Raw genomic sequence first — 55,357 nt, 5'->3', positions numbered from 1 at the left:
TTCTCTGCGTCTCTGTGGTTTTATTCCTTTGTAATGAACTACTTATTCATTTATTGCTATATTTTTCCTTCATTTCTTTACTTAGCATGCTGCGATCAACTTTTCCGTTGGGATTACGGGGTAAGTGGGAGCGTATTTCCAACCATTTGGGGTGCATAAAGTTTGGGAGGTTCTTTTTGCATTTATTTAGTAAGTCTTTCTCAGATATTTGATGCTCGTCTTTGACCACGATCAGCAGCACTATAGCTTGGCCTAATTCGAGATTGCTGACCCCGCAAGCTATGGCTTCAGCGACTTCTTCGGCCCCTTGATAACATGCTTCCTCAATTTCCATCGGGCTTACTCTGTAGCCCGATGTTTTAATCATTTCATCTTTGCGTCCAACAAAATATAGATAACCACTGTCATCTTTTTTTACAGTGTCTCCAGACCATACGGCCATTTCGGTTAATACTAAACCGTTTCGTTTGACTGGTACCGGTTTAAAGCGCTCAGCGGTTTTTTCAACGTCGTTCCAATAACCTAAGCTGACCAAAGGGCCTCGATGTACCAATTCGCCAGGTTCGTTTGCTGCACACTCTCTGCCATCTTCATCTACAACCATGATTTCTGCGTTGGGGATAGCCTTACCCATTGAACCAATACGTTCGTCCACTTTATCAGGAGGTAAATAGGTACTGCGAAATGCTTCAGTTAATCCGTACATCAAATAAGGCGCTGCGTTTTTAAAAGTGTCACGAATTTTTGCTAGTGTGACTTGGGGCATTGCTCCGCCAGTGTTGGCAAAATAGCGCAATTGCGCAGTAGCTGAGTCAGGCCAATTTATTTTCATCAATTGCTGCCAGAGGGGCGGAACGGCGGTCAATCCCGTTACTTTGTGTTTCTCAATGGTTTTAACCACATCACCCGGTAAAAAATAATCCATTAATACGCAACTTGCACCGACAAAAAAGGCCGTTGTTATTTGACTAAGGCCCGCATCAAAGCTAATCGGCAGTAAGGCTAATATCACGTCACTTTCATCGTTGTGCAAATAACTCGAAACGCTATGGGCGCCGCAGACTAAGTTTCTGTGGGACAACACAACTCCTTTGGGTTTCCCCGTGCTGCCTGAGGTATATAGAATAGCCGCCATATCGTTCTCTACTCGCGGCACTTGCCTGATTTCTTCAGCTGGCAACTCGGCAAGCAGACTCAATTGGGTATCTATTTCTGTTATCTCTGCCTTGGCAGGCAACTTGTCTATCAACACCACATGCTTTAAATCAGGACACTGATTTATGATACTTGACAGTGCTTTTAAGCGATCACTACTGGTGACTAGCACTTTTACGTTGCAGTCGTTCAGAATATGTTGAACTTGTAGTGCTTTTAATACCGAATTGATCGGAACAAATGTGCCGTTTGCACGTGTGGCTGCAAACATACACATCACTGCTACGGGCAACTTAGGTAAAAATACGGCTACTCTTTCGCTTCGTTGTAGACCAAGGCCTGACAATCCAAGAGCTATTTCAGAGGTCTGTTTGTCTAATAGAGCATAGCTAAGGCTTTGTTGTTTATAGATTATGGCTTGGTTGTTTGGTTTTACACTGGCAGTGTAAGAAATGAGTTCATCGAAAAAGGTTACCATCTTGGCGCTTATCTCTCTTAAGTGTTTTAAAGGTATTTCTTATTGGGATAAATAATGGAACAATAAGTATAATGACAATAGAGCCAAGCTCTGTCCATAACAAAAAAGCAATAATACAGGTAGTAATAGAATGAATACAGTCGCCTTGGTGAAAGACATATTAATTGACGCTCTGCAACTTTCCGATGATACCCCTATAGATGCAGAAACTGCGTTGTTGGGTTCCATTGCTGAATTTGATTCAATGGCCGTAGTAACAGTGTTAACTGCGATTGAAGAAACTTTCGGCATTGAAATTGATGATGACGAAATTAGCGCAGAGGTATTTGAAACTTTTGGGACGCTATGTAGTTTTGTTGAGCAAAAAATCTAACCACTTTTGTTGTCGGTTTGGAAATTAAGGAAATGTTGTGAGTATTAAAAAAGTATTGTTAGTATTTGGCACCCGACCTGAAGCAATTAAAATGGCGCCTTTGGTGCTGGAATTGAAAAGTAGAAAAGAGCTTGATGTAGAAGTTTGTGTCACTGCCCAGCATCGAGAGATGTTAGATCAAGTGCTCGATTTATTTGAATTAAAGCCTGACTATGATCTTGACCTAATGCAACCCGGACAGGACTTATACGACATTACCACTAAAGCTTTATTAGGGCTTAAAGGTGTTCTGGAAACATCCAAACCAGATTTAGTGTTAGTGCATGGTGATACAACTACTACTTTTGCCTCTTCGTTGGCCGCTTTTTATCAACGTATTCCAGTGGGGCATGTAGAAGCCGGTCTGCGTACCGGTAATATTTATAGTCCCTGGCCAGAAGAGATTAATCGCAGATTAACAGGCGCACTCACTAAGTTTCATTTCTCACCCACCACTAAAGCCCAGAACAACCTACTACTTGAAAATGTCGATGCCGATAGTGTTTTCGTCACCGGAAATACGGTCATTGATGCACTTATTCAAGTGGAAAAGCGTATAGCAACAGATAAAGAGCTTAATAAAAAGTTGTTGGCTCAATTCGATTTTCTTGATCCAAATAAGAAACTTATTTTAGTCACAGGCCATAGACGTGAAAGTTTTGGTGACGGTTTTGAGAATATTTGTCAGGCGCTACGCACTCTTGCTCAGCAACCTGATGTGCAAGTGCTTTATCCTATGCATCTTAATCCCAATGTAAGGGAGCCTGTAAATCGTATTTTGCATGATGTCGAGAATGTGTTTCTAATTGAACCTCAGGAATATCTTCCTTTTGTTTATCTGATGAGTCGGGCATATATTATTTTAACCGATAGTGGCGGTGTGCAAGAAGAAGCGCCTTCACTGGGTAAACCTGTACTTGTCATGCGTGATACAACAGAACGACCTGAGGCCGTTGATGCAGGAACGGTTAAGTTAGTGGGCACAGATTACGATTGTATTGTTAATGAATCCATGACCTTACTTACCGATAAACAGGCCTATGAAAATATGTCTTTTGCGCATAACCCTTATGGTGATGGCAAAGCCTGTCAGCGGATTGCTGATATAATAATTAACAGCTAAAGAGCGTTTAACCACAGAGACGCAGAGGCACAGAGGTTTTTTCAGTTAAAAAAGATATCCAGTGGTGTTGAAAGATTAATAGTTTAAGTACACGTAACCACATAGTCGCAGTGGCTCAGTGTTTTTATAGTAAAAAATTAGAATGTTCTCTGTGCCTCTGCGTCTCTGTGGTGAGAATTTACCTCAGTTCCTATGATGATTTAGTGGTTTTGCGTAGGCTAAAGTGACAGGGAGTCACAGATTTTAAGGATGAAATGGTGATATAAATGGAACAAAATGAGCTAAGTGGAATAGTGGTTGGATCTGCGATTGAAGTGCATCGTCATTTAGGTCCAGGTTTACTTGAATCAGCGTATGAGAGTTGTCTGAACCATGAACTGGAGCTTCGCGGGCTGCATGTCAAAAGACAAGTTTATCTACCACTAAATTATAAAGGCAAAAAATTGGATGCCGGCTATCGATTGGATTTGTTGATTGAAGATCTTGTAATTGTTGAAATTAAAGCGGCGAGTAGTATAGAAAAAATCCATAAAGCCCAACTTTTAACTTACTTGAAACTTACCGGGCTGAGATTGGGATTAATTTTGAATTTTAATGTGCCGATATTAAAAAACGGCATTTGTCGAATGATTAACAGCTGAAGAGTAGGTAACCACAGAGACACGGAGACGCAGAGGTTTTAATGGTTAAAAGATCAAAAGGGTTGGTAAGCTTTTTATAAGGCTTAAATGGCTCTTAGTGATTTAGATGATTAGTTGCCTTTCTCTGCGCCATTGCACCTCTGCGTGAGAATCGTTTTAAGATGGGGAGACTGATTTATCTCTCGCAGAGGCGCTAAGATCGGAGAGTTTTATTGGTTAAAAAAGATGTCCGTTTGTGTTGAGTAATTAACAGTTTAAGTACAAGTAGCCACATAGTTGCATTGGGTCAGAGTTTTTATAGTTAAGAAATTAGAAATTTTTCTGTGTCTCTGTGGTAATTATTAGTTGTTATTAAGATAAGGTAACCACAGAGGCGCAGAGAGCACAGAGGTTCTTTTGTTGTTTAGAATATTGATTTATCGTTTTCTCTGCGACCTTTGTGTCTCTGTGGTAATTATTAGTTTTTAAAGTGGCCCTTGCGTCTTAGCATGAATGAATTTAATAAGGAATAAGAATGGCATTTAAAAAAGTTTCGGTTATTGGATTAGGTTACATTGGTTTGCCCACTGCGGCGGTTATTGCTTCTCGTGGTATTGAAGTGATTGGTATAGATGTTTCTGAAAAAGCTGTTGATACGGTGAATCAGGGGAAAGTGCACATAGTTGAGCCTGATTTAGATATGGTTGTGCAAGCCGCTGTAACTATGGGTAAGCTTCGAGCGTCATTGATCCCTGAACCAGCCGAGGCCTTTATGATAGCGGTGCCAACGCCGTTTAAAGAAGGTAAAAAGCCAGACCTTAGTTATATTAAAAAATCGGCCGAAGCCATTGCACCTGTGCTCGAAAAAGGCAATTTAATCATTTTGGAGTCAACTTCCCCAGTTGGTGCCACTGAACAACTTTCACAATGGCTACAAGAACTACGACCTGATCTGAGTTTCCCTGGCCAATCCAGTCAAGAACCCAATATGCACGTTGCTCATTGTCCTGAGCGTGTTCTGCCCGGACGTGTATTAGAAGAACTGGTATCAAATGATCGTATTATAGGCGGCATGTCCAAAGAGTGTAGCGAAAAGGCGATTGAACTATATAAAACCTTTGTACGCGGTGAATGTATTGTCACCAACGCTCGCACCGCTGAAATGGCCAAACTGACTGAAAACTCATTCCGCGATGTAAATATCGCTTTTGCCAATGAGTTGTCTATTATTTGTGATGAATTAAAAATTAATGTGTGGGAGCTCATCGCTCTGGCTAATCGCCATCCTAGAGTTAATATATTAAGTCCAGGTCCGGGAGTAGGCGGGCACTGTATCGCCGTTGACCCTTGGTTTATTGTTGATTCAGCGCCCAAAACGGCGAAAATGATCCGTTTGGCACGAGAAATAAACGACAACAAACCTCAGTACGTTATCGAAAAAGTTAAAGCAGCGGCTGACCAATTTAAACGTCCAGTGATAGCGTGTTTAGGATTAGCGTTCAAGCCTGACATTGATGACCTACGTGAAAGTCCTGCATTGGATATTACCTCTCAGTTAGCTGAAATGAATATTGGCGAATTGTTGGCGGTAGAGCCAAATATCCATCAACTACCGGAAAAATTGGCAGGCAAAGGCGTGGAATTAGTTAGCCTTGCAGAGGCACTTGAACGAGCCAATGTATTATTGGTGTTAGTGGATCATAAACCGTTTAAAGCCCTCACTATAAATGACGTAAATACCAAGGTAGTGGTTGATACGCGAGGCTTGTTTGCCCATCTTTAAGTTGGGTTTTATCGGTCATTCAAAAATTAATGAAAGGGATTAAAGATGAAAAGCATTAAATTTTCCAAATTGATAATTGCCTCTACGCTTGCGATTAGCCTTGTCGCCTGCGGGCAAAAAACCACCGAAGAATCGCTTGTCAGCGCCAATCGATTTATTCAAAGTGGCAAAACTGACGCCGCCATTATCGAATTAAAAAACGCAGTTTCTTTGGCTCCAGAAGACGGCAGCATACGTTTAACGCTGGGCAAGCTATATGTTCAGAAAGGTACCTTTGATGCAGCGGAAAAGGAATTGCATAAGGCTCGGGAAAGGGGTGTTTCAGATGATGAAGTGATCCCCTTGCTAGCTCAAGTTTATTATTATTCTGATCAATTTGATGCCGCTGTAAAATTATTGGACACCGCTAAGGTAAGCGAGCCATCTGCCTTAAGTACAGCACTATTGTTTCAGTATCTAGCGTATTTACAAAGTACCAAAGATACTACAGTTATCTCTCTGGAAGACATAAAGGCTAGTTTGTCAGAACAAGACCTATTAGTGGCTGAGGCTTTTACTAATTTCTATAACAAGGATTATGCTCAAACTAAAGCACAGCTGCAAGAATTGGTAAAAATGAGTTATCGACCAGTTGAAACAGAGTATTTAAATGCTTTAATTAGCTATATTTCTTCAGACTATGCATCCGCAGTTGATAGCTTTAAGCAAATTAAAAAACTCATGCCTCAACCCAACACGGTAAATTTTCAACTAGTTGAGTCGATGATTAAAGCTGAGCAATTAGATGAAGCCGATAATGAGGCGGACAAGTTGCTTAAACTGAATAGCAACAATCCACTGATTAACTTTTATAAGGGAAATATAGCCTACAAGCGTAAGAATTTTGAACAGGCTTCGCTTTATTCCGAGAAGGCTATTCAAAATGGCTTAGACTCAGTATCTGTCAGAATGATCGCTGGCGTAAGCGCGTATCAATTGGAGTCTTTTGAGCATGCATATAAACATTTAAATTTTTTATCACAACGTCAGGATTTCCATAGCGATGACGTAAACAGGCTACTTGCCCGTGTGCAATTAATTCTGGGATATAATATTGAAGCATCCGATTCATTACAATCATTGCAGCAGATGGATAGGAGCGACGCAGAGTTGTTCTCACTTACCGGAGCTAAACTGGCAATGTCAGGCAATTTTGGTAGTGCTAATGATCTATTAAATCAGGCACAAGAATTAGATGGATCCAACAATGCAGTAAAAATGCGTCTGGCTGCAATGAATATTGGTAAAGATGAAGAGCAGGCAATCGCCTTGTTGAAGGAAGTTGTTGATAATGATAAAGACCTCGCAATTGGCTGGATGCAACTTGCCATGGCTCATGTTCGTAATGGTGATAGAGCAGCAGCACTTGATGTCGCTAAGCAATGGTACGAAATAGATAAGGCCAACGGCAAAACTCTTGAAGGCGTAATTTATTTTAATTCAGGTGACTTAGATAAAGCCTTGTTAGCATTTAATGAGGCTATTTTAATCACACCTCAACAGCTTGGGGCAAACCAGTACTTATTACAAATTTACGAGCAGCGTAAACAGCCTCTTGAAATACTAACTGTTGCAAAAAATATTTTATCTTTTTCTCCTAATAACTCCCAAGCTTTAATTGCTGTAGTCAATTCAGGAAAGCAACTTCAACAAAATCTTGAAGTTGAAGCTTATTTAGAAAAAATCCATAAAATGGATAGTAGTAATAAAGGAGCTCTTAGTGCGTTGGCCTTGAGTAAGCGCTTAAATGGTCAACCTAAATTAGCTATTCAATTATTAGGCGAAGTTGATGGTTTGGATCCACTAGGTTTTATGACCTTGGGTGACACTTATATTCAACTGGGTGATACAAAACAAGGTTTAGCTACTTATGAAAAGTGGGGAGTGGAGTATCCGAATACTTTGTATCCATACTTACGTCAAATTGGGGGGCACGAGTTGATTGGAAATGATCAACGGGCACTTGAATTGACAGAAAGTGCTATGCAGATATTTCCCTCAGAAAATATGTTAACGCTTTTGCAATTGCATTATGCAACAAAACTTAATCAAATTAAAAAAGCTAATTTGATACTGAAAAAAATCAAGCAAAATCCAGAGAATAATAACAATACTCTTATCCCTTATTATGAGGGGCAACTCGCATTGAATGCCATGGACTATGAGAAGGCAGAAAAATTATTGTTGAAGGCGCATAATTTATATCCAAGCTACATTTCTGCAGCCATGTTAGGCAAGGCTATGATTGGCAATGGCCATATTACTCAGGCCAAAGCTATGTTCGAAAAGCAGCTAAGTATACAGGGAACGCCCTCTCCGCAGAAGTTTAGGGGAATTGTTGCGAGTTTTTATACCTATATAGGTGATTATAATAAAGCGGCAGGTATGTACAAAGACCTGTTAGTTCAGTTTGGTGAAACAGCTGCGTTGCTTAATAATTTTGCCTTTAATACCTTAATGGCAAACGCTGATCTTGAAGAGGCAATAACTGCTGCGACTAAAGCAGTGGCTCTAGCACCAGAAAATGGAGATATCTTAGATACCCTAGGTTGGATTCAGTTTAAGGACAATCAAATGGGTAACGCCTATGTCAATTTATCTAAGGCAGCAGTTATGCAACCTGCATCTAATGCAATTAATTTACATTTTGCTGAATTATTGATTTCAATGGGAAACATGAAGAAAGCAAATGAGATATTAGACAAGGTTAAGCGTCCAACAAATGAGGAATCTAAGCGCTTGATGCAGTTGCGAAGCAAGTTGTAGGTTGAGATTGGTAAAATATCAAAGCTATTAATAGCCCTAATTAATGATGTAGGGCTTTTTAATTTAGGAAATACACTCTAGTTTGTGTCAGGAATTTTTACAATTTGGACATTCAGTTAGCACTTGAAGTGTATACAACAAAAATTAAAAGCTATTGAAAATAAAATAGTCTTTAGATATCAAACGTATATTGGTTTTTGTTGTGGGTTGGCATACTGCATGCATTGTTTTGTTTGTGGTTAACATAGAATAAAAGTACAGATTTCTATGGTACCGAAATAATTGTGTTTTTATAACTTAGAGGTAGACGTAGATGTTTTTAAATAAATTAAGTAAAACGGTTTTTTCTGCAGCATTGCTTTCCGCTGGTTTGATGGCTTCTTCATCGGCTATGGCTGTTAATGTTGGTGGTGTTGTTTGGAATCCAGCTGACATGTTCGATTTCACTTCAAATTCTCAACTAATTGAAGATTTGCTTGATCCGGGAGCAGATGGCATTTTTAATACAGCAGACGACGTTGTTAGTTCATTGAATGGTTTCGGTAAAGTAACTGGTATCAACAATACCTTTGAAGCTACATTCTGCCCAAGTGGTTGTGAATTGACATTCGAATTTGGTGGCTATCAAGTTACAAATGTAATTGCTGGAGTGGGTGATACGCGCATTGGTTTCACAGGCGGTTGGATTAATTTTTATGTTGATTCTGGAACCGCATATGATGCGAACTCTAAAGCCTCTGCAATAGATGGCGGTGCTCCTTGGTTATCATTAGCTGCACATGAAACTTTTAGTGCTACTCACGGCATAAATACTAGCTTAAATGCAACCCTATCTTCTTTTGGTGCTGGCGTTGATGCTGGTGTAGGTGCAGGTTTGTTAGACGTGGTAGGTGGTGCAGCCATGAGTAATTTTGATACTAATACTCGTACTGACGGTGCAGATTGGGTGTTTAGCTCAAGCTTCCAACCAATTGGTTCTACTACTCCTGATGGTTTTGAATTGTTCGGTACTGCCGACTTCAGAGGCGACTCTATCCCTGAACCATCTTCACTTGCTTTGTTAGGTTTAGGTATGTTGGGTCTTGGTTTCGGCGCTCGTCGTAAACTAAAGTAAGACTTATATTTGAATTTTAAAAATACCGGCTTAGGCCGGTATTTTTTTGCGTGGATTTTGAGTTAATTTAACCCTTCTTTATTTTTCTGATTATTACCTGAGACCTTAGACGCGGTTTAAGAGCAGGGTTAAGGGACTGCATATTTAATTGTTATTGTTTCCCCGCAATTGGAAACTAGCCTGATACAGAGAGCATTAGCCCCGAAATGTTGTGTAGATGAGCTTGCAATTTTCAGAGTGAACTTCACATAACCTTTCTATTTTTAAGCTCAGAATTTTTCTAGTGAATTACGGTATAAAATATAAAAATAAAGATTTAGCAATCGGTTGATATTTATTTTTATGATTAGGCTATTATGATGAGAACATAAAGTATATTGGTCAGTGCACTTTTTCTACCTTTGGTTGTTTGTGTTATTGATTTTAATTAGGAGTCTTATTTGTGTTTAAGTATAGTGCGATTGCCTTATCTGTATTGAGTTTAGTGGCATGTGGAGGTGGTGGCGGTTCAACGCCAACTCCAACTCCAACGCCAACGCCAACGCCAACACCAACACCAACTTCGAATGTTGCTCCTTCGGTCAGTATCACAGGACAAAACGCATTTCAGGAATTCGAAAGCGCAAGCTTAACTGCAAACGCCAGTGATCCTGATGGCACTATTGCCACTGTTAAGTGGTCGGTAATGTCTGGGCCTGTGATCACATTGACGGGAGAGGACACTCTCAATGTCAGTTTTATTGCACCTGAAGTAGATGTTGATACTCAACTGGTTTTGGAAGTGCTGGTAACGGATAATGAAGGTGCAACAGCAAGTAGCAAATTTAGCATCAATATCACTAAAACGCCGACTCAAACGCCATCGACGAACGTTGCTCCGTCGGTCAGTATCACAGGACAAAATACATTTCAGGAATTCGAAAGTGTAGAACTGACTGCAAATGCCAGTGATTCTGATGGCAACATTGCGACCGTCCTTTGGTCGGTGAAATCGGGGCCAGCGGTCACCTTGATTGGTGATGACAATTTCGATGTTAGTTTTATTGCGCCAAGTATCGATGTCGATACGTTAATGGTGTTGGAAGTACAGGTAACTGACGATGACGGTGAAACCGCAACAAGCGAATTTAGTGTCACTATCAAACCATTACCGAACGTTGCTCCATTGGTCAGCATTGCTGGACTAAATACAATTCAGGAGTTAGAAAGCATAACACTAAGTGCTAATGCTAGTGATCCCGACGGCAATATTACTACTTTCATTTGGTCGGTTATATCTGGCCCAGTAGTTAGCTTGTCAGACGCTGACAAGGCCAATGTAAGTTTTGTTGCCCCGGATGTCGATGTCGATACTACGCTGGTACTAAAAGTCGAGGTAACGGACAATGAAGATGCAATAGCAACTAGCGAAATTAGCATCACTATCACGCCAACGCCGACGCCGACGCCGACGCCAACGCCAACGCCAACGCCGACGCCGACGCCGACGCCAACGCCGACGCCAACGCCGACGCCAACGCCGACGCCGACGCCAACGCCGACGCCAACGCCGACGCCAACGCCGACGCCAACGCCAACGCCAACTAATCCATTTGCAGATTCAGCTTTACAGTTTTCGTTAGGAACATCGCGTGGGGCAGCTGTGTTTATTGAAGATAAATTGTATCTATCTAAAATTAGTAGCGGAGGAGACTATTCCTTTGCGATGTTTGCGGATACTCACCTCTCTACCAGCAACAATGTGGTAAGTGATGCAGAGGGCATAGGGTTTAACGTTATCAATTATGTAGAAACTAGTGGTACAACTGCTGAACAAGCAAGTTTAAATTCGACCTTAGTAACAGACGTTGATAACGCAGTTACGTCCATGCAGGGCTATAGCGTTAGCTTGGGTTCGGAAGGGTTTTCGACCAGTACTGCTTTGGCTAAAATAACCTTAAGGACCGATCTTAATGGTTATAATGGTCAATGGAAAGATCTGGTATTTAACGGACTAACCATTGATGCTGGTTTAAATCTCATTGCTACTGATGAAGATGGTTGTAGCATAGCCGGTAAGGCAAGTAATGCTGGGAACGACATTTTCAACTTTAGTGTTAATTATAGCGGATGTGCCAAATCAGGTAATTACGATGGGGTACTTACTCTTGCTGATAAATCAACTAATGTTGAGTTGAGTTGGATGGCATTTGATAATACCAATCAGGGGGTTTTTGGTAGTGTTGATACTAAGTTGAGTCAAGACGAATCACTACCACGGACGGGGGAATTGTTGCCAAGTGTATATCTTAGCGCAAGTAGTATTTTGATCACTATTTCAGAACGTATTTATACCGTAGAATATAATGCTGCGGGCAATACTTTTAACCCATCCTTTTTTGACTATAGCTATGATGATACTCCTCCAGCTTCTATAGCTGGAATTGGCGCCGGTTTGTATCAGGATGCAAATGCAACGGATGGGATAGTGGAAGTAAACAGTAATCTTTCATTTCTAACTTCCACGAAAATGGAGGATATATCCACAACAATAACCTATAAGGATTCGACAAACTCAGACAAGAGTCTCACCTATACTGGGCTCAGTTATATCTCAAATGATTCTACACTTAACTCGGTTGTTGGGACTTGGGGGCCTGTAGAAATAGCAGCAGACGGAAGTTGGACAGGTAATGTAGGGGGCTGTGATAGTTCTGGTATGGTGACAGTTGGGGAGGAAAATATTTTTAATGTCTCAGTCACTCTTTCAGCATGCCCTGAAAGTGCAAATAATACTATTTATAGCGGAGTTATTGTTGCTTTTTCTGAAGGCAGTTTTTCTCAAAATAATAATGTATTAGTTGCCATCTTATCTTCAGCAGATGCTAAACGTGGATTTAGTGGTGTTATAAACCAATAACGAGTCAGTTTTAAGTAGTAAGCCTAACAGCGATAAAATAGTGATTTGTGCACTGGCTAGTATGAAATTGTTGCTGTAATTGTAATTGTATCACTATGTATTGTTATTGCGGGTTTGATTACAATAGGTAATGATAATATGTGGGTTTAAATCAAACTCACGGCAAATCGGCAGGTAGTTTAGGGATGCAAATTAAGGGTAAGTGTTTTTAATCTACCAGTTTATTACTATTCTAATGTAGGGTATTCAAAAAGCCATCTGACGATTTCAGGTATGACAACAAAAAAATACCGGCCTAAGCCGGTATTTTTAAATCAGATATTATTTTTACTTGTGTTTACGACGTACACCGAATCCAAGACCCAACATGCCTAAGCCTAGTAAGGCAAGCGATGATGGCTCAGGGATAGAGTTGCCTCTGAAGTCGGCAGTGCCAAACAGCTCGAACCCATCAGGGGTAACACCATTATTTGGAATGGGCTGGAAACTCGAAGTGAACACCCAGTCCGCACCGTCAGTTTGAGTATTGGTATCAAAATTACTCATTGCCAAGCCTCCCATTACGTCTAACAAACCTGCGCCTTCACCTGCATCAGTACCACCACCAAAATCGTTCAGTGTTGCATTTAAGCTAGTATTTATGCCGTGAGTTGCGCTAAAGGTTTCGTGAGCCGCTAACTCTAACCAGAGTGGTCCATTTGTAGCTGTGGCCTTGGAGTTACCGTTATAAGCAGTATCTGAATCAACATAAAACCTGATCCACCCACCGGTAAAACCAAGAAGGGTATCTGAGCCAGAAGCGACAACGCTGCTTACTAGATAGCCACCGAATTCATAGGTTAGCTCACAACCACTAGGGCAAAATGTAGCTTCAAAGGTATTGTTTATACCAGTCACTTTACCAAAACCATTGAGTGTATTGACTACGTCGTCAGCAGTACCGAAAATATTGTCAGCACCTGGATCCAGTAAATCTTCAATTAAATTAGAATTTGAAGTGAAGTCGAATAAGTCACTAGGATCCCAAACTACACCGCCAACATCCACGGCCATTGCACTGGTCGACATAAGACCTGTTACCATACCGCATAAAAGTGTTTTTTTAATATTCATTTCATTCCGCCTTGTTTTAATGATTAGTCCAATTTATCAGTTTAAAACAACAGCTGTACTACCTTATCAGCAAAGAAACTGTACGATTAATGTACAGCAAGATAAAGGCCATATTATTTAAGAATGTATTAAATAATTGATAATAAACAAAAAAAATAAAATAAACTCGACGTCTGAAAAATCATCAATTTTCAATGTGTAAAAAATTACGACACTATTTTGAGCATTGAATCAATGTTTCGACGCTGGCTACGTATGGGTAGGCCCTTTTTAAATCCTATTCTGAAGAACATAATGGCTGTGGCTGATGCCCCTAGTTGTTCGGCTAAACCTTTTTCTACGTCGCTCAGTTCGTTTGTTAGTAATGGGTCTAAAGCAGGTTTGGCTAGAGTTAATACTCCTGGAGCGGCATAGGGATGGACAGACAATCCAAGTTTGGTCGCTGCTAACCAAAACCGCAGCATCTGCTGACCTGCTTTAACCATGTCTAATCTGCTCTCACCGGATGCTGTGAGCAGACATAAGCCAGGTGATAACCTTATGGGTAAGGTTACTGAACGAATGGCAATCATCTTGCTGGCGCCAATTTTGTTTAGTTTTTGCATATTCCGCCAGGTACTAATGTAACGAAAAATTGGTCGTGCAAAAGGTTCTATGCCCAGCATACCCAAAGTCATGCCTTGTGAAGGTGTGGGATCTTCAAAATTGACTGTTTGGAATAGCTCACTGTGTAACGATTCTGCCCTAAACCTAATGGATTCAGCTTTTTTTATGAGGGGGAGGTAATTGTTGATCTCTTTTCTATCAGTGAAAGTGTGTAGTTGACAGTTTTCATCATTCAAACTTTCCGATAATTGTCGGCCTATATTAACATCCAGCTTTCCGCTGAACGGGAACCGCCTGTCTGTATGTCTATCAGCGATGTATTTAGCAAGCTCACAATCATCTGCTTCTAACTTTTGGTTCGTTTGAGACGTAAAACTGACGACAGCAACATGCATGGGATCTTCGTCTGGGAAGTAATTTAACTCTGTATCAATACCTAAGGATTTTGCTTGCAGCTTTATAGCTTCCAATACGTTACCTATAGCCAAATCTGTAAGTACGTAGGTTTGGTCAGTTGCCTTACCGCTTAGCTGTGGATCACTCCAAATAGATAAATCACCGGTGTCATGCCAAACATACTGCCAAGGCTGCGAATTATCCGCAGAGGGTGAATACAAAGCCGCTTGTATGATGGCAGCTTTAAGTTGGGCGTCTAGCAACATAGAGGTGATACCTTATTTAAATATTAAATGCTTGTTTGGCGGCGGCCAGACTTGCCTGAAATTCAGGGCTATGATGTCCATTGGGAATATGAGTTAATTCCATTTGATTCATATAAGGGTCCCAATGCATACCTTCAGGGGCGCAGATTAAGTCACCACGACCCAGTAATATCTTAACGGCATAAGCCGCTGCTACACCGGCGCTCATGGTGCAGCCAATAATGGTTGAAGGACCTCGTTTTTCTTCTAAATTAAGTCTAGTTGGATCAACAAGATATTGGCTTTGTAAACTTGCTGGGGCTAATCCTAAATAAAAACGCAAATACTGCTCAGTTTGTGAATGCCCTTGCATGCCAAAATATTCTTCGAAGGTCATCTGGCCAGGCATAAAACATAAAAATGCAGTGCCCATGCCCAATGGAGCCGCGGTAACCGCTGGAATTGACATCTTTGCGCACATTTCGAACACTTTACGTCTTGCATCCATGGCAAAAAAATCTAGGCTATCAATGTATAGATCCACTCCAGTCAAAAATTCTTCGACATTTTCTTCGTTTACACCTTGAGGAAAACTCTGAAGTTCAACTTCAGGATTGATATCAGCTAAAACCTTGTTCATTACATCCATTTTGGGTTTGCCAACAGTGGACATCATCGCACCAACTTGGCGATTGAAATTCTCAACTCCAAATTCATCAAAGTCTGCAAGGTTAAACTTGCCAACTCCCAGTCTGGCCATGGTCTGTGAGTGAATTCCTCCTACTCCTCCACATCCGGCAATAGCTACTTTTTTGGTTTTTAGTGTTGCTTGTTCTTTTTCAGTGAACCAACCTATGTTGCGAGAAAAAGCTTTATCGTAATTAAAATTTTCAGTGGTCATATCTTTTTCTCTAGTCACGTAGCGCAGTATGGATAAAGCGCTAGCTGAGGGATTAATTGTTTTTCCAGTAGTTTAAAAAGGTCTAGTACTTCGGGGTTTAAGTTGCTAGTGAAATTTTCTCTACTTAATAAAAAAAGCGCGCGTATGCCGTGATAGTCTAATTCTTCACCACATTGTTCAAACTTAAGCCCGAGTCTTTCTAGCCTTCTGCACAATCTAGGCTCTACCACCACAAACATATGGCTATGGTTACACATTTTGACCATTGCAATCACACTCAAATATAAGCCTATTGCAATGTTAGGAAAGTTACGTCTTTCTTCGTCTGAAAAAGCATTTTCTCCCTTAATATCATTGAGAATAAAGGGTTTGTTTTTTTCATCCAAACGTCGTCTAAAACTCGAAGGCACGGATAATCTGGAAATTTCACCAAAACGCCCGCGGGTTAAACTATCAGGATCGATCACTTCTTTTTGCACTGATTCTGCACAATGTAACTCAAAAGGTAATTTACTGTTCGGGCTAGTGTTTGGAGGAATAACCAGTCTGACTGTGCCCGCGAAGACTCCGGTTCTTTTATGCTTTAATAGTATAGAAAATGAATAAGGATCACATTCGTCTACTTCTATCCCTTTTGAATTCACTGGCTCCCAGCCTAACTCATCCGCATAAACAGTATGACGAATTCTATAAGATTCTTGTTTCAGTTCTTCGGTATCGGCTAAGACGATCTCAAAATACAGGTCAAAATTTTCAGCGAGTGTCATTGCCATATGAATTCCTTAGCACTATTAGTTTCAACTCAGAGCACAGTATATTATTGTCTTTTATTAACTTCATTAAATTAAACTCATCATTACTTCTAATTACTATAAAGCAGAAGGTGCAGAAGGTAAGGAAATTTTTAGTTTAGTTTTCATCTTTTTACGGCGTTTTTATTGAGAAAAATTCCTTTGGATACAAAATAACCCGCCTGAAACAGTCCGTCGTTCTGTTGTTGATCCATACTTTGATCGACTAATGAAAAATCCCTAGGTCTCATTGGATATTATTTGTGATAATGTTTGGCATGTACATAAAAATTATGAAAACAATGATTTGCTTCGCGAATTACTGCAAAAGCCTTGTTTTTTAATTAAATGCCAATAATTAGGTGTCAAAGTTCTTAAGTCAGTGTTTTCCCTATACAGAATCTGCAATTCACACTACATTTTTAAACTTTAATAAAGCTACTTAGTCTCTTCGGTATGAACTCTAATGCAGTTTTATAACCAATCTCGTACAAGGCCTCTTTATCTTCAATTGACATATTAAAATCAACGGGGGAAAGCTTCCCAGTATTAACGATTATAGTGTTTTTCCAATACTGATCATGTACATATTCTCTAGACATCGCCGTCATAAACGTTCTAATCAACATCATCACATATTGCACTATGGGTAACCAACTTTTTTTGAATGCTTTGTCTGTTACTTGTTCGCTTTTTAATCTGAAGCATATAACTGGGGTTTCGTCGCCGGCCCAGTCGTTAAAAATGGCATCTTCTGAAAGGATCGCCCCATCGACTAAAATGTGTTCTTTGTATGACTTAAAGCTAAAAAAAATGGGAATTGACATCGAAAATCGAACCGCTTTGGATATTTTTAAATTTGGAGAGTTTTTATTGTTAAAAACAATAGGACCGCCACCATTTACATCGGTAGCCAAAATATGTAGGTCTTTGGATATATCTTTAAACGTTTTACCCTCTAGTTTTTCATCCATCCATCTTTCGAATCCGTCTCCAGAACTAAGCCCACCTTGCAGTAAAAGGGTGATTAAACTGAATCCTCTGAACTGTCTGAAATTTGTTTCTATTGCTAGTTTTTTTATGTCTTTAAGAGGCATGCCAGTGCAATATAATGATGAAATTATTGATCCCCCTGAAACACCAACAATATGTTGGAATTCAATGTTAAGGGTATTAATTGCATCCAAAATTCCAATGTGGGCAGACAATTTTGTTCCCCCTCCAGAGAATATCGGAACTATTTTACTCATCGCGTATTTCTCCTTACGTCATTCAATAAAGGCATGATTTAGTGGATATATTTTTGATAAATCAAACCTAAATATTCATGAATTGCCCTCTCACTTCTATATAGACTAGTGGCATTTGGCAAACCGACAACTGGCGAAACATTTATCCTATTTAAATGCTCTACTGGAATGGGTAGCACTTGTATATTTTTTTCTTCGAAATAAGCAACAGCTCTAGGCAAGTGGCTAGCAGACGTCACTAAGGATATATGCTTATCTTTGAGTAAACTTGCTAATGCATTGACTTCGGTTTCTGTATTGACTCCCTTAGGAATAATGAATATGTCGGTATTTTTTACACCCATTTTCACAAAAAAAGCTTTGTTGTGACTGGCTTGCGAGTATTTATCTTCTTTTCCCAAAATATCCCCTGCTAAATATATTGGCATTGGATGTTCACTATACATCAGGGCCGCGTGTAAATTTCTTTGCAGCGAACAATTGGGCCAACGGGACACAAAAGGTAAATTGTCATCTTCTTTGTAGTTACAGGCCAACACCACAATTGCATCTGTTTTTCGCCATTCTGCAGATTCAAGAGGTATTACGGGGTATTTATCCTCAAGATGCTTAATTAGCAATACACTGGGATATGGCATAGAGCATATAAGTAACCAGATAAGAGGAATAACCGACAAGTAACTAAAAAGTGTTGGTTTGAATTTTGTATGACTTAAAATTTTAAAAATAGCGAAAAGCGTCAATGAATGAACTAAAGGTGAGGTAAAAGTAGTAGCAATCGACGCCAACATTAATATCAGTTCCTAAGTAATAAAAAGAAACATTAAATGCAACAACGAGCATGCACAATGTTCTATAGATGTCTATTTAGAGTAAAACCTTTGGTCTAAATCACAAAGTATTTAATACCAATGGTTAAATCAGTTATCGGGTTGTATTAAGTATCCTTAAATTAAACTGATAAATCTGTATAAATAACTGACTATAATGCGCGCTTCTGATTATGCTACAGTCTAGTGTAGTTATTACTTTGGATTTAAAAATGGAGATTAAGCATGAAAGGCGCTAGAGGTGTTCTCAATTATTTAATTGTTTGCATAATTTTTTCAGTGACTTGTAATGCACATGAAATTTCGCAGATAGTAAGCAAGGTTAAACCTTCAATTGTTGGAATTGGCATTTATGCTCCCTTAGGCAGGCCCACTAATCAATTGAGAGGTACGGGGTTTGCCATCGGAGATGGGACGATTATCGCGACTAATTATCATGTAGTTGACCTAGAACTTGATCCGGACACTAGGGAGCAGTTGGTAGTGTTTATCGGTTCTGGTAAGGAAAATGCAGCCAGCCAAGCAGAAATTATTGCCACTGACCCAGCACATGATTTAGCGCTTTTGAAGATAAAAACTAGAGTGCCTCCACTAAAGCTTAATACACCCCAACAATTAGCTGACGGGACGGATGTGGCGTTCACAGGTTTTCCAATTGGCGCGGTGTTAGGTCTTTACCCTGCTACGCATAGAGGAGGCATTGCCGCATACACCCCTGTTGTTACTCCAAGTGTTAATGCTAGTGAAATCAGTATTGCGATGATGAAAAGGCTTAAAGAACCTTATTTTATTTACCAACTTGATGCTACTGCCTTCCCTGGAAATAGTGGTAGTCCTGTTTATGAATTGGATAATGGCAATGTGGTTGCCATTATTAACAAGGTATTCGTACAACAAACAAAAGAAGCGGCGATCACTAATCCTAGTGGTATTACCTATGCGATCCCTGTAAAATATCTCCAAGAATTAGTCGATTCATTATGAGTATCGCAAATTAGAGTGTCGGTTTTTTTTACATTGTCGAATTGTAACAGTAAAAAAATCCTATTAATTCATTGGTTTAAAATTAGGCACGGTTGTTGCTAACGTTACTGATAAATATTTTATTACGTTTAAAATTAACGAATAACTGTAGAAAAATAGGTTTTAATTTATGAGTGATTTTAAAAAAGCTAGTGAAATAGAAAACACTTCGGTTGTAAAACGTCGTAGTTTTCTGAAAAAATCGGCTACAGGTGCAGTTTTAGTAAGTCTTCCTGCCCAATCTGTTTGGGGAGCGTGTTCAGTGTCTGGCGCTATGTCAGGAAATTTATCACAAAATACTGATCGTCATGATTGTGATATCCCCGTGATACCTGCGGGTCTCTCACCAGGTTTTTGGTCTCAGTTGTATAACGGTTCTAATGGGATTAATGGTGCTTTTGCTAATGTGAAAGGTGGTAATCAAGGTTGGAAAACTGGCAGAAGAGAATGCTACCGCAATCATATTAAAGATTTTATTGATTCTGATGTCTCTATGGGGCTTTCGACAGAAATATACACCGGAATTCATGGCAACCTTAAGTCAGCTTTGATGAGCAGCAATGGCGGTGGCGATGGCAGCTTAGAGTTTAACTTAGCCGGTGTGTTTTTGAGTTCGTATTTTGGCTTTTATGGTAGTAGCGATGAAAAAAATATCACCATGGCCTCTCAAAGAGTAAACCAAATTGCACTTTATATTTTTGTTAAGGCCAACCAAAACGAGGTGCCGAGCAAGTCTGAGATCACAGGTATTTTCAACTTTAACGACAATACAGTGTCTAATTATTCTGTAGATTTCTGTAACACGACATTTAACCGACATAGTTAGTAGTATGGCTACCTCAAAAAGGAATGAAAAATAAAAGTCTTACTAGCTGTTACTGACTATTAATGTCTGAGTTTGTGGTGTCAAACTGTTGTACTGCCACTTTCATGACTGATGGAAGTGGAGTGGCATTCTATAATAATATTTCTGGAAATAGTGCATTCCTCAACATAAACTGCAACAAAGAGTTATCAAACAATTTTCTCACCTACAACTTATTCACAGCCGGAACATTCCACCAAATGCTGGGTGTTGATGAAAAGGTCGGTAGTAAGTATTTAAAGTGGTTGTTGAATAACCGATTTATAGAATGTGTTGAGGTCAACTCGTGATTGTTAATACAGGATTGTACAACTTTTCACTAGATTCTTTCCCAAGCAAATTATCTCCCATTATTTCGAATGTTTACGCTGATGCTGCTGAGCAAGATCGACCCATAGATTTTGCTATTTCACTGCGCAAGGATTCTTTGGTCAGACGTTTCCTCAAGCCACAAATTACTTTTTACAGTGACATTCACGCGCCATTTAAGCCCTTGCCCTTGTCTCAGGCATATGCGCTATTGGAATGGGGGATGAATTGGTGCATTGCTGCCCATGATTTTTCACGGCTCATTGTGCATGCTGCTGTACTGGTTAAAAATAACCAAGCCATTATTTTCCCCGCTTCTCCTGGGTCAGGCAAGAGTACATTAACCGCCTATTTGAGTCTTAATGGATGGACTTTATATTCTGATGAAATGGCTATTATCGATCTCGACAACCAACAGGTTTCTCCCCTTTATCGCCCCGTATGTCTAAAAAATGATTCTATTTCGATTATAAAAGCACTTCATCCAGAAGCTCAAATGACACCTGTGTGTAAAGATACTCAAAAAGGTGACGTGTCACATTTAAAAGGCATCGATTGGCAAAACTATTCAAAGCTGGAGCCAGTCGACGTAGTAGGTATGGTGTTTCCTAAATATAAAAAAGAAATGGATTTAACTATATATACTTGTAATCAATTGCAGGCGTTTGAAGCAATGAGTAAACATGCTTTTAATTATACTGTGCTTGGACAAGAAGCTTTTAACGTGGTGGGTAAATTGATTCAAAAAGCATCTTTGTTTGAGGTCGAATACAATTCATTACCTGAATTAGCAGAATTTTTGGCGGAAGATGTTATTCGATGAAAAAATTGCAACATCATCTTATTTCCGCTGTGTTACTAGATCCAAAAAAAGGACTCAATTTCGATCTGGATACCTGGCAATCTGTTATTTTGGTGCTCAGAGAGGAAAAATTACTTGCTACTCTCTACCACTTAGCTCTTGATATCGCTGTATTTGAGCAATACCCTGAGTTCGCTCAAAGGCATTTATACTCAGCGAGCATCTATGCAAGACGCCAATCCAAGCAAATATTTTACGAAGCATTATTACTGCAAGAGTTGCTCGGAAAAAATGGTATTACCCCCATCTTTTTAAAAGGGGCAAACTATACATTGCGCGGTAGTAAAAATAGCCAAGGTAGAATTTGTTCGGACATTGACGTGCTGGTCAAAGTTGAAGATTTAGACAACTGCGAATCATTATTACTTTCACAAAATTGGAAGTCTGAAAAGTTAACCCAATACGATGAACGGTATTACCGTAAATGGGCACACGAAATTCCACCGCTGATACATCCTTTTAGAGGTACAGTTCTTGATGTTCACCATAATCTGTATCTACCTATAAGTGGCAGATCGCCGAAAATAGAGCTGTTTATTAATGAGCTAGAGTTTACGGACGACAACTTTGCTGTTTTAAAAATACCTCAAACAGTGATGCATAGCATTATCCATCTCTTCATGAATGAGAATTTCAGCAGTGGTATGCGGGACTTGTTTGATATTTATAGATTAATCAAAGCGTATGCTGATGAATCTTTTTGGAATGAGCTTATTGTTCTTGCTCGTCAGTCTAACTTTCTGGTGGAATTACAGTATTGTTTGCGAGCACTGGAAATTATTTTTTCTTTTGAAGTGCCTGAATATGTAAGCATTGCCCTGAATGAAAATCAGTTATCTTGGACTCAAAGAATTTGGGCAAAACATATTTTCGTCAATGCTATTCTTCCTCAACATCCTTTGATCTCTTTGAGCAGACAATCTTTTGCATCGTCATTGGCATATTTCCGCGGTCATTGGGTGAAAATGCCAAAAACTGTGTTAATTAAACATTTTATTGTGAAAATGTATAATCAACTGTTAGACCAAGTACTGGGTAAACATCAACTGGATCCTAAGCAGTTGTAGCGGATTTTAAATGTTGAAATTTTGACTAAGAGCCTGAATATTTAACACTAATTTTCCCGTTGTTCATTTGAAACGCTACTATTTTGTGGTTAGAAAAGGCAAGATACACCCACTTTAAGTGTGAATCTATTACACGATAAAAATGTACAATTCACTGATTGTGCGCTGAGTCATAAGAAATTGGTAAAGGAGTAAGCAGTTTGGTTAATGAGAATAATAATAAACTCGCCATTATTGGTTTGGGATATGTTGGTTTGCCATTGGCTGTGTCATTTGGCAAAAAATTTCAGACCCTCGGGTTTGACATTAATACTGCTCGCATTGAAGAGCTTAATCAGGGAAAAGATCATACTCTCGAAGTGTCTCCTGATGAACTGAAGAGTGTAACGAATTTGACTTTCAGTTGTGATCCTGCCGATATTGCTGGCTGCAACTACATCATTGTGACTGTACCAACTCCGATTGATAAAAATAAACAACCAGATTTAACACCTCTGCGTAAAGCCAGTGAAATGATTGGCAAGGTGATTACTGCTGGTACTACCGTAATATATGAATCGACAGTTTACCCCGGTGCCACTGAAGAAGTGTGCATTCCCATTATTGAGCAGGTTTCTGGTTTAGTCTTTAATCAGGATTTTTATGCAGGTTATAGCCCCGAGCGGATCAACCCTGGCGATAAAAAGCACCGTCTGGAAACTATTGTTAAAGTCACGTCTGGTTCCACGCCTGAAGTGGCTGAGAAAGTCGATCAACTTTATCGAAGTATTATCACTGCAGGTACCCATAAGGCCTCATCTATTAAGGTGGCAGAAGCGGCCAAAGTCATTGAAAATACTCAGCGTGACTTGAATATTGCTCTTATTAATGAGTTAGCTATGATTTTTGCTCGTATTGGAATAGATACAGAAGAAGTGTTAGAGGCAGCCGGTAGTAAATGGAATTTCTTACCTTTTCGCCCTGGCTTGGTCGGAGGTCATTGTATCGGGGTTGACCCATATTACCTTACTCATAAAGCTGAAGAACTAGGGCATCACCCCCAAGTTATTTTGGCGGGAAGGCGTCTAAACGATAATATGGGCGAATACGTGGTAGGCCGTTTAGTGAAGAAAATGCTTAACGAAAAAATCATGGTTAATGGCGCTAATGTCTTGTTGTTAGGCATTACCTTTAAAGAAAACTGCCCGGATATTCGAAATACTAAAGTTGTGGATATTGCGACAGAATTAAACAATTATCATGTCAATCTGGATATTTATGATCCCTGGGCGAATAACGCCGAAGTGGAGCATGAATACGGCCTTAGTTTGGTGGATGCGCCAAGAAGTGGGGGTTATGATGCCATAATCGCCGCTGTTGCCCATGACGAATTTAGAGGGTGGGATACTGCAAAATTGCGCGGGTTAGGCAAAGAAAATTGTGTAATTTTTGATTTGAAATACATCTTTGATAAGAAAGATGTCGATATTCGACTATAAGTTGGGAAACCTAAAATGAAAGTATTAGTGACAGGCGCGGCAGGATTTATAGGATCACATGTGAGCCTTTATTTGCTGGAGCGTGGCGACGAAGTTGTTGGGCTGGATAATCTTAATGATTATTACGACGTTAATCTTAAGCTATCTCGTTTAGATAGGGTCAAGCAGCATAAAAATGCGGAAAATTTTACTTTCGTCAAAATGGATGTAGAAGACAGAGTAGGCATGCCAGCACTTTTTGCCGAGCATAAGTTTGATAAAGTAGTGCATCTAGCAGCACAAGCAGGTGTCAGATATTCGATTGAAAACCCTCACGCTTATATTGATGCCAACATAGTCGGATATGTGAACATTCTTGAAGGATGCCGACATAATAAGGTGCAACATTTAGTTTATGCCTCTTCAAGCTCAGTTTACGGGGCTAATGAAGATATGCCTTTTTCTGTGCATGACAATGTAGATCATCCTTTGTCCTTATATGCAGCAAGTAAAAAAGCCAATGAGTTAATGGCGCATACCTATAGTCATTTATATAACCTTCCTACAACGGGGTTACGTTTCTTTACTGTCTACGGACCTTGGGGACGTCCTGATATGGCTTTGTTTTTGTTTACCAAAGCGATTTTGGATGAAAAGCCAATTCAAGTATTTAATTACGGTAAACATAGACGTGATTTCACTTATATTGATGACATTGTTGAAGGTGTTATACGCACTTTGGACAATACGGCCCAAGGTAATCCAGATTGGAATGGTAAAACGCCCGACCCAGGCACGAGTAAGGCTCCGTGGCGCGTGTATAACATAGGTAATCAGTCACCTGTTGAATTGCTGGATTATATTGAAACATTAGAAAATGCTCTCGGTAAAAAAGCGGAGAAAGAGTTGCTACCATTACAGCCTGGTGACGTGCCAGATACCTATGCAGACGTAGAAGCTTTGGTCACCGATGTTGGATATCGACCTGAAACCACAATACAAGAAGGTATTGGTAATTTTGTGAATTGGTATAAAGAGTATTATAAAGTTTAAGTTTATTTGTTAAATATAACTCAATAAAAAAGCGCTTATTTAAGCGCTTTTTTATTGATGTAAACTTCAGTTTTATTGCATCGCTCTTTTTTTCAGTTCTTGTCGTTTTGCATGTAAAACTGGTTCGGTATAGCCATTCGGCTGCTCTTTCCCCTTAAATATCAGCTCGTGGGCGGCTTGAAAGGCGATAGAAGCTTGAGTATCAGGTGTCATGTTTATATATTCGTCATCACCCTTATTTTGACTATCAACTAATTTAGCCATTGTTAACATTGATTTCTCAACTTGCTCTTTTGTTACAACTCCATGCATCAGCCAGTTAGCGATATGTTGACTAGATATTCTCAACGTGGCTCTGTCTTCCATGAGTCCGACATTATTGATATCGGGTACTTTTGAACAACCAATTCCTTGATTAATCCATCTCACCACATAGCCTAAAATTCCTTGAACATTGTTATCCAGTTCATTTTGTATTTGCTCAGATGATAATTTTTCGTCATTGAGTAGTGGAATGTTTAACATTTGCTCTAGCAAACCATCTACTTGCACATTCATATTCATTCTTAAATTGAACACACTTTCTTGATGGTAATGTAATGCATGCAACGTGGCGGCTGTAGGCGAGGGCACCCAAGCGGTGTTTGCACCTGAGCGAACATGGGCAATTTTTGCCTGCATCATGTCAGCCATATTATCTGGAGTGGGCCACATGCCTTTACCAATTTGCGCCTTCCCGGATAAACCAGAGTTTATTCCAGTTATTACATTGGATTGTTCGTAGGCGTTTAACCAGGGTCTTGTTTTAATACTTGCTTTGGTGGCAAAAGCACCGAGCTGCATCGATGTGTGTATTTCATCTCCAGTGCGGTCTAAGAAACCAGTGTTGATAAATACCACTCTATCTTTTGCCGCTTTGATACAGGCTTTTAAATTTAAGCTGGTGCGCCTTTCTTCATCCATCAGGCCTATTTTTAGCGTATGCGTAGCTAAACTAAGAACAGTTTCCATTTTTGTAAACAACAAGTCAGCAAAAGCGACTTCTTCTGGTCCATGCATTTTAGGCTTAACTATATAAATGCTGCCCGCTTGGCTATTTTTGAAGACGCCATTATCCAGTAAATCGTGTTTAGCAATGAGACTGGTAACTAGGGCATCCATGATCCCTTCGTAGATAGGTTTGTCATCAAAGAGTATGGCATCTGTTGTCATTAAATGTCCGACGTTGCGGATAAACATCAAACTTCTGCCAGAGAGGCTAAAGGCGCCCCCAGTTGATGATTGATACTGCCTATCTGGATCCAAACTACGTATTGTTTGTTTATTACCGCTGCTGATTGTGGCTGTTAAATCCCCTTTAATTAGCCCTAGCCAGTTTTTGTACACTAAGGTTTTATCTGCTGCATCAACGGCCGTTACTGAGTCTTCGCAGTCCATTATGGTGGTTAATGCGGATTCTAAACATATATCTTTAATATTCGCAGTATCTTGTTGCCCTATAACACTATCTTGATCGAATTGAATTTCGGCATGAATATTATTGTGCTTAATGAGAATACAAATTGGTTGTTCAATTGCGCCTTGAAAACCAACAAATTGCTCAGGTGATTTTAACCCTACTATTGAATCGTCAGCTAAAGTGACTAATAGCGTACCGTTATCAATAGCGTAATTTTTACTCTGTTTATGGCTGCCCGTTTTTAAGGGGGCAATAATGTCTAGCCATTTTCTGGAGTAGTCGATCACTTTTTGCCCTCTAGTCCCATCATAACCTTTGGTTTTGCTGCCGCTGGTTTGCTCGATAATGTCTGAACCATAAAGTGCATCGTAAAGGCTACCCCATCTAGCATTAGCTGCATTTAGAGCAAACCTAGCATTGTTGATAGGTACAACTAACTGAGGGCCTGCCATAGTGGCAATTTCAGGGTCGACATTTTGAGTGCTGATTTGGAAGTCATTAGGGGAGTCTTGTAAATAACCTATTTGGGTTAGAAAGCTTTTATACTCTTGAACATTAACGGCCTGTCTTGTGCTGCAGTATTGGTCTATTTGCTGTTGCAGACTTACTCTTTTCTGTAACAAGTTTTGATTAATTGACAACAGTTCTGGCAGTGCATGTGCAAACTTCGTCCAAAGATCTTCGGCCGTTAACTGTACGCCTGGTAAAACGTCTTGGGTGATAAACTGCTCAAGTTGGTTGGCAATTTTTAATCTGCCTTTTTGAATGTATTGAAGTTGCATAATTAGCTCATTGGGAATTCACAATGAGCTAAGTTTACTCTGTTAGTATTATACGCATAAATTTATGTGAGTTATTCCTTTCATTCATGTTGTGAATGTAGGTCATGAAGTAGATAGTTCTGTACCCACTTCTGTAATTAATCGTCTAAGCCAAATGTGTCCTGCATCGTGTTGCAGTAGGGCACTCCATGCCATTTTTAGTGCTATTGGTGGGATATCAAAAGGTGGTTCAAGTATTTCGATCTCTGGATCATCTTTATATAAATTTGCTGCTCTACTGGGTAAAGTTGCGATCAAATTTTGTGCTTTGGCTAATTGCAGGGCAACATGGTAATGCCGAGTAAATACACGTATATCGCGTTTCTTTCCAATTTTTGTTAATTCAGCATCCACCCAACCTAATTTTTGCACCTCGTTAGGGTCGATGCCAACACCGACACCAAAACCGGTTTTACTGACCCAAATATGTTTGTTGTCTAAATACTGCTCCAGACTAATATTTTTCACTATGGGATTATGACTATTCACCACGCATGAGAATGTGTCATACCACACCACCTTTTGGTGAAACGAAAGAGGTAACTCATCAAAGCGGTTGATTGCCATATCAACTCTACCTTGCTCTACATCATGGAACGTCACGTCGCTGGGAGTAATTAGATCAAGAGTAATGTTAGGTGCTTGTTTATTTAGTCTGCCGATGACTTCCAATAACAAGGTTGATTCTGCGTAATCGCTAGCCATGATCCTAAAGGTACGCTCACTTTGAAGGGGGCTAAAATCAGTATCCGGTTGAATAGTTGTTTCAAGTTTAGACAGTACATCACGGATGATAGGTTTTAATTCTAAAGCGCGTTTGGTTGGAGTCATGCCTTCACTGGTTCGTACTAGTAGAGGGTCTTTGAATAAGTCTCTTAGTCTTCTCAGGCCATTGCTCATTGCAGGCTGAGTAATACTTAATTGGTTTGCCGCTTTAGTAACACTGCCTTCTCTTAGCAATACATCTAAATAAACCAATAAATTTAAATCTACCTTGGCAATATTCATGGTTATTATCTCTCGCTAAAAATTTATGTGATTATAGAATGTTATCAGTATTTAATATCTTTGCCAGATATTAAATTGTTGTTAAAAAACAATTGCTTATTTTTTTGTTGGAGAGGGTTGTGAGTTGAAATTTGTTAGTTGGTCATTATTGCCATTGATTGCTTGAATGATGTCGATGACTCGCAGTTAATACTGCAAGCCATCGATTTATTTTTACAAGCTATTAGGCAGCGTCAAACTGATTCATAGTATTATCTTCACCTGAGGCTTTAAGAGCTTGTTCACCAGAGAAGTATTCTTTATGGTCATCACCCATATTAGAACCAGCCATGGCTTGGTGTTTAACACATGCTAGGCCTTGTCTAATTTCTTTACGTTGTACACCTTTAACATAAGCTAACATTCCTTGGTCACCGAAGTAACCTTTGGCTAAATTATCGGTAGACAATGCAGCTGTATGATAAGTAGGTAAAGTAATTAGATGATGGAAAATACCTGCTTCGCGAGCGGCATCCGCCTGGAAAGTTCTGATTTTTTCATCAGCTTCAAGGGCTAAGTCGGTGTCGTCATATTTAACTGACATCAATTCGTCTCTGTTATATTGGCTTAAGTCTTTACCGGCTTCTGACCAAATATCAAATATTTGCTGACGGAAATTCAATGTCCAGTTGAAAGATGGTGAATTGTTATAAACCAACTTAGCATTAGGGATCTCATTTCTAATTGCCCGCACCATATCGCCAATTTGGCCAACATGGGGTTTTTCTGTTTCAATCCACAATAAATCTGCACCATTTTGTAAAGAGGTAATGCAGTCAAGCACTACGCGGTCGAAGCCAGTGTTGTCTTGGAATTTATATAACCCATTAGGTAAACGCACTGGTTTCACTAACTTACCGTTTTGTTTAAGAACAGAGTCGCCGTCAACTAGTTCATCTATTGATTTGACTTCACTGGTGTCAAGAAATGCGTTGTACTGAGCCGCTAAGTCACCTGGCTTTTGTGACACTGGTATTTTTTGAGTCAGCCCTGCACCTAGTGAGTCGGTACGTGCAACTATCACCCCATCATCCACCCCTAGCTCTAAAAATGCATAACGTACTGCGTTAATTTTGGCCAAAAAATCTTCATGTGGCACTGTGACTTTACCATCCTGATGGCCACACTGCTTAGCGTCAGATACTTGGTTTTCTATCTGGATACAGCAGGCACCAGCTTCAATCAATTTTTTAGCGAGCAAATAAGTGGCTTCTTCATTGCCAAATCCGGCATCAATATCGGCGATAATAGGTACTACATGTGTTTCATAATTATCAATAGCTTGTTGAATGGCAGTGGTATCTTGGCCTTGCTGTTTGGCGTCATCCAGTTGTCTGAACAGGTCGCCGAGTTCACGAGCATCGGCTTGACGTAAGAAGGTATAAAGTTCTTCTATTAGCGCTGCTACCGAGGTTTTTTCGTGCATAGACTGGTCGGGAAGTGGACCAAACTCTGAACGTAATGCCGCAACCATCCATCCAGACAAATACAAATAACTTTTATCTGTGGTGCCTTGATGTTTTTTGACTGACAACATTTTTTGTTGTCCTATAAAACCATGCCAGCAACCTAATGATTGGGTATATTGGCTTGAGTCAGCATCATAATCTTGCATGTCTTTACGCATAATAGCTGCAGTGTATTTTGCAATATCTAATCCCGTTTTAAAGCGATTCTGCGCTTTCATTCGAGCTGCAGAGTCTGGATTGATTGCGTTCCAAGTACCTGCTTTGGTGGATCTTAGTTCTGCAATCTGTTTAACATCGTTTTGATATTGTGACATTTGAATATTCCTATAACAGTAAGGTAAAAAATAAAACAACCGATAAGATGTGGTGGGTTGCTGTTGTTAATCATCCTATATAGATAATCGTCATATTAATAATCTATATAAAGCATTTTCATCATTTATTATGTGAATGTTGGTGGTGTTATATAATTGATTAACAAATGTGATTGTTAGGTAAATAGTGTTTAGTCGTGTCTAATCTTGGTAGAATTTGTAGTTGTACTATTACCAGAATTTTATTGTAATTAAATCAACCAGAGAGTGTGTATGTCAGAGTTAATGTCTTCAATTGATCAGCGCACCAAACTTGTCGGTGAAAACCGACTTGAACTGCTTATGTTTAAATTGGGTACTAGGCACACATTTGCTTTGAATGTATTTAAAATCAAAGAAGTGATTACCGTACCTTTAATGAATCAAATGCCCGGCTCCCACCAAAATCTCAAAGGGGTGACTAATTACAGAGGGGCTTCTATTCCAGTCATTGATCTTCGTGCGGCAATTAAAATCACTACAAATGATGAGAATTACGTAGCAGTCAATGTGATCATCACTGAGTATAACCGTAGTGTCCAAGGGTTCTTGATTGGGGATGTGATGCGTATCATTAATACATCATGGAGCGACATTCAGCCACCTCCATCATCAGCAGGTAAAAATAATTATTTAACAGCCATTACACAGGTTGAAGTTGATGGAAATAATGAACTGGTTGAAATTATTGATGTAGAAAAAGTGTTATCGGAAATTGTCGAGTACGATATAAGCATTTCTGAAGATGTGTTAGACAATGAGGTGGCGGTTCATCTCAAAGGTAAAAAAATATTGATAGTTGATGACTCTGCCACAGCACGTTGGCAAATAAGAGAAACCCTTAGCCAATTGGGTCTTGAAATTATTGAAGTAAAAGATGGCTTAAAAGCCTTGAACCTTTTAAAAAGTTGGGCTGATGAAGGAAAAACAGTTACTGACGAAATTCTAATGATGTTCACCGATGCAGAAATGCCTGCAATGGATGGTTATCGTCTGACCTCAGAAGTAAGACAAGATCCTCGTATGAGTGATTTATTTATAGCACTTAATACATCGTTAAGTGGTAGTTTCAATGATGCTATGGTAGAAAAAGTCGGCTGTAACCGCTTTATTTCTAAGTTCCAACCAGACTTGTTGGTCGATGTTGTACAGCAGAGAATGCGTGAGTTACTAGACTCCGAAAGTTAATACCTATCAATAAATTCTGTTACCTTCATTTTTTGTTCATCTAAGTAACTAATACTAATCACTCACAATACCTAACGTATAATTCTGCGGTATTCTTTTTAACTTTTCATCATTGGAGAACAGATGAAGCAATTTGCCACTTTTTTATTAGCTGTTTTATGTCAGTCAGCACTAGCTACTGATACACCAAAAAATATTATTATGATCGTCGGTGATGGTATGGGGCCAGCTTATACCACTGCCTATCGTATGTACGCAGACGACCCGAGTACGCCAGAAGTTGAGAAGACAGTGTTTGATAGATTGTTAGTAGGCATGGCTAGTACGCACCCTGATTTGGTCTCTGGTTATGTTACAGATTCAGCCGCTGGTGCCACAGCCTTATCAACGGGTGTGAAGTCCTATAACGGTGCGATTGCTGTAGATGTCAACAAAAAAACTGTTCTAACAGTATTAGAGTTGGCCAAAATGCAGGGGCGTAAAACAGGTGTAGCTGTGACTTCGGAGGTTAATCACGCCACCCCAGCAAGTTTTGGTTCACATAATGAGAGCCGTAAAAATTATGATCAAATAGCCAATAGCTACTTCGATGACAAAATTAAAGGTCAATTTGTTTTGGATGTGATGTTAGGTGGCGGCTGGAAGTATTTCATTCGTGAAGACCGAAATTTAGTCGATCAATTTAAGGCCGCTGGTTATCAATATGTCGATGAATTAACTCAGCTAGAAACCGTGAAAGCGGGCACACCTTTGTTAGGTTTGTTTGCTGATACAGGCATGCCTTGGGCTTTAGACAGTGTCGACCAGATGCGTCTTCCTATATTAGCAAAAGCTGCGGTCCGTCAATTAGAGAACGATCAAGGATACTTTTTACTGATAGAAGCCAGCCAAGTCGATTGGGGTGGACACAGTAATGATATAGGTGCTGCAATGGCTGAAATGCATGATCTTGCTTTGACTTTAGAATGGTTAGAGCAATATATTGAAAAAAATCCTGACACTCTGATGGTGCTTACTGCCGATCACAGCACTGGTGGTCTAACTATTGGTGTCAATGGCAATTATCGTTGGGAGCCCAAGTGGCTTAAAAACCTGAAAGCATCACCGTCTGAGATTGCCACTCAATTAATGACAGCCAAAGATTTAGAAGCCTTGGCAAATGATTTGTTGGGGTTTGCATTAACTAAAGAAGAGATCGCTAGCTTAAATGTGATTGAATCTGACAAACCTAAGGCTTTTTATAAAGCTATTTCTAAAATTTTGGATAACCGTACATTTACTGGATGGACAACCACTGGACATACTGGAGTGGACGTACAAATATTCGCTAAAGGATTAGGCAGTGAGCGCTTTAACGGTCATATGGATAATACAGATATTGCCCAGACTGTATTTGAACTACTTAGGAACAAAAAGTAACATTTTTTAAGCTGGCACTTGTGAACAAGTGCCGGTTAATATCCGGTTAATTCAATAAAACCGACTCCCGAATGGGAGCCTGAAATCACAGTTCCACCTTCGTAGTAAGAAAAAATTCCTGGATTCCACTGCTTGGTTTGCATAGGTGCAATCTGGATATCGATTTGTTGCTTGGGCAATTGAATTGACCAATTCAGGGGTAATAAACCTTGTTCTACTTTGGTACGCTTGATCACTTTCGCCCGAATTTCTGACTCGGCCAAAGGTATAACTTTTCCACTTTTTGTTACTAGAGTGCCTGACCAGTAGTCTTCTGCTTGCTGGTGACGCATATTAAACAACATCAACTTAGCACCGTCATCAAAGTGAATAGAAAACCAATCCCAGCCTTGTGCAAGTGGAGTTAGGTATTGGGAGCTCCATTCATGATCAAACCAAGCATTACCTGTTACCTGAACTATTCCTCTTGGTAATTGTAGCTCCCCAGATACTTGAATATGTGGTTGACTGTAATAATAGGATGCTTGATTTGAGTCTCGTAACTTACGACTAAAACCTAGCTCGCCATGTTTTACAAAGGGTCTGTCTGTTGCTAAGTCTAGGTTAACCTTAATCTGTGAATCGATAGTAAATTCAAGAGTTGACGGAAATAATTTGGATGACTGCGCTAGCCACTGCCAATCATCAATAAATGCATTAAATGGCTCAGTGGAAATCCCAGCATTACCCACACCGCCACGGGCAAAACGTTCTTCAAACCAAGCTTGTTTGCCATCTCTCAAAGCTACATGCCCCATATATTGCTGAGCATTCGACCATGGTGTGTTTTGGGTGTCACTTGCGAAGCGAAATAGCGTCCACTGCAAAGCATAGGGATTGTTTTGTGTGTCGGTTAGATTCGCGGTGATGTACCACCATTCAACTGCAAAGTTTGGGTGACTGCTATGATCGTGAGGGAAAGTAATCTTGTACCCTGGGATCACCTTTGCCATGGTTTTATTAGGTGTTTTTGGAACTTCGTTCTTAGTCACTCTTTGCTGACCTAAAGAAGATCGACTCAAGCCTGAAAACATAGCACTTTTCTGTTGTTCTTCATCAGGATTTTTAGAGCAAGCTACGACAGCGGTAATCAATAGCAACAACAGCAGATACTTGGCTAGAAACTTAAACACTTAATATCCTCAACTAATTTTCGACGACTTAATCTATACAGAGGAAGTGCTACCACTAGCACAATTAACAAAACACTTAACAGCCCAGCAGAAAGAAGTTTAGCGGGGGTAATCAATAAGGGGTAACTCCAACTAAATGCTTGCACATTAATTAAGTTGATCAACAGCCAAGTTAAGCCTATGCCAAAAGGCAACGCGAGCAAACAAGCCAGTAAACTAAGTAGGGTGTATTGAATAAGTGATAAACCAGTCATTTGATAATTACCCACTCCCATGCTTCTCAATAATGCCCGTTGTGGTCGATTATCCATGTCAATCATCAGCACTGAGGTGGCCAAAGACAAAGCCGCAACTAATAAGGTGACAATGTTTAAGCCATCGGTGATCACAAAGGTGCGTTCGAAGGTTTGCATCGATAATGCTAATAGTTCACGAGTTTGTATTGATCTGACTTGGTTCGATATTGAGGCTGATTCTAGTTGTTTGGCAAATAGACTTTGTTGTTGCTTAGATGCAAAGTGCAGCGCAAACAGTGTGGTATTAGCTTTATATTTGGCGAAATAGTCTAAAGCCAACAGGGCTTGGGCATTTTGATTGCCGTAGTCATAGTAGATACCTACAATATGTTTTGTTTCAGGTTGGCCAGACTCAACATAAAAATTCAACTCTTCTCCTAGTGTTAATTCATGACGCAAAGCTAATTGCTGATTAATTAACACCCCTTGGTCAACTGTGAATCTTTGCCAAGCATCATCTTGCTGCTGTACAAATAGCATAGCTTCTTGATACAGATTACTGCTGGGGTAAGACCTAAGCTCTATCTTGGTTTTATTTGGGGTTGTATTTTTAGTTCTACTGAGCGGTTTATTAAGCAAAACGGCATCAAGGCCTTTGCGCTCTATCACTTTCACGTCTATGTCTTGAGTGGCTAACCATTGCGTAAATGCCTCTGGTGATTGCGTAGAAATATATTGGTCGGCTACTAAGCGCTGAGTTAACCATTGCTGGGTGGCTTGACGAAAACTATCCACCATTAAATTCATACCAATATTACTGGTTAAGGCAATAAAAAATGCACAACAGGCAATTTTACTTTTTTGTGATAAACGCACTCCATCCGCTGCCAACCAGCGAAATAGCACCCATCGCTCTGGCAAACTGTGAAACAGCATATTTAGGCTCTTTGGTAAGGCATAAATAAGCAAACTGCAACCCGCAAAAATACTCATTGCTATGGCGCTAAAACTCACTAATATATTTTGAGAGTAATAGCCTAATCCCACAGCAAAACAGCCCAATATGATACTGGCAAACAACCATGGCAGATGATTTGTGTGAACATTTACACTTAAGTTGCGTAAAGCCAATTTCGTATTCAGCTGTCGCATAGGTAAAATTGCTGCAGTAAAAGCGCCTAAAATACATGCCGCAAAACATTGTGTCATTAAGCTTAAATAAGCGACTTGTGTGTAACCTATGCGCACATCAAATAAGCTTTGCAATGTGAGTGATACCAGCGGAGAGGCTAACTGCGCTAGAAATACCCCTGCTATGGCACCGAGTGGCGCGCAAAATAAGCTAATGAGTAGCAATTCAGCACCTTGAGCCCAATATATTTGTTTTCTGGATACGCCTAACTGCCGAACGATCCTTAAATTATGCCAGCGTTTCATTATCAATAAATGTAAGGCGTTCATAACAACAAACATACACACTACAAACATCAAACATGCCATAGCTAACAGGTTCAGATGAAAACTGCCGGTAAGCTGCTGTGCTTGCTCGCCAGTATTGATATTTTCAAGACGAAGATGTTCTGGCAATGCCGCCTTTAACTCATGAGTTTCTTGGTCATTTTGCACGCCCACTACCATCAGTTCGCTAATTTTTTGTGTACCTAACACTCGCTGTAACTGCCCTATGTCCATAACGATTTCTCGTCCTAAACCTTGGCTAGCAGTCACCGCTAGTTTGGGTAATAACTGGTTGTTTTCAATTGCTAATATTTGTGCGTCGCTGAGGTTTAACTCAGATGCAAAATCAGCATGGATCACACTAACAAAAGGAGGTCGCCATAATTGCCCAAGCTCTTCAGTTGATACTTTGGAACTATTTTTCTCAGCCTTTAAGGCGTTACTGGCTAAATAACTGATTACCGAAAATGAATCTATTCCCAACAACGATATTCGTAGTGGCTGAGCTGTTATGGGATGCAAAATATTCTGTGAACTACGTAACACTGGGATAAGTTGAGTAAAGCCCAATCGACGCAGTGCCGCAAAATCTTGCTTATTTAATGTATGCCCACTTCGAGCAATTATGCGTTGTTCAACTTGTTGCAAAAATGGCTGGTTAGAGGATGCATAACTATTTTTTGCGGCACTATTGATCACCAAAACTGCACTGAGGCCCGCACAAGCGGTGATCAAAGCAACTAATACTAGTACTACGCGTAAAGTATTATGTTGGTAACTGGCCCAAATAAGTTTCAGTAACGGTACCATAGTTAAGCTGATACTAAGTTTGATGTCTGATTTGGGGGCTGATTTGAGAAAGCATGCAGGCGCCCTTGTTGTAACAATAATCGAGAATCCGCAAAAGCAGCTACCTTGGGGCTATGTGTCACTACTACTAAGGTTAGACCCAGTTGCTTGCATAACCTAAATAATAACTCACTAACAACTTGGCTATTGTTATCGTCTAAGTTGCCAGTGGGTTCATCGGCTAACACTAAACTGGGTTGATGGGACAATGCACGGGCAATGGCAACCCTTTGTTGCTCTCCACCAGATAAATTTACCGGTAGTTTGTGTTTGTGTGATTTTAATCCCAACTGCTCTAATAAATCATTGTGGAAAGGGCCGATTGGCAAACCATTCAGTCTGGCAGGAAAGGTGATGTTGTCCCACACCGATAAACAGTCAATTAAATTAAACTGTTGGAAAACTATGCCTAAGTGTTTTTTTCGAAACTGATCAGCTTGTACCTCACTCATATTATTGAGTGTTAAGCCTGCCACTTTAACCACACCTTTATCAGCGTTATCTAAAGCGGCCAGTATATTGAGTAAGGTAGACTTGCCAGAGCCTGAATCGCCACTAATGGCGACAGATTTTTTGGCTTTAAGGTGAAAATCGAGGGCATCTAAGATTTTCTTGTTCGAATGACCATCAGTAATTTGTTTGACTAAACCGATAACTTCAATCATCTCTGCCTTATTATCTTTTTATGATGGATATAAGCAGTACGTTAAAACTTAACGTTTAAACGTCTGCTAAAAAGTGATCGAGATCTTCACCTGTTAGTTTTTTTATCTGCGCAAAGATGTACCACAAGGCTGCAATCAACATCAGCATACTTGGGATCACTATCACTGGGTAACTCAAGGCCGTCATTCTACCTAATTCTTCAGTGTATTCTGTGGTACCAGGAGGGCTGACTAATATAACTTTAGCCAAAATGTAATTTAGTGCTGCAGACAAGAAAAAAGAGGCTGCAACTATATAAGAACTAATCGCCATCTTTTTCTCAAATTCGTTACTTGCGCCAGAGTTTTCTAAGGATTGATTGAGGTTTTCCCAATTAATAATTTGCTCACTTAATACAAACACTTTCAACAAAGGCTTACTGGTTCTTTGGGTGATAAGAACCGCAATACCAATGATAGCCGGTATGGTTGCTTCTTTAATGGCAATATATTCGGCAGGTAGTTCTAATAAACTGATACCGCCTGTTAGGAATACACTGACAATCCCAAGCACTGAAAACGGGTTTATTTTGGATGTTTGTTTGAGATCCCAGATACCAAAGCCAATAGGGAAAATCAGCGCTGCCACAATACTCCATGCAGGCCCTAAATATTCATCACTGCTGAGGTTAGTTAAAATCACCACGGGAATAATAATATTGAAGGCTAGATTACCCAGCAAACCTGATTTTTTTTGTGGTTTAGGGTCTGACATTGATTACCTTTTATTTTTCAATTGATTGTTTGATATTAGTATATTCGTATTAACTGCCTAGGGCGATGGTTTTGCCCATAATTTTGCACCTGCTAATCCAGCAATAAAACCAAACAAGTGCGACTCCCAAGAAACAAAAGGGGCGGAAGGAAAAACACCTAGAATTAAACCGCCATAAAAAAATGCGACTAATACAGAAATAATCATAAGTTTAAATTTGCCGCTTAAAAAACCAGCTAAAAGCAAATAACCAAAGTAGCCATAAATGACTCCGCTTGCACCAATGTGGGTGGCAGGTCGGCCAAATAACCACACCAACAAGCCCGTTATTAATATTATCCAAATGGTTAACTGCATGTAGCGCTTTAAGCCATACTGCAGCAGTAGATAGCTGAAAATACATAAAGGGATAATATTCGAAAAATAGTGCTGTAAACTGCCATGTAAAAATGGGCCTAACACTATGCCTCTAAGTCCAGGAACATAGCGTGGAATATTACCTAGGTGATTAAGCATTCTTCCTGTCAGTAAGTTAATTATCTCGATCGCGCTGATCAACAAAAATATCGCAAGTACTAAGCGAATTTGTTGTTTGGTATTTGAAGCTCTGCCTATTGAATGGGTCATTGAAATACACTGCGATTAAAATAGATGGTAATAGTGTGACTGATTAATTACACAAAAGTCATGTCAAATTGTCACAAAATAATATGCGGCAAATAACGTGACATATCTTGAGTGATAGGTGATGAATCTTCTCTTAAGGAAATGCCTGCGGCTTGATCATTCACCAGCCAAGAACCTATCAGGGTGTGATTATTACCAAATTGGGGCAGGGGATAATAAGCCTGGTAAATAAAGCCTTCTTCACCGTATGGGCCATCGGCATGTAACACTGTTTTGCCATTTTCAATGACACTGATATTGGCACCTTCCCGAGAGAAAATCGGTTTTTTGACTAACTTTGTTTCTGTTGCCTTGGATAATTCATCTTCAAAATACGCCGCTAATAGATTTGGATGATTGGGAAACATCTTCCACAACATCGGCATCAAGGCTTTGTTAGATAAAATCGATTTCCAAATTGGCTCTAGCCAATTCACCTGTGCGTTTTTAATAGATTGGCCAAACTCTTCTCGTTGCATAAACTCCCATGGATAAAGTTTAAACAATGTCTCAATTTTGTTGTCTTGCAAATCACTAAAACTACCACACTCAGCAAGGCCAATATCTTCAATAAATACAAAGTCATCACTTAAACCAGACTCTTTTGCACAATCTTGTAAATATTGCACTGTGCCACGATCTTCATCGGTATCTTGGCAACAGGCAAAATGCATCTGGCTGATATCGTAATGTTTGGCTATGGCGGCTAATCTATGTACTAGTTTTTCTTGTAGCGAGTTAAATTGATCAGCTTGTTTAGCAATTTTTCCAGCATTGACTTGCTCTTCTAACCATAACCACTGCCAGAATCCTGATTCATACAAAGACGTGGGGGTATCAGCATTGTTTTCGTACAACTTAGCTGGACCTTTGCCGTGATAAGCAAAGTCCAAGCGAGAATAGAGACTAGGATCTTGGTTTTTCCAGGAGTCGGATATTTGTTGCCAAAAATGTTGTGGAATTTGGAATTTTTCTAACAATTCTTCAGAGTTGACAACCTTGTCTACCACAGCCAAACACATCTTGTGAATGTCTTCAGTGGGTGCCTCTAAGTCTTGTTCAATTTGTTCGAGAGAGAATTGATAATAAGCCGATTCATCCCAATAAGCTTCACCATGCATAGTATGAAATTTAAAGCCGAACTCTTCGGCTTTTCTTTTCCAATTGGCACGTTCAGGGATGGCAACTCTTAACATGGTTTGTACGGCATAAAACCTTTAACATTTGGGTTAACCACCCCAGCCACCTTTTTTAGAGCTGCTGCCCCAACTAGATTTAGCGCGTACACTGCTACCAAATCCACCACGACTCATCGTTTTGGTCACTGTCGGTTTAGGTTTCAGCGATTTCTCACTAACCTTCATAGTTCTGCGGCGATTGTCGCCAAAATCATGGCCATCTGCACCTATCCATCTATTTCTATAAGATGAATTTCTAGAATGAGATGTGAACATGGGCTGAGAATAATAACCTCTAGGCGACATTAAATTGCTTAACATGTAGCCAGCCATTAAAGGCATAAAAAACGATCCTGAGTCGCGCTGCACAACTCGGCACTGATTGTTGCCGAATTCTGTTTCGCAATCTGACTGTGAATTGTATTTGGGTCCGGTACGTTCTGCTTCTTTTACAGCATCTTCATAAGCAGTTTTACATTTTGCAGCAAACTCAGGATTTGCATTAGTACAATCATCTACGCTAGTAAATACCGCAGCATCTTGGTCGTCACCACAAGCGGTAAGAAAGATTGCTGCAATACCTAATGCTAAAGGTTTAACACTAAAGCTTTTACGCATACTGACTAGATTGATTGACTTTGAACGCTTGGTTTTATTGGATTGCATATGGCTCTCCTAGTAACTCATACAAGCAGCGTTAAGCAGCCCAACAGAAATAGAAACAGCTGCTAAAATAGTCCCAGCTGATATTTCATTTTTATCAATTCTGTCAGCAATTTTAGGCATAAAGGTAAAACGTAATAAGGCAAAGGCTAGGGATTGAGCAATAATTGCCACTATGCCCCAAATCACAAAATCGATTAAAAATTCTGAGTTAGCTACGGCACCTGCTAAGGCGATACTAAAGCCTATCATGGCTCCACCAAAACCTATGGCTGCTGCTTGATTTTTATGTACCTTAACTAGTGCCCATTCATCATGAGGTGTCACAAAGGCGTACACCACTTTAAACACAAACAACAACAAAATTGAAACGCCAAAGTACAGTGCAAAGTTGTCCAAGCCTGAGATTGAATTTAATACTGCGTCCATTATTATTCCTTTTTTGTTAGGTGATATTTAACTGAGCGAACAATTCTCGTTACTTGTTAGCCATTAATCTTAATATCTGCTTGACCAATATTAAAGCCAGTACTGACGACTAAGCAACGGTCAAAATTGTTATTTACTAATTTTTCTTCAGCGGTGACTAGTAAGGTTTCCGTTTCGTCGTCGTCAAGTTGACGTTCATATAACATCACAAACTGATCGGTCTCGCTAGTATCACCATCTTGTTCATAGGTCTTTTCGGTCATAGCAACGGGTGGTGATTCATCACCCACTGCATCCCACACGCGCTGATATTCTGTGTCTTCAAGCTGATAAGTTGGTTTGGATACACCTGAGGCAATAGTTTGTTTCCACTGAGCTTCTGAACCTATGGTTTTAGTCTCGTAAAAGTACCATAGCTTTACATCTGTGATGTGATTTTCTGTATCACCACCATCTAAGATAACTTGTAAAAAGGCATCATCATCTGTGTAAAAACGTAAAATTTTGCCACCGGTATCCAAATTCACTTCACCTACTGCTTGAATAAGGTGCTGACTAGCCGCTTTTTCAATCATCAGTTGTGGCTCAATTAAACGTAATTTAAGGGGATCGAGTTCAAACGAACCACCTAAGTACAACCCCATGATTTCAGGTGCTTTAGGTGTTGTTTTGGTTTCTTTTTTACCAAATAATTTACTAAACATATGCGAGCCTATTTACTTTTCTTCAAAGTCACTCCACTGAAATTTGATTATCCTCTCATCGGCTATATAGAAAATTTTATCACCGGGTGAGAGCATCAAATTTAAATCTGGATTAACTTGAATATTTAACTTTTCATCTGCTTTGACCATACCTATCAAAGTAGCGCGATACTTGCGTTTAAGCATTTCAAAGATATTTTCAATTTTTAATGGTGGGATATGAGCTGGAATACAAACTGAATATTGCGCCTGTCCATGATTAATATCTAAAAGGTCGTGATGTAACAAGCTTGAACCAGGGTCAAACGCCGACTTAGCTAACATCTCTACTGCGACACTAGGGGTACACTCCACGTTAGGGCAGTGTTTTTGTAATAAACCGACTAAACTCTCATCATTAAAATAGGCCACCATTTGTGCAGTTGGGTTACGTTGACTGCAATATAATGCGGTAGTCATAGTGAGGTCGTCTTCTGGATTATCCATTAACACCACACGAGCCTTGGATACGCAAGCTCTGTCCATATCGGTATCATTACTAAAGGTGGCAACTTTGATAAACTCAATTTGGCCGGGTAAAGGGTTAGTGATATCGGCTCTAACACATAGCACTATGACGGGATCATCTTCGATGGACGAGCGTTCACGGATTAATAGATTTAATAAACGTATGGTGCGATGACCGTTCCAACCCAGCACAAGAATATGATCTTCAACATTTAAACTTTTCAAACCTCTTGCTCCTCTTTGCCATTGATTCGATACCCAAGATGCGACGCGCCCTAATACTAGAGCAAAAATACTCAGACCTAATGGAATAATGTAAAAGGATACTAAGTATTTGCCTGCGGTGGTGCTGGGTGACAAATCACCGTAACCGACTGTTGAACCTGTGACGACCAACCAATAAATAAAATCTACTGGTTGAGTTAATGATTCTTCTCCCGCTAGATGTAGTAGTAACCAACTGCTTAAACCATAAAAAAGAAGCGCCAGTACAATACTGTACCAGCGCATCTCGGTAAACACTCGACTCAACATCTTGCGTAATCTTAGAAACATCATTTGCCTTGTTTCACTTCAAAAGCCAATGAATTATTTGCCTAATATACGGCTAAGTTCATCATCTGCTGATGCGTTGCCGCCAGCAATTCCTGCTTCTGCTAAACGTTTGCTCAAGTCATCACTAGACTCTTCAGTTGCGAGTTCTTCTGCCGCTTGTAATTCAGCATTACGCAAGTTTTGTTTGTCTTGAATACGTGACAAAGATTCGGTGGCAGTTTTCATCTTGCTGTTGGCGCCCAAATGACGAGATGACACTGCAACCTGTGCTTTTTGCACTGACTCAGTGGCCTTTACCATATCAACCTGTTGTTCCAAACGTTTTAGATTTGATTTCGCTTGCTTAATATTAACTGCAAGTTGTTTTTCAGATTGCTTAAACTGGTCAAGGTATTTTTGTTCGCCATCTTGCTCCGCACGCAAATCACCGACTTTTTGTGCACAATCTAAGGCTAATTGACGATCAGTGTCTACTGCTTTACGAGCATGGGCTTCGTATTGCTCAACTGATGCTTGTAAGCTGTCTACTTTTTGTTGAGCTAGTTTGCACTTAGCCAATATTTGAGTTCTGGCGTGATCTGACTTACGCAGCTCATCTTTGGCTTCACGAATTTCTTGCTCAAGAATACGAATGGCCTGACTGTCGGCTACAGATTGTGCCGCTTCAGTTGCTCCGCCTTTAACAGCAGTAATTAATTTTCTCCAAACTGACATATTCTTTCTCCTAACTAATACAGTAAGTGCTATTTCAAATGGACTTCATAAGCATCTAAAAATGCTTCGACATTTTGAAACAGGGTAGATAGCTCAATTACGATACTCTCAGCTTTAGACTGTGAACTTAATGAGCCAAACGCTGTGTAATACTCATCACCAGCAACTTGCGATATACCGACTGTTGTCAGTGGGAATATCATGTGCGTCTTTAAAATTTCTTCATTTAATAGAGCGCAGTCTTTGACTTCGGACTTGGCAAATAATAGTGATTCCACCAAAATTTGTTCACCACTAATGGCTAACCAAGCATCTATTCCGTCACTGTTTGCTACTAATAAACAATTTTCTTCTTTAGTGACAACCAAATCTTGGTTGTCTGCTAAAAGGGTCTCAAGTTGGTTAAGATCCCAAGTCATGGCTACTCTCCTGTAAGGCTAATGACTAACGTGTAATTCAAAGATGTTAGCCATCTGTGATATTACGTGGCACAGTTTAGTCAATATAAAGTTAATAAGTCAAATTATATTTTCAACATTTGATATTTATATGTTTTAAATGTAAATTATACGTCACGTTTGGTTATTTGGTGAAAGTTAATATTATGTCTAAAAATAATGATGAAACAACAAACAATACAATACCATCGCTAACTGCCGATTGGCGACAACTGGTTCAGCGTCTACTTAAGGCTGAAATGTCGAAGCGTGGTACTAAGTATCAAGATCTCAGCGACAGACTATCTAATATAGGCATACATCAAAGCGCAGACAACCTAAGAAATAAAGTTAATAAGGGCATTATGGGTGCAGATTTGTTGTTACAAATCATGTACGTTTTGAATATGCGCAAAATTGAACGCGACGATATCATCGAAATATTTACTGATTTAGGCAGCCCATTAGAATAAAAACTAGTTGAGTTTCTGTTTGAAATCGATTTTACGCACTAACCATGGGTTAGTCGTTGCTTGAACAACTAAAGTAAACAGAACCACACCAAAGCCAATAGATTGTATTGTCCACCAATAATGCAATTCAACTGGTAACGACAATACCAAAGCTATAGTGACGACTCCGCGTAAACCGCCCCACACCATAACAGGGCCATAATTCCACTCAACTGAATGTTTCAACACAAATTTGCCAAATCCAATTGACACATAACAAGCAACCAACCGTGAAACAAAGGCGGCTAATATACCAATCAGCATGGCGAACCACTGATCGCTAAACATTGTAAAAGTAAATACTAAGCCCATTAAATAGAACACAAATAAGTTAGCGACAAAGGACAAAAACTCCCAACTTTGATGGATCTCTACTTTGTTTGCTCTAAGTCCCAACAAGGCATTTTTAGCGACTAACGCTGCTATTAAAACAGCAATGATCCCTGATAAATTTAAGATATGTTCTGCCAGATAGAAGCTACCATAGGCTAATGCAAGGCTAGTAACAGTATAATTAGCAGAAGTTGCAGGGATAACCTTCAGAATAAAAATAGCCAGTTTTGCTAGTACTGCACCCACTAACGAACCACCCAACATAACTTTCACCAATAGCCAAACACCACCCATACCCGTAACCTGATGTTCACCTAAGGCAATGGCTAATAAAATGCCATACAATACAATCGCGGTTGCATCATTAAATAAGCTTTCGCCTTCAATTAAGGTTGCTAGTTTTTCGGGGGCTTTGGCCTCTTTAAGTTGAGTGACAACGGCAACAGGATCGGTAGCAGAAATCACCAACCCCGTAATTAACGCCGCAATCCAAGGAAAACCTTGTGTTTCACCAATCAAATAATACATTATGGCCGCGGCGATCGATGCCGCTATTATCATGCCTATTGTGGCACTGAATAAAATAGCTCCGATTAAAGGCCGCATGACTTTGGTATTGAGATTAAGGGCGGCTTCAAACACTAGTATAGGAATAAGTACAAACAAGATTAAGTCTTGGAAATTATCTGATCTAAGCCCTGTATCAAAACCACTCATGGGAATAATAAATGAAGACAACATGCCCCAAAATAAGATACACAGGGTCAAGGGTAATCTGCTGTACTTAGCACAAATCATGGCCGCCAATCCATTCGTCAGGATAATAATTAGCATGGTAATTAACTGGATAATATCCATAAAGTGACTTTTTTTAGTTGTTAAGGAGGTAGGTTGTTGGTTTTTGATAGGAAGTACAAGTTTATCGAGACAAAAAAAAGCCCGGCTACATTGAATCAATGAACCGGGCAAAGAACAGTTTTGGGAGAAAACGTCAATAATCTAACTGTGAGTTAATCATAATTCAGTAGGATATATGTGCAATGCAATTAGGGTATGCATACTTGATTGCAGGTATTAAAAAATATACGTAAAATGAAGGGGCTGTTGATTTTTCATATATCCACGAGACTGAGGTCATTTATTTGGATACCGAGGCGTTTGCCTTGAAGTTTAGTCATTCTAAACGAAAGGCAAACAACGAAGGTAGGCGAATAAATGGCCCAGCCTGCAAGGTTTTCCTCAAAACGCCCTCACTCATCGTTAAAACCCGTTTATTTGGATGGCCAAACTTCACAGGTTTCGCCTTGATTGAGTACATTTTGAGGAAAATCTCGTTGACATATGAAAGATCAACAGCCCCTAGGCAACTAATATTGAGACCACTATGAAACTATCTGATTTCCAATTTGACCTTCCCGAAAACCTTATCGCCCGTTATCCAACTGCACAACGTAGCAGCAGTCGTCTAATGCACCTTAACGGCAACAGTGGTGAGGTGAATCACAAACAATTTACCGATATTGTCGAGTTAATCGACCAAGGTGATTTGCTTATTTTTAATAATACCCGAGTGATCCCCGCAAGGCTACTAGGTCAAAAGGAGTCGGGTGGCAAAGTTGAAGTGCTGATTGAGCGAGTATTAGACGAACATCGAGTATTAGCTCACGTAAGAGCCAGTAAATCTCCCAAAGTAGGTAGTAAGTTAATACTCGAAGGCAAAGTGCAGGCTAAAATGGTCGCCCGCCACGACGCTTTGTTTGAGTTAGTGTTTTTGAATGATGAGCCTGTTTTAGCTTTACTTGAAGAATTTGGGCATATGCCATTACCACCCTACATCGACAGGCCAGATGAAGACTCAGACAAAGAACGTTATCAAACTGTGTATAACCAAGTGCCAGGTGCAGTCGCTGCACCTACGGCTGGTTTGCATTTTGATGAAGATGTTCTTCAGATGCTCAAATCAAAAGGTGTGAAATCAGAGTTTGTTACCTTACATGTTGGCGCGGGTACATTTCAGCCAGTACGAGTAGACAATATTCTCGAACACCAGATGCATTCTGAGTATGCAGAAGTATCGCAGCAAGTAGTTGATGCTATTTTAGCTACAAAGGCTGCAGGTAAGCGTGTTATAGCAGTAGGCACAACCTCGGTGCGCTCGATAGAATCAGCTGCTCATGCGTCACTTAAGGCTGGGACTGAGCTGGCACCCTTTCTTTCAGATACCGATATTTTTATCTACCCAGGCTACGAATTTCAGCTAGTAGACGCTATGTTAACCAACTTCCATTTATCCGAGTCCACCTTGCTCATGTTAGTCAGCGCTTTTTGTGGAAAAGAAAATATTGAAAATGCTTACCAACAAGCCATTGATCAAGAGTATCGTTTTTTTAGTTATGGTGATGCGATGTTTTTGGAAAAGAAAGTAGGCCAATAGTAGGAATTAGAAAGTAGAAAATAACAATTTAATTGGTCGTTCCCTTTAATTTGTTATTTTCTGCGGTAATCCGTACTGGCACTATTCTTCCAATGTTATGTTGTACTTTTTGAGAAGTATGGTTTCTTTTTTACCTTTCATCGACAAACGCCCTCCATTCCATATTTTTATAAGTTCTTGTCTTTTTTCTGCAGGCATTTTTTTTGAGAAGATCGGTCTTTCAAGCAATTTTTTTTCCAAACCAGGGCGCACGATTTTAAGGTCTTCATTCAATTTTAGCTGATTTAAAACATGCTGAAGAACAAGATCACTATCAGCATATAAGTCGACTCTATTTTCTTTAATCATACGGAATATGCGCTTGACTACATCACCGTCACCTGCGAGCACTTCAACTAAGTCAGAATTTTTGGGGTCATCTATATAATTTTGATAGTCACTACTCATTGAGCTGTAATCCCAGCCAGGCCCAGTTGCGATACGTTTTCCTTTTATGGATTGAACGCCGTTATAGTGCCATGGATCATCTCTCCTAACGACAAAAGCTGAGGTGTATGCAAAGGTTTCTTCGGTGGCATATTCGAAATCGTTTTCTGAATTTTTTGAATATAGATACTCTGGTAACATATCGCAAAGACCATCAGCCACCATAGCCAGTCCTCTCGCCAGAGGCACTTCGTAATATTCCAGTTTATAACCTTTTGATGTGTATATTTGTTCCAACATATCTATGACAACACCGCGAGCCGGAGACCCTTGTGATGGAAATATTGTCATTGGAGCCCATTGGTCGTAACAAACTTTTAATGTCGTACCATGATTGCTGCCAGCTATGCTGGTTCCTGTCAAAAAGAGCATTAAGGTTAGTAGCCGATAGATTATTTTATCTTTCGACATAGTCACGACCCTTTTCTTTCGCCCCATAAAGTTTCAAATCGGCGCGTTTAAATAGCTCGTCAATTGAATAGTCTTCTAGCTCTGATGATTCAATGCCAATACTCACTGTGTAGGTAATGGTTTTACCATCAACCTCTATTGTTGCATGACTAATGGCTTTTCGTAATTTATCGGCTAGGTGGAAGGCTTCATCCATTCCAGTATCAGAAAGAAATATGCCAAATTCTTCCCCGCCAAGTCTCCCAAAAAGATCAGATTCTCTCAACAAATCATGAATAGTATCTGCAAAATGCACCAGTACTTTATCGCCGCTAAAATGACCATAGGTATCGTTAACCATTTTGAAGTTATCTAGATCCATCAATATAAAGGAGGCAGGCGATTTTTGGCGTTTGCAAAGAATGAGCAAGTGTCGAGCTGCTTCAAAGAAACTTCCGCGATTTAATATGCCAGTCAATGAATCATTTTTAGCTAACTTTTCGAGTTTTTCATTTGATATTTGCAATTCTTCGGTGCGTTTTGCAACGGCATCTTCTAGCCAACTTCGCTTGGCTTGTTCGTCTTCCAATAATCGCTCTCTATTTTTCTCAATCGCACTGAGCATACTATTCATATGATTTTGAAGTTCGATGAGTTCGTTATACTCCATATTAGAAAGGTTAATTCGTTTACTGACATCTTGGTTCATTTGAACCTCATTTACTTGCGACATCAATTCTTTTAATGGGGTTGCCAAGTAACGATCAAAGGCCCAAACAAACAGCCAAAACAAAACTGATAATTTTATAATTTCGGTAATGGCCATTAAGGAAAAGCCAAACAAAACGCGATCTAAAATAACTTCTGATGATGAATAAAGTACTAAGGATCCAAGCAGCACACTTTCGCCATTAAGACTCCACTTCAAGTCTGATGTTGTAGCAAAAATTGACAAGGGCGCTGAAGCTGGTGAGTAAATCCTTTCATAAATAGTATTTTTACCATCTTTGTCGAAAATATCGACACCCTGGATAATGGGCAGTTTGAGAATCCCTGCGATGAGTGAATTCACTTGATTCTGGTTGTATTGCCATAAGCTAGTTGAGATAGGGCCGCGGATTGTTTCTTCCAGTTGCTTTAATTCATTTAAGATTGAATCCTGAGTTTTCATATACTCGGTCAAAAACTGCATGCTTGTGATTAGCAAGGTTACGCCCAGATAGATGGAAAAAATAACACGCATCATTTTTTGGGACAGATTTTTAGGACGAATAAAGCGTGTAACCATTAAAACAGACTATCCTGATACAACTTAATTTAGAACTAATCTTAAAGGACTCCGGCGGTGAATGAAAAGGTTATTTAAGCTTTCTCAGTTTGCCATTTCCAGTCATAAACGGCCGTTCCTTTCTATATAGCAAAAGCAATCCCGTGGATATTATTGGGAGCTACCTATTGGCTGCTCAACTTCAGGGTAATTTCCTATACAAGGTCCAACACTAAACTGGTAGCCTAAAGCAGAATTGTCTTCAGTGACCAGTAAAATAGAGTTTTCGTCTATGGGTAAACTACGTTGTTCGGGTAATTTTTTACAGGCTGACTTGGGGTAGGTTTCGAAGTGATAAATAAATCCTGCAATGATTTTTTCTAACCATTTTATCTGACCTTGTGAGTCTACTGGTAAGCTAAATTGACGCTTATTTAAGGTGAGTTTAATATTACTAGATTCAGGCTCAGGCTCTGATTCAGTGAGTACTATATTATCGTCAATTTGTTGTTTTTCATTTATCTCCTGCGATGATGCTTTCTTGAACATCGCGATGGGCTGTGCAAACAATTCTATTTGCTGGGCATAGGGTACAGCCATAAAAAATATTGACATGATCACGTAAGGTATCAATACCAGTCTCAATATCATGGTAATAATAACAAATGTTTTGTCTTCCCAATGTATTTTGACTTTGACTCCGAATGGGCGAAGCAATACACCTATGACTAGCCACAAATTGCCTGCAACCAAAGCCACAGAAAAAAACATGATGGAGCTCATTAACAACCAAAAAGGTAGCATTATTAAGGTGGCAAATCCTAATGTGAAAACAAAAGGACCAGGCTCGATACCGGTAATTACATTAATTTTAAGAGCTGATATAGCTAAGGCAAAATTAGCGGTGGCGGCATACAAAACCAGGATCAGACCTTTGCCTAAGGTATGTTCCCAGATCCGATTAAAGACATGCCAAAGCTCTCTAATCAGGCCTACTCCAGCAATGGCTCCTACCCACCACAACTCAGAGTCCTGTTCGATATCCTGATCAGCATGAACAAGTAACAATAAAAACGCTAAAAGGTACATCCATTGGGAGAGTGTCAGTTGTGAAAACTTCTCCCGTAAACTAGCAATAATCTGCTTTGGCAACTGCAACCAATTTCTCTTAAAAAATGCGCTCCCCTTAGTTATTTTGGGGGATTCATCGTTGTTCGAGTACTGTAACTGATTGTTTGACAAGTGATTTTACCGTGTAAGAAGGCTGGTTTATTATCTAAGGTATCCAATATAATGGATTTTTAATCACTATGTTAGTGGCAATTTAATGGCAATGTTACTGATGTTATTAGACTTAAAGCTTTATCATTACATGATGATTACAGTGTGCGCCTAGTGGGACTCAAAGCGTTACAAGGAATGCCTAATTCATAGGTTGCAACTGTGGTATTTTTCTAAGTTATCGAATGAAGCACAAATTATCGGTGATAAGTTTTCAAACCACTGGCTGATTCGTATATAATCTCGCATCGTTTTTAAGCACGGCTTGTTAAATGGGGCATTTCATTCAGATTTGTTTGTGCGTGATCCCCCTAATTTTGGCAACCCAATTTCGCCATCGGACTGTTTTCCGGTAAGCAGAGATAAATAAATGAAATTTGAATTAGATAATACAGACGGCAAAGCTCGCCGTGGCCGGTTGATTTTTGACCGTGGTGTGGTAGAAACTCCGGCTTTTATGCCCGTGGGTACTTACGGTACAGTTAAAGGTATGACTCCCGAAGAGTTAGACGAGACGGGTGCACATATATGTTTAGGTAACACTTTCCATTTAATGTTACGTCCAGGTACCGAAATCATCAAACAACACGGTGATCTGCATGATTTTATGCATTGGGATAAACCAATTCTGACAGACTCGGGTGGTTTTCAGGTGTTTAGCTTGGGAGATCTCCGTAAAATCACCGAACAAGGCGTTACTTTTCGTTCACCTATTAATGGCGAAAAAATCCTTCTCACACCAGAAAAATCCATGCAAGTACAACGAGATTTAGGTTCAGATATCGTGATGATATTTGACGAATGTACGCCTTATCCTGCCACAGAAAGCGAAGCTCGGGTTTCTATGGAGTTGTCTCTACGCTGGGCAAAACGCAGTAAAACTGAACATGGTGATAATCCATCAGCATTGTTTGGTATTATTCAAGGCGGCATGTACGAAGAACTTCGTGATGTTTCTTTGGCTGGCTTAGAAGACATTGGTTTTGATGGTTATGCCATAGGTGGTTTATCAGTTGGTGAGCCAAAAGATGAAATGATCAAGGTGCTAGATCACACTACAAATCAAATTCCTGCAGATAAACCTCGTTATTTGATGGGCGTTGGTAAACCAGAAGATATCGTAGAAGCGGTGCGCCGTGGTATTGATATGTTCGATTGTGTGATGCCCACGCGTAATGCTCGTAACGGTCACATGTTTATTACTAGCGGAGTCGTCAAAATTCGCAATGCAGTACATAAAACCGATACCGGTCCATTAGACGATAAATGTGATTGTTACACTTGTAAAAACTATTCTCGGTCATATCTACATCATTTGGACAAATGTAATGAGATACTGGGTGCGCGCTTAAATACTATCCATAACCTGCGATATTACCAACGTATTATGCAAGGTTTGCGTGATGCCATTGCCGCTAACGAACTCGATGCTTTTGTTACTGAATTTTATGCACTAAAAGACATGCCTGTGCCTGAGTTGAAAGGCTAACTGGCACTAACACAACTAAAACTTACAAAAATTAGGGGAAATTATGAGCTTATTTATATCCAATGCCTACGCACAAGATGCTGGTGGAGCCGCAGGTGGTGGTTTCGAAATGTTGATCATGCTAGGTGTGTTTGGTTTGATTTTTTACTTTATGCTTTATCGTCCACAAGCTAAACGTGTTAAAGACCATAAAAACTTGGTTACTTCCTTAGGTAAAGGCGATGAAGTACTAACTCAAGGCGGCATGGTGGGTAAAATCGTTAAGGTATCTGACGAAAAAGATTTTATCGAAATTGCTTTGAATGATACGACTAACATCGTCATCCAAAAATCTGCTGTTTCAGCGGTATTGCCTAAAGGCACTATGAAAGCCATCTAAGTAAAGATAGCGAATAGGGGCGATGTAGCCCCTTTTTTATTGGAAGAACGGAAGGAAATTTTTTGTGTTAAATCAAACTCCGCTATGGAAGTACATTTTGGTGATCTTAGTGGTCGGCTTATGTGCTTTATATGCCTCGCCAAATTTATATGGTGAAGATCATGCAGTGCAAATATCAGCGGGTAAAAATGCTGAAATTAATGCTGGCGTGGTCGAAAAAGTCACTGCTGAGTTGGCTGCTGCTAATATTACTAGCAAAAGCATTGTGCTAGAAAACGAACAAATATTGATTCGTTTAAATGACTCTGATACCCAGTTAGTTGCTCGTGAAAAAATCGAAAAAGCCTTAGGTGATGATTATTTTGTGGCTATGAACTTAGCCCCTGATACACCCGCTTGGTTGGAAAGTTTGGGTGGCACGCCAATGAAGCTTGGCCTTGACTTACGTGGTGGTGTGCACTTTCTGATGGAAGTGGATATGAAATCAGCCCTGGCTAAAAACCTCGAAGATATGGTTGGCGATTTTCGTACTGCATTGCGTGAAGAAGGCATTCGTTATCGCACCGTAAAACAATTGGATGATGGTGTAGAAATTTATTTTCGTGACCAAGAAACCTTAGATTCGGCAGAGTTCTTCCTAAAAAATCGTAATCGAGACTTAGTTTTTGTTGAAAGAAGTGACTTAGTTATTTTTGCCAGTATGTCTGATCAAAAACTAGCTGAGTCTCGCGATTACGCAGTAAAACAAAACATTACTATTATTCGTAACCGTGTAAACCAACTGGGTGTGGCTGAGCCAACTGTTCAAAAACAAGGGCCAGACCGGATAGTTGTACAACTACCAGGTATTCAAGATACCGCCAAAGCCAAAGAGATTTTGAACGCTACAGCTACCTTAGAATATCGTGAAGTCGACCTTGAACATGACGTTCGTGATGCTATTAATGGTCGCGTCCCAGCTGGTTCAGAGTTGTTGAATTATGAGAAAGGTGGCCCACAATTACTCAAGAAAAAAGTCATTGTTACAGGTAGTTCAATTATCGACGCTAACAGTGGTGTGGATCAATATGGTATGCCAAAGGTGTCTATTTCCCTTGACTCCAAAGGTGGCGCCAAGATGCTCAACTTCACTAAACGAGCTGTGGGCAAACCTATGGCAGTGGTCTTTATTGAATTTAAAACCACGGGTGAGCGAGATGCAGACGACAAGCTGATTTTTGAAGAAGAAAGGCGTGTTATCAGTGTGGCTACTATTAACGGTGTATTTGGTAACCAGTTTGAAACCACTGGATTAGACTCACCGCAAGAAGCTTATGATTTAGCTTTATTACTGAGAGCTGGAGCCTTGATTGCACCTATTCAAATTATTGAAGAGCGCACAGTTGGACCAAGCCTTGGTCAAGAAAATATCGATTTAGGTACAAAAGCTATTATTTATGGCTTTATAGCAGTGCTTATCTTTATGCTTATTTACTACAAAAAATTTGGCTTTGTTGCCAACATTGCATTAACTCTCAACTTAGTCATGATTATTGGTGTTATGTCGATGATCCCTGGCGCTACGCTAACCTTACCTGGTATGGCAGGCATAGTTTTAACAGTAGGTATGGCAGTAGATGCTAATGTACTTATCTTTGAGCGAATACGTGAAGAAATTTTAGATGGTCGAAGTCCTCAGCAAGCTATTCATCATGGCTATGACAGTGCGTTTTCAACCATTTTAGATGCTAATATTACCACCTTCCTTGTTGGTTTGATTTTGTTTGCTGTAGGAACTGGTCCGATTAAAGGTTTCTCCATTACCTTAATGATTGGGATCATCACTTCAATGTTCACTGCGATCGTTGTGACTCGTGTCATCGTTAATGCATGGTGGGGCGGTAAACGTCTAACCAAGTTGTCAATCTAGGAGCACCACATGCAATTATTAAATATGAAAAACACCATTGCCTTTATGACGCTGAAAAAACCAGCGGCTATTTTGTCAGTGTTTTTGATTATTGGTTCGTTGACGTCTTTGGCCATTAATCAATTAAATTGGGGGCTAGATTTTACTGGTGGAACCCAGATTGAAGTGGGTTATGCTCAGACGGCAGATTTGGAACAGATACGTAAACAATTGGAAACATCGGATTTTAAAGATGCCGTAGTTCAAAACTTTGGTAGCAGTCAAGACGTATTAATTCGTTTGGCCTCTCGTGAAGGTGTTAAACCTTCTGAGTTAGGTGATGCGGCTATTAAAGTGTTAAAAGAAGCAGATAGCAGTGCAGAAATGCGTGGCAGTTCTTATGTTAGTTCGAGTGTAGGTGACGAACTCACAGAGCAAGGCGGATTGGCCATGCTGGTGGCGCTGATATGTATCCTTATTTACGTGGCATTACGTTTTGAATGGCGTTTTGCTTTAGGTTCAGTCGCCGCGTTAACTCATGATGTGATCATTACTTTGGGGTTATTTTCAGTATTAGGCTTAGAGTTTGATTTAACAGTACTGGCTGCAGTACTGGCGGTAATTGGTTATTCACTTAACGATACAATAGTGGTGTGTGACCGTATTCGTGAAAACTTCCGTAAAATACGCAAAGGTGAGTCAGAAGAAATTATTAATATTTCTCTGACCCAAACTTTGAACCGAACCATTATTACCTCTTTGACTACCATTTTAGTTTTGCTTGCGTTGTTTTTTGTAGGCGGCGCGACTATCCATGGTTTCGCAACGGCCTTGTTATTTGGCGTTGTGATAGGTACCTATTCTTCAATCTATGTCGCTAGCCTAGTTGCCTTGACATTAGGTATCAGTAAAGAAGACTTGATGCCCACTGAAATAGAAAAAGAAGGGGCTGACCAAGAACCTATGGTTTAGGTTGCACAAGACAAAAAGCATTTTTC

Annotated in this window: 47 protein-coding genes; 21 read left to right on the top strand and 26 right to left on the bottom strand. The window is 39.8% G+C overall.

Annotated elements, in window-relative coordinates:
• Positions 1-46: 46 nt before the first annotated feature.
• On the bottom strand, positions 47-1,633 hold the full coding sequence (locus tag GARC_RS24170; RefSeq protein ID WP_007625534.1) for an acyl-CoA ligase (AMP-forming), exosortase A system-associated: 1,587 nt from the start codon (positions 1,631-1,633) through the stop codon (positions 47-49).
• 130 nt (positions 1,634-1,763) lie between these two features.
• Here GARC_RS24170 and GARC_RS24165 point away from each other — a divergent pair, with 130 nt between their 5' ends.
• From GARC_RS24165 to GARC_RS27120, 7 genes are all read left to right on the top strand, one after another.
• On the top strand, positions 1,764-2,006 hold the full coding sequence (locus tag GARC_RS24165) for an acyl carrier protein (RefSeq protein WP_007625533.1): 243 nt from the start codon (positions 1,764-1,766) through the stop codon (positions 2,004-2,006).
• Positions 2,007-2,043: 37 nt separating this feature from the next.
• Positions 2,044-3,168 (top strand): non-hydrolyzing UDP-N-acetylglucosamine 2-epimerase, encoded by a 1,125-nt coding sequence (gene wecB / locus GARC_RS24160; RefSeq protein WP_007625532.1) that lies wholly within the window; start codon positions 2,044-2,046, stop codon positions 3,166-3,168.
• 266 nt (positions 3,169-3,434) lie between these two features.
• Entirely contained in the window at positions 3,435-3,809 is a 375-nt protein-coding gene (locus tag GARC_RS24155; RefSeq protein WP_007625531.1) for a GxxExxY protein, read from the top strand.
• A 514-nt stretch (positions 3,810-4,323) separates the two neighbouring features.
• Entirely contained in the window at positions 4,324-5,571 is a 1,248-nt protein-coding gene (gene wecC / locus GARC_RS24150) for a UDP-N-acetyl-D-mannosamine dehydrogenase (RefSeq protein ID WP_007625526.1), read from the top strand.
• 45 nt (positions 5,572-5,616) lie between these two features.
• Positions 5,617-8,376, top strand: coding sequence for an XrtA/PEP-CTERM system TPR-repeat protein PrsT (gene prsT / locus GARC_RS24145; protein WP_007625525.1), 2,760 nt, complete (start codon positions 5,617-5,619; stop codon positions 8,374-8,376).
• Positions 8,377-8,689: 313 nt separating this feature from the next.
• Positions 8,690-9,490 (top strand): PEP-CTERM sorting domain-containing protein, encoded by an 801-nt coding sequence (locus GARC_RS24140; RefSeq protein ID WP_007625524.1) that lies wholly within the window; start codon positions 8,690-8,692, stop codon positions 9,488-9,490.
• A 442-nt stretch (positions 9,491-9,932) separates the two neighbouring features.
• Complete coding sequence (locus tag GARC_RS27120; protein WP_007625523.1) at positions 9,933-12,389, top strand: PKD domain-containing protein; 2,457 nt, start codon at positions 9,933-9,935, stop codon at positions 12,387-12,389.
• Positions 12,390-12,716: 327 nt separating this feature from the next.
• On the opposite strand, the gene GARC_RS24130 is transcribed toward GARC_RS27120, so the two are convergent.
• The 6 genes from GARC_RS24130 to GARC_RS24105 form a co-directional block, all read right to left on the bottom strand.
• On the bottom strand, positions 12,717-13,502 hold the full coding sequence (locus GARC_RS24130) for a PEP-CTERM sorting domain-containing protein (protein ID WP_007625522.1): 786 nt from the start codon (positions 13,500-13,502) through the stop codon (positions 12,717-12,719).
• Between the two features lie 206 nt (positions 13,503-13,708).
• Complete coding sequence (locus GARC_RS24125; protein ID WP_007625521.1) at positions 13,709-14,770, bottom strand: nitroreductase family protein; 1,062 nt, start codon at positions 14,768-14,770, stop codon at positions 13,709-13,711.
• Between the two features lie 16 nt (positions 14,771-14,786).
• Complete coding sequence (locus GARC_RS24120) at positions 14,787-15,650, bottom strand: ThiF family adenylyltransferase (protein WP_007625520.1); 864 nt, start codon at positions 15,648-15,650, stop codon at positions 14,787-14,789.
• 14 nt (positions 15,651-15,664) lie between these two features.
• Entirely contained in the window at positions 15,665-16,423 is a 759-nt protein-coding gene (locus GARC_RS24115; protein WP_007625519.1) for a PEP-CTERM/exosortase system-associated acyltransferase, read from the bottom strand.
• Positions 16,424-16,863: 440 nt separating this feature from the next.
• Positions 16,864-17,691, bottom strand: a complete 828-nt coding sequence (locus GARC_RS24110; RefSeq protein WP_039990457.1) for a patatin-like phospholipase family protein — start codon at positions 17,689-17,691, stop codon at positions 16,864-16,866.
• 38 nt (positions 17,692-17,729) lie between these two features.
• A complete protein-coding gene (locus GARC_RS24105) occupies positions 17,730-18,482 on the bottom strand; it encodes a YdcF family protein (protein ID WP_007625512.1) in 753 nt (250 codons plus the stop codon).
• Between the two features lie 264 nt (positions 18,483-18,746).
• Between GARC_RS24105 and GARC_RS24100 the strand changes: the two genes are divergently transcribed.
• From GARC_RS24100 to GARC_RS24070, 6 genes are all read left to right on the top strand, one after another.
• Complete coding sequence (locus GARC_RS24100) at positions 18,747-19,505, top strand: S1 family peptidase (RefSeq protein ID WP_007625511.1); 759 nt, start codon at positions 18,747-18,749, stop codon at positions 19,503-19,505.
• 169 nt (positions 19,506-19,674) lie between these two features.
• Complete coding sequence (locus GARC_RS24095; protein WP_007625510.1) at positions 19,675-20,370, top strand: hypothetical protein; 696 nt, start codon at positions 19,675-19,677, stop codon at positions 20,368-20,370.
• A gap of 325 nt (positions 20,371-20,695) precedes the next feature.
• On the top strand, positions 20,696-21,541 hold the full coding sequence (locus tag GARC_RS24085; protein ID WP_007625508.1) for an HprK-related kinase A: 846 nt from the start codon (positions 20,696-20,698) through the stop codon (positions 21,539-21,541).
• Complete coding sequence (locus tag GARC_RS24080; RefSeq protein ID WP_007625506.1) at positions 21,538-22,647, top strand: nucleotidyltransferase domain-containing protein; 1,110 nt, start codon at positions 21,538-21,540, stop codon at positions 22,645-22,647. The genes GARC_RS24085 and GARC_RS24080 overlap by 4 nt, the downstream gene beginning before the upstream one ends.
• 200 nt (positions 22,648-22,847) lie before the next feature.
• A complete protein-coding gene (tviB, locus tag GARC_RS24075) occupies positions 22,848-24,125 on the top strand; it encodes a Vi polysaccharide biosynthesis UDP-N-acetylglucosamine C-6 dehydrogenase TviB (RefSeq protein ID WP_007625503.1) in 1,278 nt (425 codons plus the stop codon).
• A 15-nt stretch (positions 24,126-24,140) separates the two neighbouring features.
• On the top strand, positions 24,141-25,157 hold the full coding sequence (locus GARC_RS24070; RefSeq protein WP_007625500.1) for an NAD-dependent epimerase: 1,017 nt from the start codon (positions 24,141-24,143) through the stop codon (positions 25,155-25,157).
• 72 nt (positions 25,158-25,229) lie between these two features.
• Here GARC_RS24070 and GARC_RS24065 read toward each other — a convergent pair whose 3' ends face one another.
• The 3 genes from GARC_RS24065 to GARC_RS24055 form a co-directional block, all read right to left on the bottom strand.
• Positions 25,230-27,398 carry a malate synthase G gene (locus GARC_RS24065; protein ID WP_007625498.1) on the bottom strand — a complete coding sequence of 723 codons (2,169 nt, stop codon included), beginning with the start codon at positions 27,396-27,398 and terminating at the stop codon, positions 25,230-25,232.
• A 102-nt stretch (positions 27,399-27,500) separates the two neighbouring features.
• Positions 27,501-28,445 (bottom strand): LysR family transcriptional regulator, encoded by a 945-nt coding sequence (locus GARC_RS24060; RefSeq protein WP_007625496.1) that lies wholly within the window; start codon positions 28,443-28,445, stop codon positions 27,501-27,503.
• A 223-nt stretch (positions 28,446-28,668) separates the two neighbouring features.
• A complete protein-coding gene (locus GARC_RS24055) occupies positions 28,669-30,267 on the bottom strand; it encodes an isocitrate lyase (RefSeq protein WP_007625494.1) in 1,599 nt (532 codons plus the stop codon).
• Positions 30,268-30,540: 273 nt separating this feature from the next.
• Between GARC_RS24055 and GARC_RS24050 the strand changes: the two genes are divergently transcribed.
• Positions 30,541-31,494, top strand: a complete 954-nt coding sequence (locus GARC_RS24050; RefSeq protein ID WP_007625492.1) for a chemotaxis protein CheV — start codon at positions 30,541-30,543, stop codon at positions 31,492-31,494.
• A 123-nt stretch (positions 31,495-31,617) separates the two neighbouring features.
• Positions 31,618-32,913, top strand: coding sequence for an alkaline phosphatase (locus GARC_RS24045; protein ID WP_007625491.1), 1,296 nt, complete (start codon positions 31,618-31,620; stop codon positions 32,911-32,913).
• A gap of 35 nt (positions 32,914-32,948) precedes the next feature.
• On the opposite strand, the gene GARC_RS24040 is transcribed toward GARC_RS24045, so the two are convergent.
• The 12 genes from GARC_RS24040 to GARC_RS23985 all read right to left on the bottom strand — a co-directional run bounded on the left by GARC_RS24040 (position 32,949) and on the right by GARC_RS23985 (position 43,882).
• Positions 32,949-34,085, bottom strand: coding sequence for a lipocalin-like domain-containing protein (locus GARC_RS24040; protein ID WP_007625490.1), 1,137 nt, complete (start codon positions 34,083-34,085; stop codon positions 32,949-32,951).
• Positions 34,070-36,589: an ABC transporter permease gene (locus tag GARC_RS24035; RefSeq protein ID WP_007625489.1), complete on the bottom strand. Its 2,520-nt coding sequence runs from the start codon at positions 36,587-36,589 to the stop codon at positions 34,070-34,072. Before GARC_RS24035 ends, GARC_RS24040 begins: the two co-directional genes overlap by 16 nt.
• Positions 36,590-36,591: 2 nt before the next feature.
• Positions 36,592-37,293 carry an ABC transporter ATP-binding protein gene (locus tag GARC_RS24030; RefSeq protein WP_007625485.1) on the bottom strand — a complete coding sequence of 234 codons (702 nt, stop codon included), beginning with the start codon at positions 37,291-37,293 and terminating at the stop codon, positions 36,592-36,594.
• A 55-nt stretch (positions 37,294-37,348) separates the two neighbouring features.
• Entirely contained in the window at positions 37,349-38,047 is a 699-nt protein-coding gene (locus GARC_RS24025; RefSeq protein ID WP_007625483.1) for a VC0807 family protein, read from the bottom strand.
• Positions 38,048-38,104: 57 nt separating this feature from the next.
• Complete coding sequence (locus tag GARC_RS24020; RefSeq protein ID WP_007625481.1) at positions 38,105-38,674, bottom strand: rhomboid family intramembrane serine protease; 570 nt, start codon at positions 38,672-38,674, stop codon at positions 38,105-38,107.
• 71 nt (positions 38,675-38,745) lie between these two features.
• Positions 38,746-39,909 carry a glutathionylspermidine synthase family protein gene (locus tag GARC_RS24015; RefSeq protein ID WP_007625479.1) on the bottom strand — a complete coding sequence of 388 codons (1,164 nt, stop codon included), beginning with the start codon at positions 39,907-39,909 and terminating at the stop codon, positions 38,746-38,748.
• A 33-nt stretch (positions 39,910-39,942) separates the two neighbouring features.
• A complete protein-coding gene (locus tag GARC_RS24010) occupies positions 39,943-40,557 on the bottom strand; it encodes a DUF1190 family protein (RefSeq protein WP_007625477.1) in 615 nt (204 codons plus the stop codon).
• A gap of 9 nt (positions 40,558-40,566) precedes the next feature.
• Complete coding sequence (locus tag GARC_RS24005) at positions 40,567-40,983, bottom strand: DUF350 domain-containing protein (protein ID WP_007625476.1); 417 nt, start codon at positions 40,981-40,983, stop codon at positions 40,567-40,569.
• Positions 40,984-41,039: 56 nt separating this feature from the next.
• Positions 41,040-41,687 carry a YjfK family protein gene (locus GARC_RS24000; RefSeq protein WP_007625475.1) on the bottom strand — a complete coding sequence of 216 codons (648 nt, stop codon included), beginning with the start codon at positions 41,685-41,687 and terminating at the stop codon, positions 41,040-41,042.
• A gap of 12 nt (positions 41,688-41,699) precedes the next feature.
• Complete coding sequence (locus GARC_RS23995; RefSeq protein WP_007625474.1) at positions 41,700-42,749, bottom strand: potassium channel protein; 1,050 nt, start codon at positions 42,747-42,749, stop codon at positions 41,700-41,702.
• 33 nt (positions 42,750-42,782) lie between these two features.
• Positions 42,783-43,463, bottom strand: a complete 681-nt coding sequence (locus GARC_RS23990; RefSeq protein WP_007625473.1) for a PspA/IM30 family protein — start codon at positions 43,461-43,463, stop codon at positions 42,783-42,785.
• 29 nt (positions 43,464-43,492) lie between these two features.
• Positions 43,493-43,882, bottom strand: a complete 390-nt coding sequence (locus GARC_RS23985; protein WP_007625471.1) for a YjfI family protein — start codon at positions 43,880-43,882, stop codon at positions 43,493-43,495.
• Between the two features lie 185 nt (positions 43,883-44,067).
• Here GARC_RS23985 and GARC_RS23980 point away from each other — a divergent pair, with 185 nt between their 5' ends.
• A complete protein-coding gene (locus GARC_RS23980; protein ID WP_007625469.1) occupies positions 44,068-44,373 on the top strand; it encodes a DUF6471 domain-containing protein in 306 nt (101 codons plus the stop codon).
• Positions 44,374-44,376: 3 nt separating this feature from the next.
• Here GARC_RS23980 and GARC_RS23975 read toward each other — a convergent pair whose 3' ends face one another.
• Positions 44,377-45,603, bottom strand: a complete 1,227-nt coding sequence (locus tag GARC_RS23975) for a cation:proton antiporter (protein WP_039990455.1) — start codon at positions 45,601-45,603, stop codon at positions 44,377-44,379.
• Between the two features lie 526 nt (positions 45,604-46,129).
• Here GARC_RS23975 and queA point away from each other — a divergent pair.
• Positions 46,130-47,179 carry a tRNA preQ1(34) S-adenosylmethionine ribosyltransferase-isomerase QueA gene (gene queA, locus GARC_RS23970; protein WP_007625463.1) on the top strand — a complete coding sequence of 350 codons (1,050 nt, stop codon included), beginning with the start codon at positions 46,130-46,132 and terminating at the stop codon, positions 47,177-47,179.
• Positions 47,180-47,260: 81 nt separating this feature from the next.
• Here the strand turns inward: queA and GARC_RS23965 are convergent, their stop codons facing one another.
• The 3 genes from GARC_RS23965 to GARC_RS23955 form a co-directional block, all read right to left on the bottom strand.
• Positions 47,261-48,076: a substrate-binding periplasmic protein gene (locus GARC_RS23965; protein WP_039990454.1), complete on the bottom strand. Its 816-nt coding sequence runs from the start codon at positions 48,074-48,076 to the stop codon at positions 47,261-47,263.
• A complete protein-coding gene (locus tag GARC_RS23960; RefSeq protein ID WP_007625459.1) occupies positions 48,063-49,343 on the bottom strand; it encodes a GGDEF domain-containing protein in 1,281 nt (426 codons plus the stop codon). The genes GARC_RS23965 and GARC_RS23960 overlap by 14 nt, the downstream gene beginning before the upstream one ends.
• Positions 49,344-49,493: 150 nt before the next feature.
• Positions 49,494-50,480: a hypothetical protein gene (locus GARC_RS23955; RefSeq protein WP_007625457.1), complete on the bottom strand. Its 987-nt coding sequence runs from the start codon at positions 50,478-50,480 to the stop codon at positions 49,494-49,496.
• Between the two features lie 493 nt (positions 50,481-50,973).
• Between GARC_RS23955 and tgt the strand changes: the two genes are divergently transcribed.
• The 4 genes from tgt to secF all read left to right on the top strand — a co-directional run bounded on the left by tgt (position 50,974) and on the right by secF (position 55,331).
• Positions 50,974-52,092, top strand: coding sequence for a tRNA guanosine(34) transglycosylase Tgt (gene tgt, locus GARC_RS23950; RefSeq protein ID WP_007625455.1), 1,119 nt, complete (start codon positions 50,974-50,976; stop codon positions 52,090-52,092).
• 43 nt (positions 52,093-52,135) lie between these two features.
• A complete protein-coding gene (gene yajC, locus GARC_RS23945) occupies positions 52,136-52,471 on the top strand; it encodes a preprotein translocase subunit YajC (protein WP_007625453.1) in 336 nt (111 codons plus the stop codon).
• 64 nt (positions 52,472-52,535) lie between these two features.
• On the top strand, positions 52,536-54,380 hold the full coding sequence (gene secD / locus GARC_RS23940; RefSeq protein ID WP_007625452.1) for a protein translocase subunit SecD: 1,845 nt from the start codon (positions 52,536-52,538) through the stop codon (positions 54,378-54,380).
• Between the two features lie 9 nt (positions 54,381-54,389).
• Positions 54,390-55,331 (top strand): protein translocase subunit SecF, encoded by a 942-nt coding sequence (gene secF / locus GARC_RS23935; RefSeq protein ID WP_007625450.1) that lies wholly within the window; start codon positions 54,390-54,392, stop codon positions 55,329-55,331.
• The last annotated feature ends 26 nt before the right edge of the window (positions 55,332-55,357 follow it).

Source organism: Paraglaciecola arctica BSs20135 (assembly GCF_000314995.1).
Classification (GTDB): domain Bacteria; phylum Pseudomonadota; class Gammaproteobacteria; order Enterobacterales; family Alteromonadaceae; genus Paraglaciecola; species Paraglaciecola arctica.
This window is presented reverse-complemented; position numbering and strand designations above follow the sequence as displayed.

Excerpts from the sequence above, each read along its gene's own strand:
- GARC_RS24170 (WP_007625534.1), bottom strand. The coding sequence starts at position 1,633 with ATGGTAACCTTTTTCGATGAACTCATTTCTTACACTGCCAGTGTAAAA.
- GARC_RS24165 (WP_007625533.1), top strand. The coding sequence starts at position 1,764 with ATGAATACAGTCGCCTTGGTGAAAGACATATTAATTGACGCTCTGCAA.
- GARC_RS24155 (WP_007625531.1), top strand. The coding sequence starts at position 3,435 with ATGGAACAAAATGAGCTAAGTGGAATAGTGGTTGGATCTGCGATTGAA.
- wecC (WP_007625526.1), top strand. The coding sequence starts at position 4,324 with ATGGCATTTAAAAAAGTTTCGGTTATTGGATTAGGTTACATTGGTTTG.
- prsT (WP_007625525.1), top strand. The coding sequence starts at position 5,617 with ATGAAAAGCATTAAATTTTCCAAATTGATAATTGCCTCTACGCTTGCG.
- GARC_RS24140 (WP_007625524.1), top strand. The coding sequence starts at position 8,690 with ATGTTTTTAAATAAATTAAGTAAAACGGTTTTTTCTGCAGCATTGCTT.
- GARC_RS24130 (WP_007625522.1), bottom strand. The coding sequence starts at position 13,502 with ATGAATATTAAAAAAACACTTTTATGCGGTATGGTAACAGGTCTTATG.
- GARC_RS24125 (WP_007625521.1), bottom strand. The coding sequence starts at position 14,770 with ATGTTGCTAGACGCCCAACTTAAAGCTGCCATCATACAAGCGGCTTTG.
- GARC_RS24120 (WP_007625520.1), bottom strand. The coding sequence starts at position 15,650 with ATGACCACTGAAAATTTTAATTACGATAAAGCTTTTTCTCGCAACATA.
- GARC_RS24115 (WP_007625519.1), bottom strand. The coding sequence starts at position 16,423 with ATGGCAATGACACTCGCTGAAAATTTTGACCTGTATTTTGAGATCGTC.
- GARC_RS24110 (WP_039990457.1), bottom strand. The coding sequence starts at position 17,691 with ATGAGTAAAATAGTTCCGATATTCTCTGGAGGGGGAACAAAATTGTCT.
- GARC_RS24105 (WP_007625512.1), bottom strand. The coding sequence starts at position 18,482 with ATGTTGGCGTCGATTGCTACTACTTTTACCTCACCTTTAGTTCATTCA.
- GARC_RS24100 (WP_007625511.1), top strand. The coding sequence starts at position 18,747 with ATGAAAGGCGCTAGAGGTGTTCTCAATTATTTAATTGTTTGCATAATT.
- GARC_RS24095 (WP_007625510.1), top strand. The coding sequence starts at position 19,675 with ATGAGTGATTTTAAAAAAGCTAGTGAAATAGAAAACACTTCGGTTGTA.
- GARC_RS24080 (WP_007625506.1), top strand. The coding sequence starts at position 21,538 with ATGAAAAAATTGCAACATCATCTTATTTCCGCTGTGTTACTAGATCCA.
- GARC_RS24070 (WP_007625500.1), top strand. The coding sequence starts at position 24,141 with ATGAAAGTATTAGTGACAGGCGCGGCAGGATTTATAGGATCACATGTG.
- GARC_RS24065 (WP_007625498.1), bottom strand. The coding sequence starts at position 27,398 with ATGCAACTTCAATACATTCAAAAAGGCAGATTAAAAATTGCCAACCAA.
- GARC_RS24060 (WP_007625496.1), bottom strand. The coding sequence starts at position 28,445 with ATGAATATTGCCAAGGTAGATTTAAATTTATTGGTTTATTTAGATGTA.
- GARC_RS24055 (WP_007625494.1), bottom strand. The coding sequence starts at position 30,267 with ATGTCACAATATCAAAACGATGTTAAACAGATTGCAGAACTAAGATCC.
- GARC_RS24050 (WP_007625492.1), top strand. The coding sequence starts at position 30,541 with ATGTCAGAGTTAATGTCTTCAATTGATCAGCGCACCAAACTTGTCGGT.
- GARC_RS24045 (WP_007625491.1), top strand. The coding sequence starts at position 31,618 with ATGAAGCAATTTGCCACTTTTTTATTAGCTGTTTTATGTCAGTCAGCA.
- GARC_RS24035 (WP_007625489.1), bottom strand. The coding sequence starts at position 36,589 with ATGGTACCGTTACTGAAACTTATTTGGGCCAGTTACCAACATAATACT.
- GARC_RS24030 (WP_007625485.1), bottom strand. The coding sequence starts at position 37,293 with ATGATTGAAGTTATCGGTTTAGTCAAACAAATTACTGATGGTCATTCG.
- GARC_RS24025 (WP_007625483.1), bottom strand. The coding sequence starts at position 38,047 with ATGTCAGACCCTAAACCACAAAAAAAATCAGGTTTGCTGGGTAATCTA.
- GARC_RS24020 (WP_007625481.1), bottom strand. The coding sequence starts at position 38,674 with ATGACCCATTCAATAGGCAGAGCTTCAAATACCAAACAACAAATTCGC.
- GARC_RS24015 (WP_007625479.1), bottom strand. The coding sequence starts at position 39,909 with ATGTTAAGAGTTGCCATCCCTGAACGTGCCAATTGGAAAAGAAAAGCC.
- GARC_RS24010 (WP_007625477.1), bottom strand. The coding sequence starts at position 40,557 with ATGCAATCCAATAAAACCAAGCGTTCAAAGTCAATCAATCTAGTCAGT.
- GARC_RS24005 (WP_007625476.1), bottom strand. The coding sequence starts at position 40,983 with ATGGACGCAGTATTAAATTCAATCTCAGGCTTGGACAACTTTGCACTG.
- GARC_RS24000 (WP_007625475.1), bottom strand. The coding sequence starts at position 41,687 with ATGTTTAGTAAATTATTTGGTAAAAAAGAAACCAAAACAACACCTAAA.
- GARC_RS23995 (WP_007625474.1), bottom strand. The coding sequence starts at position 42,749 with ATGTTTCTAAGATTACGCAAGATGTTGAGTCGAGTGTTTACCGAGATG.
- GARC_RS23990 (WP_007625473.1), bottom strand. The coding sequence starts at position 43,463 with ATGTCAGTTTGGAGAAAATTAATTACTGCTGTTAAAGGCGGAGCAACT.
- GARC_RS23985 (WP_007625471.1), bottom strand. The coding sequence starts at position 43,882 with ATGACTTGGGATCTTAACCAACTTGAGACCCTTTTAGCAGACAACCAA.
- GARC_RS23980 (WP_007625469.1), top strand. The coding sequence starts at position 44,068 with ATGTCTAAAAATAATGATGAAACAACAAACAATACAATACCATCGCTA.
- GARC_RS23975 (WP_039990455.1), bottom strand. The coding sequence starts at position 45,603 with ATGGATATTATCCAGTTAATTACCATGCTAATTATTATCCTGACGAAT.
- queA (WP_007625463.1), top strand. The coding sequence starts at position 46,130 with ATGAAACTATCTGATTTCCAATTTGACCTTCCCGAAAACCTTATCGCC.
- GARC_RS23965 (WP_039990454.1), bottom strand. The coding sequence starts at position 48,076 with ATGTCGAAAGATAAAATAATCTATCGGCTACTAACCTTAATGCTCTTT.
- GARC_RS23960 (WP_007625459.1), bottom strand. The coding sequence starts at position 49,343 with ATGGTTACACGCTTTATTCGTCCTAAAAATCTGTCCCAAAAAATGATG.
- tgt (WP_007625455.1), top strand. The coding sequence starts at position 50,974 with ATGAAATTTGAATTAGATAATACAGACGGCAAAGCTCGCCGTGGCCGG.
- yajC (WP_007625453.1), top strand. The coding sequence starts at position 52,136 with ATGAGCTTATTTATATCCAATGCCTACGCACAAGATGCTGGTGGAGCC.
- secF (WP_007625450.1), top strand. The coding sequence starts at position 54,390 with ATGCAATTATTAAATATGAAAAACACCATTGCCTTTATGACGCTGAAA.